Origin of the sequence: Vibrio jasicida CAIM 1864 = LMG 25398, from assembly GCF_000400365.1 — a bacterium.
Lineage (GTDB): Bacteria > Pseudomonadota > Gammaproteobacteria > Enterobacterales > Vibrionaceae > Vibrio > Vibrio jasicida.
The window spans coordinates 1-57671 of sequence record NZ_BAOG01000084.1 but is presented as its reverse complement, the minus strand read 5'-3'; the positions used below and the strand labels follow the sequence as shown (position 1 = coordinate 57671).

Genomic DNA, 57671 nt, shown 5'->3' with positions numbered 1-57671 from the left:
GGTTTCCCATAGCCTTTTGTTTATTCTAAATTCACCTTTAAAGCAGGGCTGTCCTAGTCGACTTCCACGTTGAACAGGTTTTCCATGTTCAAACCTTGCTTAATCAAGATTTCGCGCAATCGACGTAAACCTTCAACTTGAATCTGACGTACACGTTCACGTGTTAGACCAATCTCACGTCCCACTTCCTCAAGCGTTGATGGCTCGTAGCCAAGTAAACCAAAACGACGAGCAAGTACTTCTTTCTGTTTTGGATTTAGCTCTTCTAGCCAGTCAATCAACGAGGATTTGATGTCATCGTCTTGAGTGGATACTTCGGGATCCGAATTGTTTGCATCAGGAATTATATCCAGTAGCGCTTTCTCGCCATCACCACCGATAGGTGTATCGACAGAGCTGATACGCTCGTTAAGGCGAAGCATTTTACTTACGTCTTCAACTGGAATATCTAGCTGAGCTGCAATTTCTTCTGCCGTTGGTTCATGGTCGAGCTTCTGAGAAAGTTCACGTGCGGTACGCAGATAAATGTTTAGCTCTTTAACCACATGAATTGGCAAACGAATGGTGCGAGTTTGGTTCATCAATGCACGCTCAATCGTTTGGCGAATCCACCACGTTGCGTAGGTTGAAAAACGGAAACCTCGTTCAGGATCAAACTTCTCAACCGCACGGATCAAGCCCAGATTGCCTTCTTCGATAAGATCAAGAAGTGCTAAACCGCGATTGCTGTAACGACGAGAGATCTTCACGACAAGACGTAAATTACTTTCGATCATTCGCTTACGGGCAGCTTCATCGCCACGTAATGCTCTACGAGCGTAAAGTACTTCTTCTTCTGCTGTGAGTAGTGGTGAAAAGCCAATTTCGCCTAAGTACAGTTGTGTCGCATCTAGACTTTTATTGCTCGCATCAAACTCTTCGCGAGCTGTTGCTTTGGTTTTTTTAGATGTTTTTTCAAGTTCAGGACTTCCGCTTCCTGTCGTTGCGTTGTCATATTCGAACTCTTCAACTTTGGTGACTGTGTTGCTGATACTCATAACGCCTCCCCCTGGCGAGTTAGCAAACATAACAACTCAATATGTCGCTAAATGATGTCGCAAGTTGTTATTCAAAGTTTTAAGGTAAATATCGTTTTGGATTTACGGATTTACCTTGATAGCGAATTTCAAAGTGGAGCTTAACTGACTTAGAACCAGAACTACCCATGGTAGCGATTTTTTGTCCGCTCTTGACACTTTGTCCTTCTGATACCAGCAATCTGTCATTGTGTGCGTATGCGCTTAAATAATTGTCGTTATGCTTCACTATAATTAGGTTGCCATAACCTCGTAGCGCATTACCTGAGTACACAACAGTGCCGGCCGCGGTTGACACGATAGGCTGACCACGCTGTCCTGCGATGTCTATGCCTTTATTTCCTTGTTCTCCCGCTGAGAAGTTCTTGATTACTCTCCCTTTTGTTGGCCACAACCACTTTGATACTTTATCGTTTTTCGCCGCAGTTACTGGTGGTTTCGGTTTAACATTCTGATTACCTTTTGACCCAACATACTCCTTTGGTTTGGATTGTTCAACCTTCTTTGGCGGCTGTTTTTGTGCAACTTTAGGCGTAGTGGTCGCAGGCTTTTGAGTAGAGCTTTTACTTGAATTTGACGGCTTTGACGCTGTTGATGTTTTAGTCACTGGCGCTGGTTTTGTCGCAACCACTGGAGGAACAACGGGTTCCACTTTATGACCATATTTTGGAGCAACATATTTCGGTGCCCAAAGTTTTAATCGTTGACCAGGGAAAATCGTATAGGGTGCGTTAAGTTCATTGTAACGAACAAGGTCATTTACATTCTTATCTGTGACATAAGCTATGAAATAAAGTGTATCTCCTTTCTTTACTTCATAATAACTGCCTCTATAACTGCCTCGTTCAACACTAGAATAGTCTTTATTTAAGCTAGAAACAGGCGCAGGCGAATGAGCCGCGCAACCGACAAGTCCCGCAGCTATCAAGCAGCTAATACCAAAACGACGTAAGAACCTATTCACCTGATCTTTAACCCTTAAGCTAAATCGCCTGCAACTAATGGCACAAATCTTACCATTTCTACCACGGTAGAAAGGAATTGTTCACCCTTGCGTTCAATTTTCAACAATTGTTGCTCATCCTCACCAACAGGTATGATCATCTTACCGCCCTCTTTCAGCTGAGATAAAAGTGCTTGGGGAACACTTTCCGCAGCCGCAGTGACAATAATCGCATCGAACGGACCTTTCGCTTCCCATCCGAGCCAGCCGTCACCATGTTTGGTAGAGACATTATAAATATCCAGTTGTTTCAAGCGACGCTTAGCGTCCCATTGCAAAGATTTGATGCGTTCAACGGAATAAACATGATCAACGATTTGAGCAAGTACAGCCGTTTGATAACCTGACCCTGTTCCTATCTCAAGCACATTGCTGCTTTGTTTGAGATCGAGCAATTCTGTCATTTTCGCAACAATGTAAGGCTGAGAAATAGTTTGCCCCTGACCAATCGGTAACGCATTGTTATCGTACGCTTGGTGCATCATTGCCTGTGAGACAAAACTCTCACGCGGCAAACAGTACACGGCATCCAATACGCGTTGATCACTGATGCCACTGGAGATAAGAAACGCTATCAACCTGTCAGCATGTGGGTTACTCATTACTTCTCTTCCTTTAACCAACTGTCCATCGCACGCAAAGACTCATGAGCAGTGAGGTCAACTTGCAGTGGGGTGATTGAAACTCGACCATGCTCAATCGCATAAAAATCGGTGCCCTCTCCAGCATCTTGCTCTTTACCCGGAGGACCTAACCAATATATATCATGCCCACGTGGGTCCTGTTGCTTGATCATATTCTCGGCATGATGACGGGCGCCTAAACGTGTCACTTCAATCTCACCTAATTGTTCTAGTGGTAAATCAGGAACATTGACGTTCAGTAAGCGGTTAGTCGGGATCGGCCTAACCAAATGCTGCTCAACTAGCTGACGGGCAATTTTTGCCGCAGCTGCAAAGTTCTGTTTACCCACCAACGAAAAAGCAACAGATTGAACACCAAGAAAGTGTCCTTCCATCGCAGCGGCAACCGTACCTGAATATAAGACATCATCGCCAAGGTTCGCGCCATGATTGATCCCAGTGAGAACTAAGTCTGGTAAATCGCCTTTCATCAATTCATTCAATGCAAAGTGAACACAATCTGTCGGGGTGCCTTGCACAGAGAAGGTGTTGGGTGCGATTTCATTTACTCTCAGAGGCTGCTCTAACGTCAGTGAGTTCGAAGCACCAGACCGGTTTCGATCTGGTGCCACAATCGTCACCTCAGCAATACTTTTTAGCTCATCAGCAAGCGCATGAATTCCTTGAGCATGAACGCCGTCGTCATTACTGAGCAGTACTCTTAATGGCTTCGCGTTTGGTGAATCCATTTCCATTAATATTCTCTTTCTACTTTTTCCTCGATAATCAACTCGCGTACGATAGAGGTCGCAAACGAACCGGCATCTAGCGAGAAGGTCAACGTAATATTGTTGCCATCCACCGTCCAAGCTAAGTCTTGAGGTTTAAGTGCAATATCACGACGGTCGTGACGCATACGATTCCCACGAATTAATGCCATTAAATCGGGTTCTTCATCCAAGAAAGGCTGCTCCAAGGCTAATGCATCTGTTTGAGTTGGAAGTGCATTGTCTCCAGCTAGCGCTGCAGTAATAACCGCTTCGCCCTGAGCAAATTGTGCCTGTAGATCAGCAATGTTGCTTGCATCAATCAACTGAGTACCAGAAGTTGTCTTCGCCACATCACCGTCGATGAACTTGTCAAACACGCCTTGCTCTAATCGAGCTGAAACGATGCGGTTGAAGATCCACGAACGAGCCGCCGACAAATACATGCTGCGCTTGTTTTGGTTACGAGTACGTACGTTCTCGCGCCCCCATCGACGTGCTTCTTCAAGGTTGTTGCCATCGTTACCAAAACGCTGACTACCAAAGTAGTTCGGCACGCCAACTTGTTTCACTTTTTCAAGGCGTTGCTCAACATCCGCTACATCTGTCACTTCAGACAAAGTAACCACGAACTCGTTCCCTACTAGGTCACCAGGACGTAGTTTTTTATTGTGACGCTCTGTTGCCAGAATTTCGATACTTGGGTATTGCGCCAAAAATGCTGAAAAATCTGGTGTTTCACCTTTAGGTAAATGAACACTTAGCCATTGTTCAGTCACTGCGTGACGGTCTTTAAGACCCGCCCAGCTAACGTCTTTCGACTTAACGCCACAGGCTTTTGCTAGCTCATTAGCAACAAAGCTGGTGTTCTCGCCCGTTTTACGGATACGAACCATTAAATGCTCGCCTTCACCCGTAAAGGCAAAACCTAAGTCTTCGCGAACCTGAAAGTGTTCTGGTTGCGCTTTGATTTTTGCTGATGCTACAGGCTTACCCGTAAGGTAAGCCAATGAAGATAAAATGTCTGACATGATGTTTTTCCACTGCTAACGCAGCATTGAGGAGCAAATTGCTAGGTTATTGCTTAAAGAGAAGTACAACTGCTTCCGTTGCAATGCCTTCTTTGCGTCCAGTAAAACCGAGACGCTCTGTCGTCGTCGCCTTTACGTTTATATTACTGATATCGGTTTCCAAGTCTTCAGCAATCGTGGCACACATTGCGTCGATATGTGGCGCCATTTTAGGCGCTTGTGCCATGATGGTGATGTCAGCGTTTCCTAATCGATAGCCTTGTTCTTTCACCCTGCGATAAACATCTTTAAGCAGTTCGCGGCTATCAGCCCCTTTCCACTTATCATCGGTATCTGGGAAGTGACGGCCAATATCTCCGGCAGCAATAGCACCAAGCAGTGCATCGCTCAACGCATGAAGTGCCACATCACCATCTGAGTGGGCAATCAACCCTTGTTCGTAAGGAACAGCGACACCACCGATAATCACAGGGCCTTCACCACCAAATTTGTGTACATCGAAACCATGACCAATTCGAATCATTTTCTATCCTTTGTTTACTCGCCGTGCTCACGGCTTAGGTAAAACTCGGCTAACGCGAGGTCTTCTGGCTGAGTAATTTTTATGTTATTCGCATTACCTTGAACCAAAGCCGGCGTTTCACCTAACCATTCCAAAGCCGAAGCTTCATCAGTAATGGTTGCACCTTGTTCTAATGCGTCAGTCAGTGCTCGTGTTAATTGTTGAGTTTTAAACATTTGTGGGGTAAGTGCGTGCCACAATGCTTCTCTATCTACCGTATGATCGATATCTTGTGCCACGTTTGCTCGCTTCATTGTGTCTCTCACTGGAGAGGCAAGGATGCCACCTGTTGGGTGTGCGCTACAAACGTCGATCAAATGGTCAATATCGGATATGAGAACACATGGTCTTGCTGCGTCGTGAACTAAAACCCACTCGCTCTCAAGATGTGTTCTTACATAGTTTAGCCCTGAAAGCACAGAATCCGCCCTTTCTTTGCCACCAGACACGCAAATCACGTCTGGGTGCTGAGCAATGTTCAATTCAGGGTAATAAGGGTCGCCATCGGTAATTGCGATCACGACTTTAGAGATCCTCGGATGAGAAAGCAGCTTCTCTACTGTGTGCTCTAATACCGCTTTTCCGTCAATTAAGAGATATTGCTTAGGGCGATCAGCCTTCATACGGCTACCAACACCGGCCGCAGGTACAATCGCAACATGAGATGAAAACAACTTTGGCATGTTATTGCTCGTCCTCGTCAATAATACGATAGAAAGTCTCGCCATCTTTGACCAAACCTAACTCATGACGCGCACGTTCTTCAATCGCATCAAGACCTTGTCTCAGGTCATCAATTTCTGCGAACATCTCATTATTACGAGCTTGCAGCTTGCTGTTCACTTGTTGCTGCACTTCAATTTCATCTTCTACTGTGTAGTAGTCAGTCACCCCGTTTTTGCCAAACCATAGGGTATATTGGAGCCAGCCAAACAGTAACGTAAGGGCTAAAACAAAGATTCGCATATCGCTGCTAACATTCTGTACCGGAAGGGATTAGATAAGGTGACATATATAGCATAAATGCGTGGTTGGCTCTAGGGCAGAAAAAGAGACTCACACGCTCCTTACAGGAAAAAAGCAGCAAAATGAAACAAAGAGATTTCCGACTCCCTCCTTCGTCGTTCTAGGGAATGACAAATGAACGTGAACGACAGACATCAAAAAGCAAAGTTAGCTCCCGCCTATCTAAGCGATGCGTTTACATATCTCAGTTACAAAAACGCCCCGCAAATGCGAGGCGTTTTTTAAAAGCGTTAAGCTAATAATTTAGAAACCTAAATTATTGACCTTTAACTTCTTTAAGACCGTTGAAAGGAGCGCGCTCACCTAGAGCTTCCTCGATACGGATAAGTTGGTTGTACTTAGCAACACGGTCAGAACGGCTCATAGAACCAGTTTTGATTTGACCTGCAGCTGTACCTACCGCTAGATCAGCGATAGTTGCATCTTCAGTTTCGCCAGAACGGTGAGAGATTACTGCTGTGTAACCTGCGTCTTTAGCCATCTTGATTGCAGCTAGAGTCTCAGTTAGAGAACCGATTTGGTTGAACTTGATAAGGATAGAGTTAGCTACGCCTTTCTCGATACCTTCAGCAAGGATCTTAGTGTTAGTAACGAATAGATCGTCACCTACTAGTTGAAGCTTGTCACCTAGTAGTTCAGTTTGGTGCTTGAAGCCAGCCCAATCAGACTCGTCTAGACCGTCTTCGATAGAAACGATTGGGAATTGGTTAGCTAGCTCAGCTAGGTAGTGGTTGAACTCTTCAGAAGTGAAAGTTTTACCTTCGCCTTTCATGTTGTAGATGCCAGCTTCTTTGTCGAAGAACTCAGATGCAGCACAGTCCATAGCTAGAGTAACGTCTTTACCTAGTTCGTAACCAGCAGCTGCAACAGCTTCTGCGATAACTTCTAGAGCTTCAGCGTTAGACTTAAGGTTAGGAGCGAAACCACCTTCGTCACCAACTGCAGTGCTGTAGCCTTTAGACTTAAGAACTTTAGCTAGGTTGTGGAATACTTCAGCACCGATACGTAGACCTTCTTTAAGAGTCTTAGCACCAACTGGTTGGATCATGAACTCTTGGATGTCAACGTTGTTATCTGCGTGCTCACCACCGTTGATGATGTTCATCATTGGTAGAGGCATAGAGAACTGACCAGCTGTACCGTTTAGCTCAGCGATGTGCTCGTATAGAGGCATGCCTTTAGCAGCAGCTGCTGCTTTAGCGTTTGCTAGAGAAACAGCTAGGATAGCGTTCGCACCGAATTTAGATTTGTTTTCAGTACCGTCTAGGTCGATCATTACTGCATCGATTGCAGCTTGATCTTTCGCGTCTTTACCAACTAGAGCTTCAGCGATTGGGCCGTTTACAGCTTCGATAGCTTTAAGAACACCTTTACCTAGGAAACGTGCTTTGTCGCCGTCACGTAGCTCAAGAGCTTCGCGAGAACCAGTAGATGCGCCAGATGGAGCAGCAGCCATACCTACGAAACCGCCTTCTAGGTGTACTTCAGCTTCTACAGTTGGGTTACCACGTGAATCGATGATTTCACGACCTAGAACTTTAACGATCTTAGACATTGAATGTTTCCTTCTCGTTGAATATATAATGTCAAAATTAAAGGCAGCAACACAGCTTACGTTACTGCCTGTATTCCTTACTTACTTCTCGAAATCGCCACGCTGGTATTCGCCAGCTGCTTTCACGAAACCTGCGAACAATGGGTGACCATCACGCGGTGTTGATGTGAACTCTGGGTGGAATTGAGCCGCTACGAACCATGGGTGAGCTGGGTTCTCAATTACTTCTACCAGTTTCTTGTCTGCTGACAAGCCAGATACTTTAAGGCCTGCTTTTTCGATTTGCGGACGAAGATTGTTGTTCACTTCATAACGGTGACGGTGACGCTCATGAATTGTCGCGTTGCCGTATAGTTCACGAGCTTTCGTACCTTTTTCTAGGTGACATAGCTGTGAACCAAGACGCATAGTACCACCAAGATCAGACTTCTCGGTACGTTCTTCAACTTTACCTTCGCCATCAACCCACTCTGTGATTAAACCTACCACAGGGTACTTCGTCTCTTTGTTAAATTCTGTTGAATGTGCACCTTCCATACCCGCTACGTTACGCGCGTATTCGATCAGTGCCACTTGCATGCCTAGACAGATACCTAGGTAAGGAACGTTGTTTTCACGAGCGTATTGAGCTGCGCGAATCTTACCTTCGATACCACGGTCACCGAAACCGCCAGGAACAAGGATTGCGTCTAGACCTTCTAGGATCTCAACACCTTTGTTCTCTACATCTTGAGAATCAACGTACTGAATCTTAACGCTCAGACGGTTCTTAAGACCAGCATGTTTCAACGCTTCGTTTACTGATTTGTATGCATCTGGTAGTTCAATGTACTTACCAACCATACCAATCGTCACTTCTGCCGTTGGGTTAGCTTCTTCGTAAATTACTTGTTCCCACTCAGACAGGTTAGCTTCTGGCGCATTGATGCCAAAGCGAGCACAAACAAGATCGTCTAGGCCTTGAGCTTTGATTAGCTGAGGGATCTTGTAGATAGAATCTACATCTTTCATTGAGATAACTGCTTTTTCTTGTACGTTACAGAAAAGAGCAATTTTCTTACGTTCGTTAGCAGGGATCATACGATCGCTACGACAAACTAGAATATCTGGTTGGATGCCGATAGATAGCAGCTCTTTAACAGAGTGCTGAGTTGGCTTAGTTTTCACTTCGCCCGCAGCTGCTAGGTAAGGAACTAGAGTTAGGTGCATGAACATTGCGCGTTCACGGCCTAGTTCTACAGCAAGCTGACGAATAGCTTCCATAAATGGTAGTGATTCGATATCACCTACCGTACCACCGACTTCAACGATAGCAACATCATGGCCTTCAGAACCTGCGATTACGCGGTCTTTGATAGCGTTAGTGATGTGAGGGATAACCTGAATGGTTGCACCTAGGTAATCGCCGCGACGTTCTTTACGTAGTACGTCTGCATAAACACGACCTGCAGTGAAGTTGTTACGCTTCGTCATCTTGGTGCGGATGAAACGCTCGTAGTGACCAAGGTCAAGGTCAGTCTCTGCGCCATCTTCCGTAACGAACACTTCACCGTGTTGAGTTGGGCTCATTGTGCCTGGATCAACGTTGATGTAAGGGTCAAGCTTCATCATAGTCACTTTAAGACCACGAGCTTCTAGAATAGCGGCAAGAGATGCTGCTGCAATACCTTTACCTAGAGAGGATACAACCCCGCCAGTAACAAAAATGTAATTTGTCGTCATGTTTAACCTGAAATTGGTTGAATGAGGGAAATGGAGTGCTTCTGGACGGGACGTAAATATACCAGAAGCTCCTTAACGCCACAACGTGAAATCTATCACACCGGAATTTTTTATTTTTTGCTTCAAATCAAAGTCGAGTATTCATGCAATTTCAGCTTTGCTCTTCTCGTTTCACTTCATCCCACATCGAATCGAGTTCATCTAGAGTAAAGTCTGTGAATTGCTTACCGTGCGCTGCAACTTTAGTTTCCACGCCTTTAAAGCGTCTTGAGAACTTTAGATTTGCTTTGGCCAAAGCGACTTCAGGGTCTTTGCCTAAGTGACGAGATAGGTTGACGGTCGCAAATAATAAGTCCCCCAACTCAAGCTCTACCTTGGTTTCATCGGGGTTGACCTGAAGCGCCTCTTCCATCACTTCTTCAATTTCCTCTTGTACCTTCCCGACTACAGGACCCAGAGAGTCCCAATCAAAACCATATTTAGCGCATTTCTTTTGAATTTTTGTAGCACGAGAAAGCGCAGGTAGAGAGTTCGGTATTGAGTCTAGAATACTTTCTTCAGCTTTGCCTACTTGTGCTTTTTCTTTGGCTTTTTCTGCTTCCCAATTAGCGTTAATTTCTTCATCAGATTCAAACTCAACATCAGAAAAAACATGAGGATGACGACGAGTCAGTTTTTCATTCACAGTTTCGACGACGTCAGAAAAATCAAACAGCCCCTGTTCTTTCGCCATTTGGCTGTAGAAAATCACTTGGAACAATAAGTCACCCAACTCTTCTTGTAAGTTCGGCCAATCACGGTTTTGAATCGCATCCACCACTTCATAAGTTTCTTCAATGGTGTGCGGAACAATGGTGTCGAAGGTCTGCTTTAAGTCCCATGGGCAACCGCCGTCTGGGTCACGCAACTTCGCCATTATTTGTTCTAACTGTTCAATTGGATGACTCATTTTCTCTGTTCCTTTAAACCTTTCTATCTAAAGAAAAAGGTGAGCAGCCAAAACCACTCACCTTCTAGATTATTTTATTTTCTCAGCGGCTTTCACTAAGTAATTGTTACTTTGACAAGGCAACAAGTTTTCGCGACTCCTGAGCATAGCTCGCCTATGTAATGGAGCAAGAAAACGCAGTTAACGCAGTAAAAGTGACAAGTACGACGTGAAAGTTAGCCTAAGCGTTTCACCGACATAACATCCTTGATCTGCTCAACACGTTTCGAAACTCGTGAGAACACTTCAAGGTTGGTCACTTCAAGGTCAAAGTCCATGATCGACATTTGCGTGCGGTAATCGACGCGGCTCTTCATACTGGTGACTTTGATTTTCTCGTTCGCAAATAGCGTTGTGATGTCTTTAAGTAGACCGCCACGCTCCATTGCTTCAACACGAACCGTCAAGATGTAAGAACCGACAAAGCCGCTGCCCCAGACGGTATCGATGATACGTTCTGGTGCGTGATGGCGAAGCTCCTCTAGTTGCTCACAGTCACTGCGGTGGACCGAAATACCGCGACCTTGGGTGATGTAACCGGCAATCTCATCACCTGGGATCGGCTGACAACAACGCGCTAGGTGTGTCATTAGGTTATCGACACCTTCAACTACGACTGCATCTTTCTTCGGACGACTTTGTGCTGGCGCGCGATTTTCTGCTTCTTGCAGTTTTTCTAGCGCTTGTTGGTCTTCCTCTTCGGCGGTTGGTTTGTTTACCAAGGCGTTGATGTGGTTGATGATTTGGTTGATACGCAAGTCACCACTACCAATACCAACATACAATTCATCGGCACTATTAACGTTAAAGCGTTTCAGCGCGTAGTTATCAGCATCTTTCAGTGTCGCGCCGATTTTCGCCAGTTCGTGCTCTAGAATTTCACGACCCGCTTCTAGGTTCTTCTCACGACTTTGCTTGCGGAACCATGCGTTGATCTTCGCACGCGCTCGGCTTGACGTCACAAAGCCAAGCGATGGGTTTAACCAGTCTCGTGAAGGGTTTGGTTCTTTCTGGGTGATGATTTCCACCTGATCGCCCATTTGCAGTTTATGGGTGAACGGTACGATACGACCTGCCACTTTAGCACCGATACAACGATGCCCTACTTCTGAGTGAATGTGGTAAGCGAAGTCTAATGGGGTTGCGCCCATCGGTAGGTCGACGACATCACCACGTGGGGTAAAGGCATACACGCGGTCGTCAAATACCTGACTACGCAGCTCGTCCAACATCTCGCCAGAGTCGGACATTTCTTCTTGCCAGTCGAGTAGCTTACGTAGCCACGTGATCTTCTCATCGTAACCGCTGCGGCTGCTTGCGCCTTCTTTGTATTTCCAGTGCGCTGCAACACCTAGTTCCGAGTCTTCGTGCATCTCTTTAGTACGAATCTGGATCTCGATGGTCTTGCCTTCAGGGCCAAGAATCACGGTATGGATAGACTGGTAACCGTTTGGTTTCGGGTTCGCTACATAGTCGTCGAACTCGCTTGGCAGGTGTTTGTATTTGGTGTGGACCACACCCAGAGCGGCATAACAATCTTGCAGTTTGTCGGCGATGATACGTACTGCTCGTACGTCAAACAATTCATCAAACGCCAGACTCTTCTTCTGCATTTTACGCCAAATACTGTAGATGTGCTTTGGACGACCACTGACTTCTGCGTTGATGCCGCATACGGTCATTTCTTGGGTAAGGTCGTCGACAAAGTCTTTGATGTATTGTTCACGGACAATACGACGCTCAGCCAATTGCTTCGCGATTTGCTTGTAGGTTTCTGGTTGTTGGTAGCGGAAAGCGTAATCTTCGATTTCCCATTTCAGCTGACCAATACCAAGGCGGTTTGCCAGAGGCGCATAAATGTTTGCACACTCTTTTGCCGCAGCGCGACGAACTTCGTCCGGCGCTTTTTTTACTTCAATCAGGTTGCAGATACGTTCCGCCAGCTTAATGACGACGCAGCGGAAATCATCCACCATGGCCAACAACATACGACGAACGTTATCCACTTGAGACGAGGCAGCACCACCATCCATTGTTACATTCAGTTGACCAATTGCCGCCATTTCGTCGACGCCATCGATCAGCTTAATGATTTCTTTGCTGTATTTTTCCTCAAGGAGTTCTCTATCAAAAGCACCGCTTGAGACCAAAGGAAACAGTTGCGCCGCGACAAGTGTCGCTTTGTCCATCGACAAGGTGATCAAAATTTCGATCATCTCTCGTCCACGCCACAACAAAAGCTCCGCCTGCTCGTGGTTCGCCAAAATCGACTGGCAATCACGATACACTTCAATTAAGCGTTTCGCTGTGTTCTTCTCTTGCCCTAGGCTAGCCACCCAGGTTTCGAGTTCAAACTGTTCATCTTGGTTTAAATGCGCGCTTCTTACCGCAACCATCTCATCATCCTAATTATTATATTTGTGTGGTTTGACTAACACCATCCAGGTTAGTTCTTATGCCAAGCCTTAAACGTTGGCTTATTGACCACCCACCACGTGTAAGTGATCAACAAAGTCCCAATTATCAGGACTTTTCAAACAGCGCCATCGATTCTAGATGGCTGGTATGAGGGAACATGTCCAGCATACCTAATTTGGTCAATTGGTAGCCTTGCTCCAGCAAGCTCTGACTATCCCTTGCAAGGGTAGCAGGATTACACGAAACATAAACTACACGCTGTGCGCCAAGCGCAGAAACTTGATCGATGATCCCACTCGCGCCTGCACGTGCCGGATCAAGCAGCACTTTGTCGAATTGTTCAGCCGCCCAAACTTGCCCTTCAAAATCCTGCTCAAGGTTAGCGTGATAAAATTGTGCGTTATTGATTTGGTTCAAGGATGCATTATTTGCTGCCTTTTCTACCATTTCTGCCACACCTTCAACGCCAACCACATGTTTTGCACGTTTTGCAATTGGCAAACTGAAGTTACCTAGACCACAGAACAAATCTAACACTCGCTCGTCACTTTGTGGGTCTAACCACGCCACTGCCTGAGCGACCATTTTCTGGTTCACCGCTTGGTTCACTTGAATAAAGTTGTTTGGCGTGAATGGTACGGTGACACCGGCTTCTTGATAGAAAGGCACTTCACCTTCAATCAAATCAAGTTGATCCGTTTCTGGCATCAGGTAGAGCGATGCATGATGACGCTTCGCCAATTCCACCAAAGTGTTAGTTTCTTTTTCAGTCAGTTTGCTTAGGTGGCGCAATGTAATACAAGGACCATTGTCGCCTAAGACCAACTCTACGTGACCCAATTGCTCTGGCTTCTTAAACGCTTTTAGCGTCGAGTAGATTTCTGGCAGTAACACATTCAACTCAGGCGCAAGCACGGGACAGTCCGTCACTTGTGCGATTTGCTTACTTTGCTTCTTACGGAAACCAAAATGCAGCTGGCGAGTTTTTTTATCCACAAATAAGCTCACGCGAGCACGGCGACGGTAGCCATGAGAGTCACCCAACACAGGCGCATCCAACTCGATATCACTGCCGGCAAATTTTCTCATCAACTGACGAAGCGTTTGCTGCTTGTGCGTCAATTGTTGGTCATAGTTCAAATGCTGCAGGTCACAGCCACCGCATTCATGGTAATGCGGACAAAATGGCTCCACGCGAGCGTCACTCGGTTTAAGGATTTTAATCAACTTACCGCGAGCGAATTTGCTCTTTTCTTCCACCAATTGGGTTACCACTTCCTCACCCGGTAGCGCACCATCAATAAACAATGGTTTTTTCTTAAGGTAAGCAATGCCTGCGCCGTGGTGATCCAAACGCTCCACTTGTGCCGCTTGGTGGCGGGTATTCAGTTGCGTTTTCTTTTTAGGTTGAAAGATACGTGCCATGCTCTGTGCCTGATTTGTGTCTAATTGCTCTACTGCTTCACTATTCTTGATTGCAGCCGTTGTGTGATTCGAGTGACTTGATTATGCTTACCGTTTATCCGGTGACGTCACTTCTTTGCTCAAGGCTTTATCGTGCGCTTGAGAAATAATGCGTTATTTTCCCATATCCAGACTCCGATGTAATTAGATAACATGACCAGATATGGCTTAAGAGCACGTGTAATTACACTAACTCTCGCTCCCACTCTCATTATTGGTTTATTACTGAGCGGCTTTTTCTCATTTAACCGCTACCAAGACCTCGAGAAACAAGTTATCACCACAGGCAATAGCATTATCGAACCGCTTGCGATTGCCAGTGAAACTCACCTACTTTCCGAAAGTCGCGAAGCCGTTCGTCGCCTTATCAGTTATGCCCACCGCAAAAACTCGAAACTGGTTCGTAGTATCGCGGTGTTCGATGAAAATCATGAGCTTTTCGTCACTTCTAACTTCCATCCCAATTTTGAAGCTCTGATGTTCCCGAAGGATAAGCCTATCCCTCAATTAGGCAATTCAGAAATCTTCGATAACTCGCTAATTCTGCGCGTGCCGATTCTATCTGAAGGTCACTATCTTTCGGAGCTCTCAAATGAGAATCAGGGTACAAAAGCCATCGGCTACATCGCAGTGGAAATGGATCTTTCGTCACTTCGATTACAGCAATACCAAGAAGTGTTCTCTGCGTTCTTGGTGTTGATCCTCGGTCTTGGTCTCGCGAGTGTGTTCGCTTCTCGCCTCATGCATGACGTTACCCAGCCGATCACCCACATGAAGAACGTTGTGGACCGAATTCGTCGTGGCCACCTTGACGTGCGTATCGAAGGCAAAATGCACGGTGAGTTGGACCAACTGAAAAACGGCATCAACGCCATGGCGGTCTCGTTGTCGGAATACCACGTTGAGATGCAGCACAGTATAGACCAAGCGACATCGGACTTGCGTGAAACCCTCGAACAGCTAGAAATTCAGAACGTAGAGTTAGACATCGCGAAGAAACGTGCGCAAGAAGCGGCGCGAGTGAAATCTGAATTCTTAGCCAATATGTCACACGAGCTTCGTACGCCACTGAACGGTGTGATTGGCTTTACGCGTCAGATGCTTAAAACTCAGTTGTCGAACAGCCAAACGGATTACTTGCAAACCATTGAGAAGTCGGCAAACAACCTACTCAACATCATCAACGACATCCTCGACTTCTCGAAACTGGAAGCGGGTAAGCTAGCCCTAGAAAACATTCCATTTGAATTCAGAGAAAGCTTGGAAGAAGTTATTAACTTACAAGCGACCAGCGCACATGAGAAAGGATTGGAGATCACCCTAAAAGTGGATCCGAAGATTCCGCCAGGCTTGGTCGGTGACCCACTGCGTATCCAGCAAATCCTTACTAACTTGGTCGGTAACTCGATCAAATTTACCGAGCGCGGCAACATCGACATCAGTGTTGAAATGCGTTCCCAATCCAGTGATTCCATTGAACTGCAATTTATGGTTCGCGATACGGGCATTGGTATTTCGGAGCGCCAACAAGCACAATTGTTCCAAGCCTTTAGCCAAGCAGATGCAAGTATTTCACGCCGATACGGCGGTACTGGTTTAGGTCTGGTTATCACCCAAAAACTGGTTAGCCAAATGGGCGGCGAAATCAGCTTAACCAGCCGTCTCCACCAAGGTTCTACCTTCTGGTTTACGCTGCGCCTACATTCAACAGAAATGCCAATGAGCGATCTAATTGAAGTAGAACTGCTATCTGGTAAGCAGCTGCTGCTGGTTGAACCAAACATGCAAGCAGCATCAGTGACTCAACAAGTCTTGAGTCAAGAAGGCATTCTAGTGACCTACCGTTCATCGCTACCAGAGAACGATGAACACTACGACTACGTATTGTTGAACTTGGGCGCAAACCAAACTTACGACGACCAATCCGTCTCAGCGTGGATTGAACAGGCGAAGCGTATGGCTCCAAGTGTCATCATGGGTACGCCAAGTACGGAGCTAGCATTAGCAGACCAAGTGATGAACGATCATCAGATCCAATGTCTGACCAAGCCATTATCGCGTCGTAAACTGCTACAGAGCCTGATCACTGACCATATCGAAATGCCTCAGGTTGCCCTGCCTCCGGTTGAACCTGTAGAGAGCGAAAGACTGCCATTAACTGTGCTTGCGGTTGATGATAACCCTGCCAACTTGAAGCTGATCTCCGCGCTATTGAGAGAGCGTGTCGAAACAGTAACGGCATGCAGCAACGGTCAACAAGCAGTGAACCTCGCAACAGAGAAGAAATACGATCTGATCTTCATGGACATTCAAATGCCATTGATGGACGGCGTAACCGCTTGTCAGTACATTAAAGAGCTAGAGCTGAACAAAGACACTCCTGTAATTGCGGTGACCGCACACGCAATGGCTGGTGAGCGTGACCGGCTGCTGGCAGCGGGCATGGATGATTACCTAACCAAGCCAATTGAGGAACATGTGTTGCAACAGGTTTTGGTTCATTGGAACCCAAATACTTGTACTGACAGTGTCGATAAGATCGCACCATCTTACGTGGAGCCTGCAGTGGAAGCTGCACCACCAGCGCCGGAAAAACCGCAGCAAGATATGATCATCGACTGGCAAGCGGCCTTAAAACAAAGTGCAAACAAAGAAGACCTAGCTAAGGACATGCTGCGCATGTTGATCGACTTTATTCCAGAAGTGGAAGAAGTGGTCGATCAAGCCATAGAGCAAGAAGACTTTTCGTGTGATGACCTTATCCATGTGGTGCATAAACTTCACGGCAGTAGCTCTTACTGTGGCGTACCGAGATTGAAGTCACTGTGTGCAACCTTGGAACAGGCGCTGCGTTCAGGAGCGAGTATTGAAGACATCGAACCGGAAATGTTCGAACTGCAAGATGAAATGATTAAAGTCACCACGACGGCGAAGTTTTATCTTGAACAGTAGAGAATGATTTGGGAAATCAACATAATAAAAAAGCCAGAGCATCGACTCTGGCTTTTTCGTATTCGGTTATTAATCCGTAATCAGACAAATTAGGATTCAAAAATCACCGTCGCGACCGCGTAATGACGCTCATCAGAAATCGATAGATGAACATGATTCACCCCCATCGACTCGGCGATTTGCTTTGCCACGCCAGAAAGCGTCAACATCGGTTTACCGAACTCATCATTCGAAACGGTAAAGTCATGGAAGGTCACGCCTTTCGCAATGCCCGTGCCTAGCGCTTTTGATGCTGCTTCTTTTACCGCGAAGCGCTTTGCTAGATAACGACCTTTTTGTTTCAGTTCGTCAAATTTTGCCATTTCTTGAACCGAGAGAATGCGCTTTGCAAATGGCTCACCACTACGTTCTAGCGCTTTCTCTATTCGCCCAATCTCGGCGATATCGGTTCCTAATCCTAAAATTGCCATGATTGAAACGGATTACTTACGTGCAGCGACCATCAGGGCTTTCATTTCTGCCACTGATTTTTCTAGGCCATCAAATACCGCACGACCAATGATCGAGTGACCAATATTCAGTTCGTAAATTTCAGGCAATGCAGCGATTGGCGCAACGTTGTGGTAAGTCAGACCGTGACCAGCATTAACGATGATACCCAGGTCATCAGCGTAGCTTGCACCTGCAGCAATCTTCTTAAGCTCGTCTTGTTGGTCTTCCTCAGTCTCCGCATCCGCATAGTGACCAGTGTGAAGTTCGATATACGGTGCACCACATGCTTTTGCCGCATCGATCTGTTGACGGTCTGCATCAATAAATAGAGAGACTTTGATGCCCGCTTCCGTCAGTTTTTGCGTTGCAGCTTTCACTTTCTCAAGCTGACCTACAACGTCAAGACCACCTTCTGTTGTCAACTCTTCACGTTTTTCAGGAACCAGACACACGAATTCAGGCTTAGTCTGTAGTGCAATCTCAACCATCTCGTCTGTTACTGCCATTTCAAGGTTCATACGAGTTTGAATGGTCTCACGTAGAATGCGCACGTCACGATCTAGAATGTGGCGACGGTCTTCACGCAGGTGAATAGTAATACCGTCTGCGCCAGCACGCTCTGCGATCTCAGCAGCATGAACTGGATCTGGGTATTTAGTACCACGCGCATTACGTAGAGTGGCAATATGGTCGATATTAACGCCTAAATAGATTGAGCTCATTTTCCATTACTCCGTGCTCTGTATGTCTGAATGAATAATTCACGACTTTTTAAAGGTTTGCCGCCAAGATACGGCTTTAAGGCCATACGTGTAAAGCGTTTCGCCGCTTTTAATTGCTCTTTAGTGACGAATCGCCGTTCACTAATCGCAATCAATTCATTCCCCAAAAAAGTGAGGTTATCTCGCCTTACTGATGCGATGAATCCTTTTTGTTCGCGATAGCGGTAAGTCATGTCAGGATCAACGGGTTCACCAGTACCAGCACAATGCAAAAAATCGACGCCATACCCCATAGAAGACAGCAGGGCCAATTCAAAACGACGCAAGCCCGGTTCAGGGTTATCACTCTGAGCTAGTTCCGTTAGTGCATGCAGATAATCATGAAACAGCGCAGGCATCGGCACTTCTGCCATCAACACCCTTCCAATCAATTCATTTACGTACATGGCGGAGTAAAGGTTTATTCCTGTCAAAGGCAAACCTAAGCTGATGGGCTCTGCTTGACGTAACGTCTTCATCGAGCCTTTCCCTGACCATTTCAGCAATAAAGGGGTAAAGGGCTGCAATGCGCCTTTAAGATTGGAGCGTTTCCCGCGGGCACCTTTTGCCATCAATGTAATTCGACCATACTCCTCGCTGAATACATCAAGGATTAAGCTCGATTCACTGTAAGGGCGTCGATGCAATACAAAGCAGCGTTGAAAGCCTTCTGAAGACTGGTTGCTCATCTCGTCAGTGTGCCTAAGAAGTGTGAATAAAAAATAAGGAGCCAATTGGCTCCTTATTCTAATCGATATTTAATTTTTATCGATGTTGGAACGAAGTGTCTTCGTTACCAAACTTACAAGCAACCAAACTTATAGGTCGTCGATGTAACCAAGTGAACGCAATGCACGTTCGTCGTCTGCCCAACCAGATTTCACTTTTACCCAAGTCTCTAGGTAAACCTTACGGCCGAACAACTCTTCCATATCTAAGCGCGCTTCACGACCAATGGTCTTGATCTTCTCACCGCCTTTACCAATGACCATTTTCTTTTGACCGTTACGTTCAACAAGAATTAAGGCATTGATGTGGAAGCCATCATTTTCTGGGTTGTAGTCAAAACGTTCAATTTCAACCGTTACCGAGTAAGGCAATTCTTCACCAGTAAAACGCATCAGCTTTTCACGCACGATTTCAGACGCCATGAAACGCTGAGAACGGTCTGTTACGTATTCTTCAGGGAAGTGATGTGTTGCTTCTGGCAAGTGATCGCGAACGTGCTTACGTAGTACGTCGATGTTCTTGCCTTGTTTCGCAGAGATTGGCACAACGTCAACAAAGTCCATTTTCTTAGACATGTCGGCCATGTGCATCATCACTTCGTTACGATCTTGGACATTGTCTACCTTGTTCACACAAAGTACTACAGGGAAGTTCGACTTTTGAAGCTTAGTCAGCACCATCTCGTCGTCTTTGGTCCAGTGCGTACCATCAACCAAGAAGAATACTAGGTTTACATCACTGAGCGATGAGTTCGCCGCACGGTTCATCAAACGGTTGATCGCACGCTTCTCTTCAATGTGAAGTCCTGGTGTATCTACGTAGATCGCTTGGTAATCGCCGTCAGTGTCCACACCCATGATGCGGTGACGAGTCGTTTGCGGTTTACGAGATGTAATCGAAATCTTCTGACCAAGAATTTTGTTTAGAAGCGTCGATTTACCAACGTTTGGGCGACCAACAATCGCAATAAAGCCACAGTGCTGGTTTTCTGGTGAACTTACTTCACCGTTTGATGCAAAAAATGCATCGATATCGAATTCGTTATCAGCCATTTGTTAATTGCTCAAGTGCTGTTTCAGCAGCCGCTTGTTCTGCCTTGCGGCGGCTGGTGCCTTTACCAATGACAGGCTTATCCACACCTGCTACGTCACACTCAACCGTGAACTCTTGGTTGTGCGCTTCACCTTTAATATTAGTCACTGTGTAGACAGGCAGTGGTTTTCTTCTGCCTTGCAGGAACTCTTGTAGGCGAGTTTTTGGATCTTTTTGTGATACGCCAGGCTTGATGGCTTCAAGACGCGAGTTGTACCAACTCAGTACAATACCGCGCACGGCTTCAATATCACTATCAAGGTAAATCGCACCAATAATGGCTTCTACCGCATCGGCTAGAATAGAGTCTCGGCGGAATCCACCACTCTTCAATTCACCTGGACCTAATTTTAAATAATCTCCTAGATCGAACTCACGACCCAGTTCCGCCAATGTGTGCCCACGTACCAAAGTAGCGCGCATACGGCTCATGTCACCTTCGTTCACTTTCGGGAAACGATGGTACAGATCATCAGCGATGACAAAACTTAAAATTGAATCGCCCAGAAACTCAAGACGTTCATTATGCTTACTGTTGGCGCTGCGGTGAGTCAGCGCCAAGTTGATAAGCCCAGCATCCTTAAATTGGTAGCCGAGCTTTCTCTCTAGTTTATCAATTGGAGAATTCATACTCTCTCGATATGTAATGGTTAGTGAATACCACCGACGCGGTTAAAACGCACACCAGTTGGAATCCATGAAGGTAGAACGCTGTCTGCGCCACGATCAAACTCGAAGCTAATCCAAATCGCGACAGCTTTACCGACTAAGTTTGCTTCTGGAACAAAGCCCCAGTAACGGCTATCAGCACTGTTATCACGGTTATCACCCATAACAAAGTACTGACCTTGCGGTACAACCCATTCGTTAACTCCTGGACGTGGCTGGTAGTTCTGCACACGGTCACGAGCTAATGGGTTAACCAAGATTTGGTGTTCCACTTCACCCAGTTTTTCATTCATCTGAATCAGAGGAATACCGTTTTGGATGAACGGACTTTCTTCAACATTGCTCAATTTAACTGGCTTACAAACCGAATCACCTTGCGATTGAATACACACTTGCTTGTCACTTGAGTAACGAACCGTATCGCCAGGTAAGCCAACAACACGTTTAATGTAGTCAATATTTGGTTGAGGTGGGTATTTGAATACCACAATATCACCACGCTCTGGTTTGCCAGTTTCCACTAGCTGATGACGCCAAACAGGATCTTTCAATCCGTAAGCGTATTTCTCCACCAGAATAAAGTCGCCCACTAGTAGGGTGGGCATCATTGAGCCTGAAGGAATTTGGAACGGTTCATAGATAAAAGAACGCAATACAAGAACGAATGCAATTACAGGGAAAATAGACACGCTATTCTCAATCCACCATGGCTGACGTTCTACTTTCTGTAGTGTTACCGCGTCTAGGCCATTAGCTGTCTGTGCTTGAATCTCTTCTACTTTCGCTTGACGTTTTTTCGCAAACACCAGCTTTTCCAGTAGCCAAACTACGCCAGTTACCAAAGTCACGATAACTAGAATCAGTGAGAATGTATTCGCCATTAAATTCCCTTATCTAAAAATACGAAAGTGAAAGAGCCGAAACCCTTTCACTTATTTTACTATCTAACGTCTTATGACAGACAAGAGTAAGAGATAGTTCAACTCTAGTCTTTACCAACGTGAAGAATCGCTAGGAACGCTTCTTGAGGCAGCTCTACGTTACCGATCTGCTTCATACGTTTCTTACCTTCTTTCTGTTTCTTCAGAAGTTTCTTCTTACGGCTCACGTCACCACCGTAACATTTCGCGATTACGTTCTTACGTAGCTGTTTCACAGTAGAACGAGCAATGATGTGGTTACCGATTGCCGCTTGGATCGCGATATCAAACATCTGACGAGGAATGAATTCTTTCATCTTCTCAACTAACAAACGACCGCGGCTTTGCGCTTGATCTTTGTGCGTGATGATAGCTAAAGCATCCACTTTATCGCCGTTCAACAGAACGTCTACACGAACCATGTTTGATTCTTCAAAACGCTGGAAGTTGTAATCCAATGATGCATAACCACGAGATGTTGACTTCAAGCGGTCAAAGAAATCGAGTACAACTTCTGCCATAGGGATATCGTACGTCACAGCAACTTGGTTACCGTGGTAAACCATATCAACCTGCATACCACGCTTCTCAACACAAAGTGTGATTACGTTACCTAGGTAATCCGATGGCACAAGAATATTACAACGCGCAATAGGCTCACGGATAAATTCGATGTCGTTTACAGCTGGTAGCTTTGCAGGGCTATCCACATACAGGATTTCACCACTTGTTTGCTCAACTTCATAAACTACCGTTGGTGCGGTTGTAATAAGGTCAAGGTCGTATTCACGCTCAAGACGTTCTTGGATAATTTCCATGTGCAGCATACCAAGGAAGCCACAACGGAAACCAAAACCAAGTGCTGCCGAGCTTTCTGGCTCGTAGAACAACGACGCATCATTCAGACTCAGTTTACCAAGTGCGTCACGGAAGTTTTCGTAGTCATCAGATGATACTGGGAATAGACCCGCGTATACCTGAGGCTTCACTTTTTTGAAGCCAGGAAGTGCTTTCTCACAACCATTTTTTGCGGTTGTCAGTGTATCACCCACTGGAGCACCAAGGATGTCTTTGATACCACAAACAACCCAGCCTACTTCGCCAGTATTTAACTCTGTCGTATCAACTTGTTTTGGTGTGAAGATACCTAGACGGTCAACACCCCAAACTTGGCCTGTGCTCATTACTTTGATTTTGTCGTTTTTCTTCAGCGAGCCGTTTTTAATACGAACCAAAGAAACAACGCCAAGATAATTATCGAACCATGAATCGATGATCAATGCTTGAAGTGGCGCTTCAGGATCACCTTCTGGAGAAGGTATCGCAGAGACAATATTTTCTAGAACGTCATCCACGCCTAGACCTGTCTTTGCACTACAACGCGTCGCTTCCATCGCGTCGATACCAACAATCTCCTCAATCTCTTCAGCTACACGCTCTGGTTCTGCCGCTGGGAGGTCGATTTTGTTTAGGATTGGCACAACTTCCAAATCCATTTCGATCGCGGTGTAACAGTTGGCAAGCGTTTGAGCCTCTACACCTTGACCTGCGTCAACCACCAACAACGCCCCTTCACAAGCGGCCAGAGAACGTGAAACTTCGTACGAAAAGTCTACGTGTCCAGGAGTGTCGATAAAGTTAAGTTGGTATGTCTCGCCATCTTTTGCGGTGTAATCAAGAGTCACACTCTGCGCTTTGATAGTGATGCCACGCTCACGTTCAAGATCCATAGAATCCAGAACCTGTGCGGCCATTTCACGATCGCTTAATCCTCCACAAACTTGGATTAGACGGTCTGATAGGGTCGACTTACCATGGTCGATGTGGGCGATAATCGAAAAGTTACGAATGTGCTTCATAGATTTAGGGTGACTAACTCTTTACAAATAAGGACAGTAAGAAAGCCATCAGCTGACGGCATTTCAATCAAGTTGGCAGATTCTACCCAATTTCGTTAACGGGCGCACCTTATTTAAAGTATATACCTTAGTAACCTCGAGGTACGTACTTACTGGATAGGCTCACCGAGAACTCGAATGAGAGTGACTTGGCGTTTTGATTCATCTTCTAAAGGCCGTGACACACGTTTAGCGAGCCACATACCACCAGCAGCAAACAAAACCGAAGCTAAGATGGTAATGCCCTCGCCGCCTGCGGTTAAAGGCTCAAGAAGGAAGTTGCCAATCACGGCACCAAAAATCAGACCAAACAGAGGAAGAAGGTAAACCGCCATTGCGGATTTGATCAGGCTCGACTCAGGAAAGCCGATTTCTACCACCTGACCAACTTTGACAGATGTTTTTGTACGCAGATGCCATGCTAATGTTTTGTTACCAATTGCTTTAGTAACCACGCCAGTGCCACAGCTTTTTTGCGAAGAACAGCTGCTGCAACTGGTCTGTTGCTCGCAGCTTAAATCGATATCGTATTGCTGACCGTGACGATGAACACCCGTCACGGTTGCTAATGCGGTCATCATTGCGCTTTACTCTTTGCTGCATCAAACGTAACAGATTGTGCAATACGCTGAGCAGTTGCCGGTGGAATATCACCCACAACAGAGATTTCATGATTACCACTTACAAAGCTATGCAAAGTACGGCGGCCTTGACGAACCAGCTGACCTTTCAGCGAATGCTCATCTTTGCTGGCGACATAAACAGAGAAACTGAATAAACCATCCGAGTAAAGTTGGCTTTCAACCATTTGGTCGGTCACTGCCATTCGGTAGCGATTTAGCTCATTTGGGTGGAAACCTTCAGGAATCCAACCTACGTTCCAGTCACTCGTACCGATATCACCTTTAGGCATCGTCAATACTGCTGGCAACTGCACATCCGCCAAACCACTCATCAACTCGCCAATTTTTGGATTCACCGAGTATGAGATCGTACGGTATTGCTCTAGCATTTCTCCATCACGGTCAACCAGATCAGCACGCAGTGGTAACTTACTTTTCTCATCAATCCAAAGTACGTACGAATAACGCAAGCCGTCTTTAGGCACAACACGTAGTACTTGAGTCGGAACGCCAGCTTCACGAGCACGACCGACTTTGACGTAATCGTAATAGAGGTTCAATTCATCGATATTGGTGTTCAGCATCGGCATGATTGGTGCGACCATCTTGCCAGATTCAATCGTAAACGGCTCTGCGCCGGTTTCGATGTAGCTCACTTCAGTACCACGACGAATTACTTCACGAACTGGACCACTCAAATACACAAGATGTGCGTACTGATCTTTATCGTGAGTCGCATGACGGTACAGCAAAGGTTCAATGCTGTTCTTTTTGATGAGGATATAAGAGAGTTCGTAGCTTAAATTTTTGCTCGCCTCGCTCATTTGATGCAATAAAGCCTCCGCTGGTTTATCACCAGCAAAGGCTTGAGTAGACATCAGACTGAACAGAGCGCAAGCGCTGATCAGAAATTTTTTCATTCAATATCCGGAGTCAGATTTGCATCTTGCTGAGACGCATCACTGTTAATTCTTAACTGCAATTCGTAGTCACGAAGCATAGCATGAACACGTTTACGTTGCTCTTGCATATTTGCTTCGCCAACCGAGCGCTCAACGGACTCACGAGTCAAACTTACTGGTTCTGCACTGCCAGCAAATGGCACTGTTTGAAGCACAGGAAGTTGATCGGCTTGTGGCGACATTGGGTCGCTACCACCGTATTGTTGCACACCTAAAATCACGGCAAGTGACACACACGCAGCAACGGCAACCTGACCAAACTGAGTTAGCCATGCAGGCAACTGGCGCTTGGCTTTTTGTGGCTCTGGTTGCGACTCTTTTGGCGCGTCATTAATTGAAATAACGTTAGCACTGCGTGAATCGATAGCACGATGCACAGGCTCGTCTTCTAACGCTAACGCCACGCTTTCAGCAATATTCCACTCAGGTTTTGCTGGCGCTTCGCCTCGCATCACATCACCAATAAGATGATAGTTCTGCCAAGCGTCACGGCTTTCTTGGTCTTGCTCTAATTCTTGAATTAAAGCCTTATCGACCAATTCTCCATCCATGAGAGCTGAAAGTTTTTCTTTGTCAGCCATTGTTTTCACCATAGTTATCACTTGTACTAGCGCTGTAAAAGAGGTTTGATTTTCTTTTCCACCGCCTCACGAGCACGGAAGATACGTGATCGTACCGTTCCCACCGGGCAATCCATTACTTCAGCAATTTCCTCATAGCTTAAGCCATCAAGCTCACGCAGAGTCATTGCCGTTTTTAAATCTTCAGGTAAGGCTTCGATTGCGCTGAACACTACCCGTTGCAATTCTTTGGACAACGTTAAGTTCTCAGGGTTCGAAATTTCTTTCAATGCATTACCTGTTTCGTAAAATTCAGCATCTTCAGCATCAACGTCCGTCGCAGGCGGTCTACGACCCTGAGCAACGATATGATTCTTCGCAGTATTCACTGCAATGCGATACAGCCAAGTGTAAAACGCACTCTCCCCGCGAAAGCTAGGGATAGCTCGGTAAGCCTTGATAAACGCTTCTTGTGCTACATCTGGAACATCGCCAGGATTACTTACGTATCTGGAAATAAGATTACATACCTTGTTCTGATACTTCGTTACCAGCAGGTTGAATGCTTGCTTATCTCCATTCTGAACTCGCTCAATCAATACTTGATCGGTCAGCTGCTCGTTCATTCGAGCGGATACTCCTATTTGTTATGCCCCTACTCTTCTCAGATATGGGTACTAATTATGCAAAACGTAGTATTGACACCACTGCTTACTTGAGCACTATTGTGACTCCGACGTGAATGAGAAAGTTCCATGGTTTCTCAAATTTTTTGTCATTGTTTTTTCACAGTGTGATGTCACTAGCCAAATCCCTCGCCACGTCTGAATTACGTCTCGTTTTGACAAGCGAGCATAGTGATGGGGAAATGGGTATAATGGATGATCTCTGTCCCAGATTGTGCTGGGTAGAGCCTAGAAAAGCAATGGCATTGACAAACTATTACTTTTTGTTGGCACGGCTAATGGCTATCTGAACAACGCGTTTAAAATAAAACTCAGGAAGCATGCGCATGTCATCGACATGCAAAAATAAGAGTGGCACAAGTCACCAGAGTTGCGGTGATTTAGATACCTCCCAACTTAGCCCTTAGCGACGGATGTCGCGTTAATGGATGCACATGGTGTGCAAAATATACACAAGGTAGCCTTGTTACCTTAGCTTGGGATAGTAAAAGTTATATGAACACGAATCGTGAACATGAATGTGATGTGTTAGTGGTAGGGAGTGGCGCCGCGGGCTTGTCGTTAGCTTTGCGCGTAGCAAACCACTGTAAAGTGATGGTGTTGAGTAAAGGCCCGCGCAGCGAAGGCGCGACGTTTTACGCACAAGGTGGTATCGCTGCGGTCTTCGATGAATCGGACACCATCGAGTCTCACGTTGAAGACACACAAATTGCTGGTGATGGCATTTGCGATGAAGAAACGGTTAAGTTTATCGCTGAGAATTCAAAAGAATGCGTGCAATGGTTGATTGATGGTGGTGTACCGTTTGATCGTGAGGACGATGACTCTGATGAAGAACCTCGTTACCACTTAACTCGCGAAGGTGGTCACAGTCGACGCCGAATTTTGCATGCTGCGGATGCAACAGGTATGGCGATGCAAACCTCACTGCAAGACAACGCCCACAGCCACCCAAACATTCATGTTCTTGAACGTCACAATGCTCTGGATTTAATCACTGAAGATAAAGTCGGCGGCGACAAAAACAAGATCATTGGCGCTTATATTTGGAACCGAAATGAAGAACAGGTAGAAACCGTTCGCGCTAAATTTGTTGTTCTTGCGACTGGTGGCGCTTCCAAAGTTTACCAATATACGTCAAACCCTGACGTTTCCTCTGGTGACGGTATCGCGATTGCTTGGCGCGCAGGCTGCCGTGTCGCAAATATGGAATTCAACCAATTCCACCCTACTTGCCTGTTCCACCCAGAAGCACGTAACTTCCTACTCACAGAAGCCTTGCGTGGTGAAGGTGCCTATCTGCGACGCCCTGATGGCTCACGCTTTATGCCGGATTTTGATGAGCGTAAAGAACTTGCGCCGCGTGATGTCGTCGCACGTGCCATCGACTTTGAAATGAAGCGCCTAGGTGCAGACTGCATGTATTTAGACATCAGCCACAAACCTGCGGAATTCATTACCAAGCACTTCCCAACCATCTACTCTCGTTTGATGGATCTTGGCATCGATATGACCAAAGAGCCGATCCCAATTGTTCCAGCCGCACACTACACGTGTGGTGGCGTGATGGTCGATCAAAACGGTAATACGGACTTGAAGAATCTATATGCCATTGGCGAAGTCAGTTACACCGGTCTACACGGTGCAAACCGCATGGCTTCAAACTCACTACTTGAGTGTGTGGTCTACGCATGGTCAGCCGCCAAAGATATCCTAAAGCACCACACGAAGGTCGAATTAGCACCCCGAGTACCTTGTTGGGATGAAAGCCAAGTCACCAACAGTGATGAAGAGGTTATCATCCAGCATAACTGGCATGAGCTTCGCTTGTTTATGTGGGATTACATGGGCATTGTTCGCACGGACAAACGTTTAGAACGCGCACTACGCCGTATTCAAATGCTTCAGCAAGAAACGCATGAATACTACAGCCACTTCCGTGTTTCAAACAACTTGCTAGAACTGCGTAACCTACTTCAAGTAGCTGAACTGATGGTGCGTTGTGCGATGCAGCGTAAAGAAAGCCGCGGTCTACACTACACCTTGGATTATCCAAACCAACAAGAGAATAGCGGACCGACGATCCTAACACCAAACAAGTAAATCTGACGCCAAGTAAGAAAGAGTCAGACACGATATCAAATGGGAGCTTCGGCTCCCATTTTCCATTGACGCAATATCATATTCAATTGACGATACGACACATCATCACAACTGTCTCGCCAAACGGTCACCTTATCCCCAGATACGAACTTGAACGTCACCTTGAAAACAGAAGCGGAAAGATCGACTCCTGATAACAGTGAAGTTTGAGCGTCATTTCGAACCGTTCCATCACGATGAAAATACCAATTCCCGACAGTTGACGGCATGACGAATCCACCTTGGGTATGGCAACGATAGATCAGTAGTAACAGATAACTAGATAAGACGAGTGGAATATCAGAGAAGATAACCGCCCAAGCTAAACCGAAAAGAATCAAGTAATGCAGCGCTTGGGCGTTTAGAGATTTAGAAACAGTAAGGTTAACGAACCTTGCTGAGGTTGTGTGCGACAATTTTATCAACCATCGAAGCGTGACCAAGGTTTTCGCTGCGACCATGCCCCATGACCCAAGTAAACAAATCTGGATCATCACATTCTAACAACGAAACAAAATCACGTTGCTCTTGCTCACCTAGTGCATCGAAGCACTCTTCAAAAAACGGCATAATCACCACGTCAAGCTCAAGCATGCCACGACGACAAGCCCATTTAATACGCGCCTTTTCTTCCGCAGTGTACATTCAGTATTCCTTCATAGATGTCTTGTTCTTAGTGCGGAGTGTAACAAGGGATGTTCTACGCCACTAGTGTGCGGGTCACAATATGTAGCCAAGTCACTGCAAATCCTGATCGCATTTAATAAACAAACGTTCAGTTGAGCCAAACACCTTAAAATTGAGTGGATATATTGAGTGCTGACAAATGTCGAATCTGCAATTAACATAGCTGAAAAATATCTTCAAAAGGCATCGTACTCATGGAATGGCAAACTCGCTTTTCACCACTGAACCTATCGACACAAGACGCGCTACCGGAGCTGTCTATCTCGCTATTGGATAACCTGGGCATGATCACCATGGTCGGGGACGACAAAAAGTCATACCTACACGGTCAAGTTACCTGCGATGTGGTTTCTCTTGAGAAAGACCAATCAATGTTGGGAGCACATTGTGACGCGAAAGGTAAAGTGTGGAGTGTCTTCCGCCTATTCCACCATAACGATGGCTACTCAATGGTTCAGCCGAAATCAGCAATTGAAGTAGAACTGAAAGAAATTAAAAAGTACGCAGTGTTCTCGAAAGTGACCATCGAAGAGTCAAGCGACGTGGTACTGGGTGTTGCTGGTAAGAATGCAGATGCATTCATCTCAACGCTAAATGCTGATTCTGGCGAGGTGCGTGCGATTGAAGGCGGCACTGCGGTCAAAGTCGCTCTGAATCGCTGGTTGCTTGCGCTTACAGCAGAAGCAGCACAATCATTAGTGGAAGATAGCCAAGCAACACTGACAACCCACGAGCTTTGGACCCGTTTCGATATTGAGGCAGCACTGCCATACTTGGCAGCAGACGCGCAAAACGAACACATTCCACAAGCACTAAACGTACAAGCGCTTGGTGGTATAAGCTTTACGAAAGGCTGCTACACGGGTCAAGAAACTGTAGCGCGCGCGAAATACCGCGGCACCAACAAACGTGCAATGTACATTGTTAAAGGTGTAACCGTTGAAACCTTAGGTGAAGGTGCGATCGAATTGGAACGTAGTGTCGGTGAAAACTGGCGTTCAGTAGGCGCCTTGCTCACGCATTATCAATTCAGCGACAACCAAGCGATGGGTCTCATTGTATTGCCAAACAACCTAGATGATGACACTCGTCTGCGCTTGGTTGACCAACCAGAATGTGAATGGGAAATCGCAGCACTGCCGTACAGCCTTGACGATGAGTAATACCATTCATACCCCTTTGATGCAGTTTTTGGCGGACCAAAACATCGAGTACCGCCTTCTTCCTCATCAAAGGCCAGCAACAACCATTGAGGATGCCGCGCAACAACGCGGCATTCGCCCTTCTCAAATGGTCAAAGCGATTCTTTTGCGTGATATGGGAAACCAATATGCGCTTGCTTGTGCACCAGGTGATCGTAGCGTTGATCCAAAGAAGGTGCGCGCATTACTGCAGTGCCGTCGCATGACGTGTGTTGATCAAGCCGACGTAGAAGCGATTACCGGATACAAGATTGGTACTGTCACGCCACTACTCTTAAAACGCTACATGCCGATCGTATTTGACCCAAGTTTGCTTGAAGAAAAAGAAATCACTATCAGCAGTGGTGATCGTATGGCTGGATTAGCATTATCTATCGATGATTTACTGCAATTGTGCCAACCAACCTTGGCCGATATCTGCCGTTAACCTTCGTAAAAATGTAATAACATGCAGGCTTTCTCACACCTACGTGATCTCACTCATATCTCCCAACATACAAAGTGGAATTTTTAATCATTTTTGAAACATAAATAGTCACGCGTAATAAACTCGTATATGCTGAACTTGTTGGTTAAGTTTTCAACAACGACTTAATCAACATAAAGTGAAACTGCTGACTGAATTGGCCTCTGCCACACAGTCAGTCGTCCACTTTTGTGTAATGCATCTGTGACTATTCGCCCGCCGAAGCGGGCTTTTTTTATACGGAACTTTTCTGCGCCTCTTCCCTCTAACTCGATGAAAGCCATGTATTAAGCCCTTAATCCGGCAAAACGATAAAAATGCAATCAATTGAGTAAAAACATTTAGCAAACAATTATTTTCCTTCTATTCTTAATTCTGTAACAAAACAGTTGCTTAATGCACCACGTAACAACAGAAGGAGATAAGGAACGGTTCCTTCGCTAGTGTTTTTTTGAGGTAATCCTCACGCTATTTGAGATATGACCCTGTCAATTTGTCTATGGCAGCACAAATCTCTAAAGCGATACAACTCATCTGTACTTAATACCATTGCTGTCACAATAATTTTTACGCCAAAAACGTAAGATAACTGAGCTAGGTAAGAGATAAGGAAAAGTAAATATGAGACTGTTTAAGCGCTATACACCAGGTATGATTGCTAAACACATAAGTCGTCTTTTTAAAGGAAGAATTTATATTTACGGAGTCGGTAAATTTGAGTTTGATAATGGAAAATTAATGCTGCCAGAGAAAGCGGAAAGACGCCACTTTCAAGCGGTTAAAGAAATTAACCAAGAGATTATGAAGCTCAGATGCGCATACGCTTAGCGACAACATCGATGTAAAGGAAAGGCTGGATTAACCAGCCTTTTTTGTGTCTTCTATTCGTCGAGCAATAAGCTCGTTATTGACGCGCAAGTTCCGGCAAATTGCCTTTCAAACCCAATGCGCGTTTCATTATCTCGTCTTTTGCTCCTGGTAGCTGGCTAGCTAAACTCAAACCAATTCCACGTACCAGCTTTTTAGCAGGATTCTCACCAGAGAACAGGTCACGGAAGCCTTGCATCGCAGCAATCATCTTCGCAGCTTCCGCTTTACGCCAACGTTCATAACCACGTAGGTTACGTTTGGTGCCAATGTCCTGCCCTTGCTTCCAAAGCGCCAACACTTCTTGCGCTAAGCTCGCAGCATCTAGCAAGCCAAGGTTCACACCCTGCCCTGCTAGTGGATGAATGGTGTGTGCTGCATCGCCAACTAACGCCACGCGTTCAACCACAAAATCACGCGCATAACGCATCTTAAGCGGGAACGCCGCACGTTCACCAACTACTTCACACAAACCTAAACGCACATCAAATTCGCTAGTTAATGCCTTATTGAACTCTTGCTCATTCATCGCCAGCAGTTGCTCGGCACGATTTGGTTCGGTAGACCAAACAATCGAACACATGTGCGGTTCAGACATCGGAAGGAAAGCCAATGGACCTTGCGGTGTAAAGATCTGACGCGCAACGCTGTTGTGTGGATCAGCGGTTTTCACGTTCGCGACAAGTGCACTATGACCGTAATCCCAATGCGTCAATGGAATGTCCATTTGGTTGCGCAGCCAAGAGTTTGCACCATCGGCGCCAACCACTAACTTCGCAGTCATGGCTTGACCGTTGTCGAGTGTGAGCCAGCTTTCTTGCTCACCAACCGCTAACGTTGCACAACGTGCAGGCATAAACAGCGTCACGTTATCCAGCTTTTGAACTTGCTCTAGCAACGCCAATTGAATTACGCGATTTTCAACAATATGGCCAAGATCTGGCTGAGCCATGCTTTGCGCATCAAACGCGATGTTAGCAAAGCTGTCTTGCTCCCATACCTCCATTGCATAATACGGAGAAGCACGACGTTGCTCGATACCTTGCCAAGCTCCGAGTTTACGCAACATCGTTTCACTAGAGCGACTTAGCGCTGATACACGAACGTCCGGTAGTTCACTCAACGTATCGTCCGGCACAGAGCCTTCAATAACAGCAACACGTAGGTCACTGTCTTTAAAAGCGGCAGCCAACGCCAATCCAACCATACCACCGCCGATGATGGCGATATCTACACTTTGCATCATTGCTTTTGTTACCTAATTCGTTGCCGTTTATCGTTTCACTAGACCAAGCGTGTGGCGTAGCAGCGGTTGCTTAAAAGTAGAAAGGTTATCCATCGTTGCGAGAGCGAGGTTACGCCCAATTCGCATCGCCGGTAAATCATTTGAAAAAATATGCACGAGAGAACTGGTTAGCCAAATTGTTTCGCTGCGATCATCTTCACGACGCTGGCTAAATCGCATTAAGCCTTGGTAACGACCCGCGTCTTCAGCTTGCTTAACAACCTCTTCCGCTAACGATGCCACATCACGAATACCAAGATTGAAGCCTTGTCCTGCAATCGGGTGAAGCGTTTGTGCGGCATTGCCAACAATAGCAAAGCGGTGTGAAATGTTTTGCTTACGATGACGCAGCAGAAGTGGATAGCTCGCACGTTGCCCGACTTTTTGCATCTCACCTAAACGCCAACCAAAGTCGCTCTGCAGGCGCTCAAGGAACTCTTCATCGGACAAATTCACAACGGATTGCGCTTCTTCAGGACGCAAACACCAAACCAAAGACATGCGGTTGTCACTCATAGGCAGCAGTGCGACTGGGCCATTCTCGGTAAAGCGTTCAAAGGCACGACCTTGATGAGGTTCTTGCGTTACGATATTCGCAATCACTGCCACTTGGTCAAAATCATGCTCAGACAACTCTAAACCGATTTGCTGACAGCATTGCGATACTGCGCCATCGGCAGCAACGAGCAACTTAGCTTCCAGCTTCTCACCGCTCGTCAGCTCAATGTGTGCTTTGTCTTGCTCACGTTCGATGTTCACGACCGAATCCGGGCAAAACAGACTGATCGCCTCACTCTTATCTAAGAGCTCTTGATAGACGCGACCAACATCGGCGAGTTCCACTACGTAACCAAGCGCTTCAACACCAACTTCGTGCTTGGTAATCTCAGTCATCCCCGCATGAGAACGATCGGACACATGAATGTGCTCTATTGGAGTTGCAAAAGGCTCAACCGCCGCCCACAACTGCAAATGGCGTAAGGTGTTGACGGTCCCGTAGGATAAGGCAATGGAACGAGAGTCAAAACCAGGGTGCTCATTAGATTGCGCTTTAAACGGCTCAACAACGGCAACACGAAGTTGTCCTTTCGATAAGCGATCTATCGCTAAAGCAAGTGTGGCTCCCGCCATGGCTCCACCAGCAATTACAACGTCATATTGCCTCATGCTAACCTCTAGAAACTATTCAATTAATGGTACCGACAATCAGTGAATCGTCGGTTTACTATCGTTGCTTTCAGGACGAGCTCCAAACTCGGCATGAATAGTTAATACGCATGCTTTGACGTGTTCGATTACTTGCTCTAGCAATTGAGCTTGCTCACCTAGGTCGTCATCTTCATCAATGCCTAACTTAGCGATCTCTTCAAGATCTGCTAACGCCTCTTTCACATCGTCAGACGCTTTATTCATGGCGATACCAGCTAATCCCAAACCTGAGATAAAATGGTTAACGAAATCAGATAGGCCATCAGCCAATGCGAACAAGCCTTCTTCACCTGGCTCATCAGGCAACAACAGAGACAATTCCATCGAGGTGCCTGTCAACTCATTTACCGTCACTTTAAAAATGCTTTGTGCAAAAGCCAGTGCAGTAGTTGGCCACCCCATGCCATCATTGGTGTAATCAAACAAAATTGGTTGCCAGGTTTGATCGTTAATCGCCAATCCACCACTTAGCATGCCGACAAGTAACCCGTGTAACTCAGCAGGCGTCACTGCAATGCTTGCGGATTTAAGTTCAACAGCAATAGATTGATATTCTGGAAGGGTGATTTCACTCATAACTGGGCTCATTCTTGCGTAATAATGTATCGTTCTATCCTACCATCAAGCCTACTCGGCTGAAACGGCTATCAAATTCAAATTTGGACAGCATTTACTCAATTTGTCCAATTCCTGTGTGATCACTTCACCATTTTTCTATCTAGGGTGGGAAATGCTTGAATCTTAATAGCGGTTTTCCTATAGTTTCCTCCTCGGTAGTTGTACAAAGCAATACCTTAGATAGCGCGAATATAGAGTTTATTCATCATGAGCAATCAAGCGGTCGACGTTGAAATCCTTGGAAAAATGACACGAGTGAATTGTCCACCGGGTCAAGAAGAGTCACTGATTACAGCGGCTAAAGATCTCGATCGTCGATTGAAAGAGATGACAGACCGTACTAAGGTAACCAATGAAATTCAGCTACTGACTTTTGCTGCATTAAATATTTGTCATGAATTGCATACCAAGTCATACGAATCAAACGGTCAGCAACAAGAAATTACGGAGCGAATGGAAAAGCTCACTGCGTCGCTAGAGAACGCACTTAAGAATGTAACGCAAGGACAGCAGTAGATACCAAATTTACCCTGGGGTGTTCGTCAGTTGGATTTAAGTCCCTGAGCCGATAAGCAATACCGAAGGGTTAGTACTTGATAGCTATTGAGCAAGCTTGGCATGCACCGAGAAGCCTACGGTTATCATTGCTGATCCGCCTTGAACCAGCTGGTTCAAGGGCCACAATCCTCAACGGCACCCTGGGGTATCCTCTCTATGTCAAACCTATCTCGACAAGAATTCCGTAAACTCATCCGTGAAAAACGTAACAGCCTGTGCAGTGATACTCAGTTTCAAGCAGGGCTCGATCTTATTAAACAGTTTTCACAGTTGCCAGAAATCCAAGTTTCAGATCACATCGCCATTTATCTTTCCGCCGACGGAGAGCTCGACACAAAACCGTTAATTGAGAGGCTATGGCAACAAGGTAAGTCGATTTACCTACCGGTGATTCACCCATTCTCGCAAGGCCAATTGTTGTTCCTTCATTACGTAAACGATGACCAGTTGGTGTTTAATAAGTATGGAATCTTAGAACCCAAACTCGATATCACCTACCTAAAGCCCGTTCGAGATCTCGACCTGATCTGCACACCATTAGTTGGTTTTGACAGTACCGGCCATCGCTTAGGTATGGGCGGAGGCTACTATGACAGGACACTCTCACGCTGGTTTAGTACTGGCGAGGGCGCCAAGCCAATCGGCATTGCTCATGATTGTCAGCATGTCGAACGCCTTCCAACAGAGAGTTGGGACATCCCATTACCTAAGATCGTGACTCCAAGCCAGATCTGGCAATGGGAAAAGTAGAACTTACCCGCTATAATCACGCCGCAAACGTTAACGAACATCTATTCAGGAGATTGGCATGACTCAAGATGAAATGAAGAAAGCGGCTGGTTGGGCAGCACTTAAATATGTTGAGAAAGACAGCATTGTCGGTGTTGGTACTGGCTCTACCGTGAATCACTTCATCGATGCCCTAGGCAGTATCAAAGACGATATCAAAGGTGCAGTGTCTAGCTCTATTGCTTCTACTGAGCGCCTAAAAGAGCTTGGTATTGAAGTATTCGAGTGTAACGACGTAGTGAAGCTAGATGTCTACGTTGATGGTGCAGATGAAATCAATGCAACACGCGATATGATCAAAGGCGGCGGCGCTGCATTGACTCGTGAAAAAATCGTTGCAGCGATTTCAGACAAATTCGTATGTATCGTTGACGGCACAAAAGCAGTTGACGTACTGGGCCAATTCCCACTTCCTGTAGAAGTTATCCCAATGGCACGCTCTTACGTAGCTCGTGAATTGGTAAAACTAGGTGGTGACCCTGCATACCGTGAAGGCGTAACGACGGACAACGGCAACGTGATCCTAGACGTACACAACATGCAAATCACTAACCCAAAAGAGATGGAAGATAAGATCAACGGCATCGCGGGTGTTGTGACTGTGGGTCTATTCGCTCACCGTGGTGCAGATGTGGTTATCACTGGCACACCAGAAGGTGCAAAAATAGAAGAATAAGTCACTAGTTGACTTAAATTTTCTGTTATTTCATTACAGACGGCGCCCTAGGGCGCCGTTTTTTCTTTCTTTTTCTAAGAAAAGCATGCCTTATTCCGTAATTTTCTTACCCAAAGCAAAAATTTTTTGTTACTTTATTGAACAGAAGACGCACAGGGAAACGTTTGTCTTCCAACAAAACTGTTAATTATCCCCTTTTTAATGGTTTTGCTTTATGTGCGCCACATTAGCCCACCTTTCCATTTTAAGGACGAGAAAAATGGCCAAAGTTTCACTGGAAAAAGAAAAGATTAAGATCCTCTTGCTAGAGGGACTCCACCCTTCTTCAGTTGAAGTTCTTCAAGCAGCTGGCTACAGCAACATTGAATATCACAAAGGTTCCCTTTCTGAGGAAGAACTGATTGAAGCAGTAAAAGATGTACACTTCATCGGTATCCGCTCCCGAACAAACCTATCGAAAGACGTGATCAATGCGGCGAACAAGCTAGTTGCGATTGGCTGTTTTTGTATCGGTACCAACCAAGTAGACCTCAACGCTGCTTCGGTGCGTGGTATCCCTGTATTCAACGCACCTTTCTCAAACACGCGCAGCGTCGCAGAGTTGGTTCTAGGTCAAATCCTGTTGCTTCTTCGTGGCATTCCAGAAAAGAACGCACTCGCGCACCGTGGCATTTGGAAAAAGAGTGCAGACAGTTCTTACGAAGCTCGCGGGAAACGTCTGGGCATCATTGGTTACGGTCACATTGGTACGCAATTAGGTATCATTGCCGAAAACCTAGGCATGCGCGTTTACTACTACGACATTGAAAACAAACTGTCTCTAGGTAATGCGACACAAGTGCTCACCATGAGTGAGTTACTAAATAAATGTGACGTCGTTTCTTTGCACGTACCAGAGACGCCAGAAACCAAGAACATGATGGGTGAGGAAGAGTTCGCGCGCATGAAGCCGGGCGCTATCTTTATCAATGCGGCGCGCGGTACTGTTGTTGATATTCCGGCTCTATGCCACAGCCTAGAATCAGGCCATATTTCTGGAGCAGCTATCGACGTATTCCCTGTAGAGCCAAAAACCAACGCCGATGCGTTTGAGTCTCCACTACAGAAGTTCGACAACGTTATCCTAACGCCACACGTAGGTGGCTCAACACAAGAAGCACAAGAAAACATTGGTGTAGAAGTTGCGGGCAAGTTGGCGAAGTACTCAGACAATGGTTCAACACTATCGAGCGTGAACTTCCCAGAAGTATCACTGCCAGAGCATCGTGAATGTTCACGTCTACTCCACATCCACAAAAACCGTCCTGGTATCCTGACGCAAATCAACACCATTTTCGCAGAAGACGGCATCAACATCGCCGGCCAGTACCTACAAACCGCAGCTGAGATCGGCTACGTAGTGATTGACGTAGAAACCTCTCGCGCAGCAGAAGCATTAGTTAAATTAAAAGGCATCGAAGGCACCATTCGTGCCCGAATCCTTCACTGATCACTGACTTACCAATACAAAAAAGGCAGGGACTTCCCTGCCTTTTCTCATTCTATGAATCGTAATGTTATCTGTACTATTTAAGCCTGTATACGACGTCCACTTGGTCACGAATCCCCAACGTTGAATCTTGATAGCTATTTGAACTCTCTCTTGCATCCATCGCCACAGAGCGCATCAATACTGGGCGTGCGTGCATTTGGTTGTAGTTAATCTGCCACACATCACCTAACTTCTTATCAAAACCTGTCGCTAAAGAAGCCGCTTTGCTTTGTGCATCTTTAATCGCTGCCATGCGTGCTTTTTGTTGGTACTCAGATTGGTTGCTTACTTTAAGCTGAATGTTGTCAACCTGGTTGATGCCCGCCTTTAGCGCCATATCCAAGTACTCATTCAAGTTCGCCAAATCACTCACAGTCACATCAATACTGCGTGAAGCTCGATAACCCACAAGCTCCGCTTTACCCGATTTAGGATAGTGGTACTGAGGAGCAAGGTACAGATTTGAGCTAGTAATATTGTCTTTCGACAAACCAGCATCAGCTAAGCTCTTAAGAAACTCATCAACCGTATTATCGACAGATTGCTTCGCCTGTTCTGCCGTCATGGTCGTATCAACAACCTTTACAGAAAAAGCCGCCATATCTGGCGTCGCGACAACTTCACCGTAGCCAGTGGTTGATAAATGGGCAAAATTCGGCACATCATTCGCAAACACAGAAATACTGGTAAGGCTTAGGGCTGAAGCAAGTAAACATGAAGACAGTTTCATTCGACAAATCCATCCGTATTGAAAGACTAAGATCACTCCAGTTGCCTGAGTTCAAGGCGAGAGACTCGATGAAAGCCATGGCAGATAAGTTGCTGTCTTGAATTCGCAAATAGATAAAACAGCAATGAACAGGAGTGTATATAGACTCATCATAGAAACTTCTGGCAATTATCCAAGCACCTTAAGCGACTTCTAACACAACTTTGACTGTGTAACTTCATGGTAATTTCGACTCAAAACGCGAGCGAAGTGGGAACTTATTGCGGTAAGTGTTTTTGAGCGTAACTCACAATTGCTTGCGATATCTCTTGCAGCACTCCAGTTTCCAACTGCCAGTGATGCCAATAAATGCGATAAGACATCAAAAAGCCAGGTGTAATATCGATAAGCTCCCCTTTCTCCAGTTCATCGGTGATCTGTAGTCGAGGAATCAAGCAATAAGCGACTCCAGCTAACGCCATTTTGAGGAAAGCTTCAGAACTACTAATGTTGTGATGGATGACACTATCCGGTCTGACGTTGAAGTGCTCCGTTAAAAACTTCTTATGCAGATCATCGTACTGATCGTAGGAAACCGCTGGTGCTTTAGCTAACGTTTGATTGTTCACGCCTTCGGTAAAATAGCGCTGATAGAACTCAGGGTTAGCGACACAAACATAATCGATGCGCCCTAGGTAATCCGCTCGACAACTCGGTATGGCTTGTGATTCTAAACTTATAGCCCCTGCTACCTCACCACTTCTGAGCTTTTCAATCGATCGTGATTCTCCGTAGATAGTCAACTTAAGTTCAACTTGGCGATGCTTCATCACATCTTGTAAAGCCGGTAGTAACCACGTTGCTAAGCTGTCGGCATTAGTCGCGAGTGAGAGCTGAACGGGGCGAGTTGTGGTGTCGTTTTTTAGCTCAGGAAGGATTTCATGCTCAAGCAACCTGACGCGACGATAAAGCCCGAGTAGCTTCTTACCAATTGGGGTTGGCTTTGGCGGTTGCTCACGTATAAGTACCGGTTGGGCAAGGTACTTCTCAAGCTGTTTGATACGTTGGGAAATGGCTGATTGCGAAACAAAAAGGTGCTCAGCAGCTCGGTCAAAACTGCCCTGATGAACTACCGCATCTAACGCTTCTATCCATTTATAATCCAATCCTCGCACGTGTTTTTCCTCCCTAATAAACGCCAACAGCACTAAATAAGTAACGCTAATAATATATTAAAATCATTAATTATACTTATTTAATGAAAAGCTTTATCTTCCCCTCCTCTGTTGTTCTATTACTAATGTTGAGGTGTGTTGTGAGCTTTTGGGTGTTATTGCAAGGATTCGGTTTAGGTGCGACCATGATCATTCCAATCGGTGCGCAAAATGCGTATGTACTTAACCAAGGCATTAAGCGTCAACATCATCTAACGACTGCGACCATCTGTGGCATCCTAGATATGATTTTTATCTCGCTCGGTATTTTTGGTGGCGGCGCGATTCTCTCGCAAAATGAAATCCTACTTACCTCAGTAACTTTAGGTGGTATTGCCTTCTTAAGTGTTTACGGTTTACTGTCACTAAAAAGTGCATTCAAAGCAGCAAACGCCTCTGAATCGAATGGTGAAGTCGTCGCACGAGGCCGTCGTACCGTAATTCTTGGCGCACTTGCCGTCACAGTGTTGAACCCGCACCTGTACTTAGATACCGTAGTGATCTTAGGTTCAATTGGTGGTCAGTTTGAAGGTAATGATCGCATCGCATTCGCTATGGGCACCATCATGGCTTCCTTTGTATGGTTCTACACGCTCTCATTAGGTGCGGCAAAATTGGGGCCAACGCTCTCAAAACCAAAAGTGAAAAAAGGCATCGATATTGCGGTTGCTACTATGATGTTTACTATCGCTTTTGTACTTGCGAATGAGTTAGTCACCAAATACTGGTAAAGATAAATAGGAAAGAAACACGACATGGAGTCACTGGAAAAAATCCATCAAATCAATCGAGAGCGATTCAACGCGCTCTCCATCCCCTTTCGAGAGTGGCAACATGAAGCCATTCTCGACTTCGAAACCGATGTCAAGGTTGCCGCACAACTCGGCTGGACTGGCACTCATACTAAGAGCCTTTTTCTCAAGCTAAAAGGACAAGGTTACGCAGTATACCTGACTGACAAAGACTCTCGTTTAGACTCCAAACAAATCAAAATTATGACTGGTAAAAGGCCTTCTATTTGCAGCGACGATGAAATGATTGAGCAGCTAGGTTGTGTACCTGGCGCAGTTTGTCCTATTGGCTTACCTGAGCATGTCACCATTATCGTCGACACGGCGCTCTACCAGCATGATGAGTTGCTTTATACGCCAGGTTTACCCGAATTAACTGACCCGTCCTGATATAGGTTGACACTTTTAGTTAAAACGCTCGATGAACTTCATCGGGCGTTTTGTATTTTAGAGCTGTATGTGGTCTCTGTTCATTATAGAGTCTCACCGACTCAGCAACCATTTTCTTAGCTTCATTCAAGTCATTCGGCTTAGTCAGCAAGTACTCCATCTTTAAGATACCATTTACTCTTTCCGCTAGAGCGTTTTGATAACAGTCGTATCCATCAGTCATAGAGCATGTCACATGATATTTTCTGTGTAATGACTGATATTCCTCAGAGCAGTATTGAAGCCCTCGATCTGAGTGATGGATAAGCTCGCCCTCATATCGCCGCTTTTTCAAAGCCTTTAGGAACGCACTCTTAACGGCTTGCGTCTTCATATTATCGTCGAGATGATACCCAACTATCTTCCTCGAGTAGGCATCAGTGATTAAGCTGAGATAAGAATTTCCTGCTCGCGTTGCCAAGTAAGTAATATCAGCGACCCACAGCTGCTCCGGTTTATTTGGAACCATGCCCTCTTTGATTAGGTTTGGATGGCAGTGGAACCGGTGATGGCTGTTTGTTGTTCGATGATAAGCCCTTCGGTTTACGACCAATAGGCGATGCTGTTTTAGCAATGAAAACAGACTGTCTCGCCCTATATAAATGTTATTCTGACTGAGTAAGTACTTGAGCTTTCGAGTTCCTAATCGAGGATGTCGGAGCCTTTGCTCTTTGACGAACCCAATGACAGATTGCTCTTTCTGAGTTCGTTGAAGCTCAAGCGCGCAACGTTTGTAAAACGCCTGGCGAGCAATCCCGATGAAGTGACAAGCTTTAGTTACGGTGAGCCTTTTGACCGTTTTTTCCTTAATAACTCGGCTTTGCGCTTCTTTGAGATTCGGACACCGAAATCTCTATCCATTACTTTTACGACAGCCTCAAAGAAGTCCGCTTTTAGTTGAGTTTCTTCAAGTTGTTGCTCGAGTTCTTTTATCCGTTGTTCTGGAGTTTGAGTAGAGGGAGAATCAGGCATACCATTACCTACTGTGTTTGGTTTCTCTATTCCTTTAGACCAATTTAGCTGACCGTGCTTACGAAGCCAAACTAAGACAGTAGACCGACCTTGTATCCCATATCGCTCTTGAGCTTGTTTATAGGTCATTTCGCCTTTTTCTACTTGGTCAACAACCGTCAATTTAAAGGCAAGAGAATAATCTCGTTGGGTTCGTTTACTCGTTGATTTCATGACACACTCCAATTTCATGTTGGAAATGTGTCAACCTTATTTAGGACGGTACAAACCTTTGGCTTTGCAGGTAGCGAACTTAAACGTCTGCTCCTCGCTGGCAGTAACACTCTGTTAGAACTTTAGAAAATCCGGATATAAAAAAAGCGAGGCCATTGCCTCGCTTTTTCATGTTCTCAATCGAAGGGATTAAGCTTCTACTTTGTTCAAATGAACATCCATTTGTGGGAATGGAATTTCGATGCCTGCTTCGTCCAACGCTTCTTTGATTGCTTGAGTTGAATCGAAGTAAACATCCCAGTAATCAGACGTTTTACACCATGGACGAACCACGAAGTTCACTGAAGAGTCTGCTAGTGCTAGGACACCGATTTGGATTGCAGGATCTTTCAGGATACGCTCATCTTTTTCTAGCACGTCACGGATAACTTGCTTAGTTTGCTTAAGATCAGCGCTGTAAGAAACACCGATAACTAGGTCTACACGACGCGTAGCGTGGCGAGAGTAGTTAGTGATTGCGCCGCCGATAACTGATGAGTTCGGCACAACAACCATTTTGTTGTCAGGTGTCTTTAGTACAGTTTGGAAGATTTGAATTGCTTCAACACTACCAGCTACACCACCGATTTCCACATAGTCACCAGACTTAAATGGACGGAATGCAACGATTAGCACGCCAGCAGCAAAGTTAGATAGTGAGCCTTGTAGAGCAAGACCAACAGCAAGACCAGCCGCACCAATTACCGCAACTACAGATGCAGTTTGAACACCTACACGACCTAGTGCCGCAATCAATACAATAACAAATAGAAGGTAACGAACTAGACCGTTGACAAACTCAACAACCGCTTTGTCCATTTGTTTCTTTTCAAGCACTTTTGAAACGCTGTTTGCTACCGCTTTAACGATAATGTTACCGATAAATAGGATCAGCAGTGCAGAAATGATGTTTACACCGTACTGAATAAGAAGATCTGAGTTGTTATTTAGCCACGTTTCCGCTTTGCTCAAACCATCCGTTAAAGAGGTATCGATACCCATCGATTCACCTGCCATAATTCGTATCCTCAAAATAAAGATATAAAAATCTAATTGCCGTTAACTTATGAACCTTGTTTTTTATAGGTTCTTATTCACAACAACATCCCTATTGTTTTCCTGAACAGTGTCAGATTTTTGGCACAATATCTCAAAACTGAAATTTTGCAAAGTCAGAGTTTCGCAAAGACCTACAAAACAAAGCTTTATCAGAATTTTCCGATATTGGCATGTTACAGAGTACGCAATGGATTTACATTTCGCCACACTTTTTAATTGCTTTTATGCCACTTGGTGCGGAAATGCGCTGGGTTTCGAAATTTGCGCCAAAACTGAAGGGATATGAAGTGCAGTGATCATATAGCAGTTGATTGAGTTATCAATTGCTAAAAGAAAGAGAATGGTCGCTGTCTCATTGATTAGACATAAAAAAACCCGCTCGAAGAGCGGGTTTTTAGAAACTCAAATAAGACGGATTATAGTACGTCGATTGCGTTTAGGTCAGAGAATGCTTTCTCTAGACGAGCTACCATTGAAGCTTGACCAGCACGCAGCCATACGCGTGGATCGTAGTACTTCTTGTTTGGCGCAGATTCGCCAGTTGGGTTACCGATTTGACCTTGCAGGTAATCAAAGTTTTCTGCAGAGTAAGTACGGATACCATCCCAAGTTGCCCACTGTGTATCAGTATCGATGTTCATTTTGATAACACCGTAGCCGATAGACTCTTGGATTTCAGCTTCAGATGAACCTGAACCACCGTGGAACACGAAGTTTAGAGCGTTTGGTGCAATACCGAACTTCTCTGCACAGTATGCTTGAGAGTCACGTAGGATAGTTGGAGTTAGTACAACGTTACCTGCTTGGTAAACACCGTGTACGTTACCGAAAGATGCTGCAATAGTGAAACGTGGGCTAATAGCGTTTAGTTTCTCGTATGCGTAAGCAACGTCTTCTGGAGAAGTGTAAAGCTCTGATGCGTCCATGTGAGAGTTATCAACGCCGTCTTCTTCACCACCAGTACAACCTAGTTCGATCTCTAGAGTCATACCCATTTTCGCCATGCGAGCTAGGTATTTGCCAGAGATTTCGATGTTCTCTTCTAGAGACTCTTCAGAAAGGTCGATCATGTGAGAAGAGAATAGTGGTTTACCAGTTTGAGCGAAGAACTCTTCACCAGCGTCTAGCAGACCGTCGATCCATGGAAGCAATTTCTTAGCAGCATGGTCAGTGTGAAGGATTACTGGAACGCCGTAAGATTCAGCAACTGCGTGTACGTATTTTGCACCTGCTACAGCGCCAAGGATTTGTGCACCTTGACCTTCAAGTTTCACGCCTTTACCAGCGAAGAAACCAGCACCGCCGTTTGAGAACTGAACAACAACAGGAGCTTTAACTTTCGCTGCAGCTTCTAGAACACCGTTGATTGAGTCAGTGTTAACAACGTTAACTGCTGGAAGAGCAAATTTGTTCTCTTTTGCTACTTCAAATACTTTCTGAACGTCATCGCCAGAGATAACACCTGGTTTTACGAAGTCGAAGATCTTAGACATGGATGTAATCCTATTTATCTGTCGTTTTATAAACAAAACTTGTTAAATTGAAAATCTTGCAAACGTTTGCTCACAACTGAGGCTATTTTAGCAGAGTTCCTCTCGCGTTGCAGCAAACAAGAAAGCGGGAGAGGACTCCCGCTTTACTGAATATTACTTAGCGCGTGCTTCTAGCATTTCAACTGCTGGAAGAACTTTACCTTCTACGAACTCAAGGAAAGCGCCGCCGCCAGTAGAGATGTAAGATACGTCAGCTTTGATACCGAACTTGTCGATAGCCGCTAGCGTGTCACCACCACCTGCAACAGAGAAGCCTTCAGAAGATGCGATAGCGTCAGAGATACCTTTAGTACCAGCTTCAAAGTTCTTGAATTCGAATACGCCTACTGGACCGTTCCATAGGATAGTCTTAGCGTTCTTCAAAATTTCTGCTAGTTCAGCAGTTGAATCTGGACCAAGGTCGAAGATCATGTCGTCGTCTTGTACTTCAGAAACGTGCTTGATTTCAGCTTCTGCGTTCTCGTCGAATGCTTTCGCACATGCAACGTCAGTTGCTACTGGAATTGCACACTCGTCCATTAGCTTCTTAGCTGTTTCAACTAGGTCTGCTTCGTATAGAGACTTACCAACGTTGTGGCCAGCAGCTGCGATGAATGTGTTAGCAATACCACCACCAACAACTAGTTGGTCAGCGATTTTAGATAGAGACTCAAGAACCGTTAGCTTAGTAGAAACTTTTGAACCACCTACGATAGCAACCATTGGACGAGCAGGCTTGTCCATTGCTTTACCTAGTGCTTCTAGTTCGTTAGCTAGTAGAGGACCCGCACATGCTACGTCTGCGTGCATGCCTACACCGTGAGTAGATGCTTGTGCACGGTGAGCGGTACCGAATGCGTCCATTACGAAGATGTCACATAGAGCAGCGTATTGCTTAGACAGTTCTTCTTCGTTTTTCTTCTCGCCTTTGTTAAAGCGAACGTTTTCAAGAACAACTAGCTCACCAGCGTTTAGTTCTAGACCGTTTAGGTAATCTTTCGCTAGTTTAACTTCGCAATCTAGTGCGTCGTTTAGGTAGTTAACTACTGGTTGTAGAGAGAACTCTTCAGCGTATTCACCTTCAGTTGGGCGACCTAGGTGAGAAGTAACCATTACTTTAGCGCCTGCTTCTAGACAGTGCTTGATAGTTGGAAGAGATGCGATGATACGTGCATCAGAAGTTACTTTACCGTCTTTTACTGGCACGTTTAGGTCAGCACGGATAAATACACGTTTACCTGCAAGATCCAGGTCAGTCATCTTGATTACAGACATGATGTGTCCTCTCAAATATTAAATAATTAAAGTTTTTAAAAACTCGGCAATCCTGCCAAGCCCGTTAATTCTTCAAACTGGTTATTGATATGGAGATACGTCAGATTTATTTCAAGGCTTAAAATAAAAAAATTCTCCATCGCTTCCTCACCATTAAGGCTCCACTTGTGAAGAAGCTTGCATTGCTAAAGCGGTATCCAGCATCCGGTTAGCAAAGCCCCATTCGTTATCGCACCAAACAAGCATTTTTACGAGTTGCCCGTTGCTCACTCGAGTCTGAGTTCCATCCACAATGGCACTGTGGGGATCATGGTTAAAGTCGATGGAAACGAGCGGCGATTCAGTATAGTCAACAATGTTACGTAATGTACACTGAGATGCGTTAACAATGGTTTGATTTACGTCATTAACTTTCACATTTGTACTAATTGTGACACTTAAATCCATCGCGGTGACGTTAACTGTCGGAACTCGAACCGAAATGGCTTCGAATTTGTTGGAAAATTTCGGGAAGATTCTTTCAATTCCCTTATGCAACTTAGTATCGACAGGAATGATGGATTGACTGGCAGCACGAGTACGACGTAAATCATTATGATAAGCGTCAATCACCTGCTGATCGTTCATTGATGAATGGATAGTAGTAATGGTGCCCGACTCAATGCCAAAGGCTTCATCTAAGACTTTAATGATAGGAACGATACAATTCGTCGTACACGAGCCATTAGAAACAATGCGATGCTCGCCTTTTAGCGTTTCATGGTTCACGCCATAAATAATGGTGTTGTCGAGGTCATTTGCACCAGGGTGAGAAAACAGGACTTTCTCTGCACCTGCTTCAATATGAGCTAAGCCATCCGCTTGTGAGCCAAATACGCCAGTGCAGTCTAAGACAATATCGACCTCTAGATCGCGCCATGGCAACAGGTCGATTTCAGCGAGGTGAAGGATTCGAATGGGGTCATATTCACCACTATCATGATGAACATAAAGATGCTCTTGATCGTGAGAGATTTTCTTTCCGAAGCGGCCATGACTGGTGTCATATTGCAGAAGATGGGCCATTGCTTCTGGTTGTGCAAGCTCATTGACAGCGACAACCTTAATTTGTTGGTGTTTACCGCTCTCATATACTGCTCGCAGTACATTACGACCGATACGTCCAAATCCATTGATCGCAACCTTTAGCATTTCTCCCTCGCCTCACCAAAAATTCGTGTCACAGATAGTACCTGATACAAAGGCAGAACGCATTAAGTAAGTGATCTCACTCGCGGTAAACTATCTTTTCACTTCACGATACATTCACATTGCCAATATATTCATTTCTGACCTCGCGTATTTCACTTGGCACTTTAACTCCTTGTTTGACCACCAAAAGGAAATTCGTATGTCAGGTTTTCCCGCTGCTCACTTTTGTCAGCGATGCAATAGAGAAACACCACACTCTGAAGTGCTGGTCCGTAAGCCAAGTCGTTATGATACGGATAAATCGATTCTTGGAACGTTAAAACTTTGGGCTCATACCTTGCTGAATGGCGGCCACTATTACGATATGGATCGCTATGTCACTTGTAAGGAATGTGGGCACAAGGAGAGAGACAACTGGGGAAAAGAATTTGAATAGGCATAAAAAAACCGAGCATTAACGCTCGGTTTTTCATTTATAACGCGAAATTACGCTAGCAATTCTTGTGCTGTGTTCACTACGTTTTCTACAGTGAAACCAAACATCTCAAACAGCTGGTCAGCCGGCGCAGACTCACCGAAGGTCGTCATACCGATGATGCGGCCGTCGAAACCAACGTACTTGTACCAGAAGTCAGCAATGCCCGCTTCTACCGCGATACGTGCCGTTACGTCTGATGGTAGTACAGATTCACGGTAAGCAGCGTCTTGCTTGTCGAATGCATCTGTTGATGGCATTGAAACAACGCGTACTTTCTTACCTTCAGCCGTTAGTTGCTCAGCAGCTTTCACTACTAGCTCAACTTCAGAACCTGTCGCGATTAGGATTAGCTCAGGCTTACCATCGCTGTCTTTCAGGATGTAAGCACCTTTTGCGATGTTCGCAACTTGCGCAGCATCACGATCTTGTTGCGCTAGGTTTTGACGAGAGAAGATAAGTGCAGTTGGCGCATCTTTACGCTCAATCGCCAGTTTCCATGCTACTGCAGATTCAACTTGGTCACATGGACGCCATGTACTCATGTTTGGAGTCAGACGTAGTGAAGCCATTTGCTCAACCGGTTGGTGAGTTGGGCCATCTTCGCCAAGGCCGATAGAGTCGTGCGTGTAAACTTGGATGTTCTGAACTTTCATCAGAGCAGCCATACGCATAGCGTTACGAGCGTATTCCATAAACATTAGGAATGTTGCGCCGTAAGGAACGAAACCACCGTGTAGCGCGATACCGTTCATGATCGCAGTCATACCGAATTCACGTACACCGTAGTGGATGTAGTTACCAGAGAAGTCGTTCGCTTCTAGAGACTTAGAACCTGACCACATGGTTAGGTTAGAAGGCGCTAGGTCAGCAGAGCCGCCCATGAATTCTGGAAGCATTTGACCAAACGCTTCTAGAGCATTTTGAGATGCTTTACGTGATGCAATGTTCGCTGGATTAGATTGAAGATCCGCAATAATTTGGCTCGCTTTTTCTTCCCACTCTGCAGGAAGTTCGCCGTTTAAACGACGTTTAAGCTCTGCCGCTTCTGCTGGGTAAGCCGCTGCGTATGCTTCAAACTTCGCATTCCAAGCTGCTTCTTTCTCAGAACCTGCTGGTTTTGCATCCCACTCAGCGTATACGTCTGCTGGAATTTCAAATGCTGGGTGTTCCCAACCTAGGAACTCACGTGCTGCTGCGATTTCGTCTGCACCTAGTGGCGCACCGTGACAGTCGTGTGAACCTGATTTGTTTGGAGAACCAAAACCGATGATGGTTTTAGTACAGATCAACGTAGGACGAGGGTCTGCTTTTGCCGCTTCAATAGCAGCATTGATCGCTTCAGAATCGTGACCATCTACAGCAGGGATAACGTGCCAACCGTAAGATTCAAAACGCTTAGGAGTGTCATCAGAGAACCAACCTTCTACGTGACCGTCGATAGAAATGCCGTTGTCATCCCAGAATGCGATCAGTTTGCCAAGGCCTAGTGTACCAGCAAGAGAACAAGCCTCGTGCGAGATACCTTCCATTAGACAGCCATCACCCATGAACACGTAAGTAAAGTGGTCAACGATGTCGTGACCTTCTTTATTGAACTGTGCCGCTAGCGCTTTCTCAGCCATTGCCATACCAACCGCGTTGGTGATGCCTTGACCTAGAGGACCAGTCGTTGTTTCGATACCTGGTGCGTAGCCGTACTCTGGGTGACCAGGAGTCTTAGAGTGAAGCTGACGGAAGTTTTTAAGATCGTCGATAGACAGCTCGTAACCGCTCAGGTGCAGTAGAGAGTAAATAAGCATAGAGCCGTGGCCGTTAGACAGTACGAAACGGTCGCGGTCTGCCCACTCTGGGTTAGCTGGGTTGTGGTTTAGGTGAGAACGCCAAAGAACTTCAGCGATATCAGCCATACCCATAGGTGCGCCTGGGTGGCCAGAGTTAGCTTGTTGAACACCATCCATGCTAAGAGCGCGGATTGCATTTGCCAGATGTTTACGAGAAGACATGTCTGCTCCTGAGTGCATTAAGCGAATTGATAAAGGAATGTGGGCGCTTTTATCTTACTAAGAAGGGATAAAAGCGCCGCAATATTCTCTCAGAGCCAAATTCTGACTGCAAACGTTTTACTCACCATTTTTGAGGTTTTAACTCAATCTTTTCGCTGATTGTCTGCATTTTTCTATAAATTCATCATCCTTCAAGCAAACGATTGGGTAATAAGTCAGATGAATTGGATTGGAAAAAGAACTTGTAATTCGAACACGGCAATTTAAAATAGACGTCTAGATGTAGAAACACCTACAAACTGTATTGTATTTTTCGTGGCAAGCTTGCGTTAGTTGGCCATGAGTAAACCTTAAGATTGGAGCTATCATGGCTAAGCACCTGTTCACTTCTGAGTCGGTATCAGAAGGTCATCCAGATAAAATCGCAGACCAAATCTCTGACGCAGTTCTTGATGCAATTCTTGAGCAAGACCCAAAAGCACGTGTTGCTTGTGAGACTTACGTTAAAACCGGCATGGTTATGGTTGGCGGTGAAGTAACAACGTCAGCATGGGTTGATATTGAAGAAATCACTCGTGAAACTGTTCGTGAAATTGGTTACGTTCACTCTGATATGGGCTTCGACGCGAACTCGTGTGCGGTTCTAAACACCATCGGTAAGCAGTCTCCAGACATCAACCAAGGTGTTGATAAAGCAGACCCTAAAGAGCAAGGCGCCGGCGACCAAGGCATCATGTTCGGTTACGCAACAAACGAAACTGAAATCCTAATGCCCGCTCCAATTACATACTCTCACCTACTTGTTAAGAAGCAAGCTGAAGTTCGTAAGAGCGGTAAACTAGACTTCCTTCGTCCAGATGCGAAATCTCAAGTAACGTTCCAATACGACCAAGGTAAGATTGTTGGTATTGATGCGGTTGTTCTTTCGACTCAGCACTGTGATTCAGTAACAACACCAGACCTACGTGAAGCAGTGATGGAAGAGATCATCAAGCCAGTATTGCCTTCAGAGTGGATCACTAAAGACACTAACTTCTTCATCAACCCAACCGGTCGCTTCGTTATCGGTGGTCCAATGGGTGACTGTGGTCTAACTGGTCGTAAAATCATCGTAGATACTTACGGCGGTGCAGCTCGTCACGGTGGTGGTGCATTCTCAGGTAAAGATCCATCGAAAGTAGACCGCTCAGCAGCTTACGCGGCACGTTACGTAGCGAAAAACATCGTAGCAGCTGGCATGGCTGACCGTTGTGAAATCCAACTTTCATACGCTATCGGTGTTGCTGATCCAACGTCTATCATGGTTGAAACGTTCGGTACTGAGAAAGTATCACACGACATCATCATTGAAGCGGTTCGTCAAAACTTCGACCTACGTCCATACGGCCTACAAGAAATGCTTAACCTGCTTCAACCTATCTACAAGCAGACAGCAGCATACGGTCACTTCGGTCGCGAAGAGTTCCCATGGGAAGCTACAGATAAAGCAGCTATCCTACGCGATTTCGCTGGCATCAAGTAATCGAGCCACACAAGAATCGATAAAGCCCTCGCCTTTGGCGGGGGCTTTTTGTTCCCTCCTCCCTTTTTCTTTCCTATCTCTTTCTTGAACAAAAATTCAGCATTTATTTGTAAATTGCCCTAACTCCGCCAATAGTTAACATAATGTTAAATGCACTTTCCGATGCATATAACGTATAGAGATAAGGTGCGGACTCACGTGATGAAAAAAGTAATGAAACGTCAGTCAGGCATCCTTTATGGCCTAGGTGCCACCGTGGGAATAAATCAAGGAGGAGTTATGCCTCGTACCGTGAATCCGTCTGACTTCCAAAATAAACGAAAGGAAGTCCCAGATAACGAATATGCCAGAACCATTCCGTGCAATACCGTGAATCTTTCGGCCCCATTCCATTGGCTCTCACTGGGTCTGCACGATTTCGTTCGTATGCCAGTCATTAGTGCCTTTTACGGCATCTGCTTTATGGCCGCCGCTATTGGTATCGTGCTTCTGGTTCAATGGCAAGGCACACACTTAGTGGTGATGCCGAGTCTGATTGTCTACATGCTAATCGGCCCATTCCTAGCACTAGGCTTATATGACGCCAGTTGGGAGAGAGAGCGTGGACACAAACCAAGCTTGTTCCATTCAATGAAAGCCATTGGACGAAATTCGACTTCTCAATGGGCATTCGCTGTAATGCTCGCGGTATGTATGATTTTCTGGATGCGAATTGCCGCTCTGCTTCATGCACTTTATCCGTCCGTTCAAGGCGCACCACTGACTGACTTCTTGCCTTTCCTAGTGATTGGCTCTCTAGTTGGCTTGGTATTAGCGTGCATCGTGTTCAGTATTTCTGCTTTTTCTATTCCTTTAATGATGGAAAGGCGTGTAGACATGATGACCGCCGTCTTTACCAGCTTTAACGCTGTGAAGTCGAACATTCCTGCGATGATCGTATGGGCAGCCATCATTTGTGGCGGTATCTTAATTGGCTTTACAACGTACGGCATAGGTATGCTCTTCACCATGCCAATCCTCGGTTATGGTACTTGGCATGCTTACCATGCAACGATCAAGAAAAAACACACGCCTTAGAAAACTGATGTTATGATCCTGCCCTCGCAAACGCGGGGGCTTTTTATTAAATATAATGAGGTAAGTGTGGATATAGAGCTGAGCTACAAAGCCAAACAAGTGATGGCAGTTTGCATCACGAAGGCGGAGCAAGCATTCAAACGTTCTTTTCCGATGCCCGCAGTCACATTTAATGTTCGTGGTAAAGCGGCAGGCAAAGCTTATCTGCAATTGAATGAAGTTCGTCTAAATCCAAAGCTTTTTAAAGAAAACCCGCAAGCTTTTCTAAAAGAAGTGATACCACATGAAGTAGCGCATCTCATTACGTACCAAGTATACGGTCGTGTTCGCCCTCACGGAAAAGAATGGCAAGGTGTGATGGAAGCCATTTTTAACGTGCCAGCTAAAACAACTCACAGCTTCGATATCGCCTCTGTGCAAGGTAAGACCTTTGAGTACCGCTGCGCTTGCACCGCCTATCCGCTCTCAATTCGACGCCACAATAAAGTCATACGTAAAGAGGCCGTCTATTCCTGCCAAAAGTGTCGAAAACCATTAAGCTTCACTGGCACTCAGCTGTCTTAACTCTCCTCACTAGAAATATTCAGATTCCTAAAACAGAGATTGTCGTTCTCAAACGGCTTCTTTTTGCCCATTATTGTTAACGCACTCATCACTAAAGCTAATTTCTGCGTGTTAGAATAAATAAAGTCATACTTTATAAAGACTTTAATCATGAAATACCTGTTCTCTTTATTCCTGTTTGCGCTTTCTAGTGCCGTAATTGCTGCGCCACCGACCTCTTTCTCTGCGGCAAAACGTGAAGCGGTTAAAATATACAAAGATCACCCAACCAGTTTCTACTGTGGCTGTGATATCAACTGGCAAGGTAAGAAAGGTGTACCGGACCTTGCTTCTTGTGGCTACCAAGTGCGTAAACAAGAAAAACGTGCTTCTCGCATCGAGTGGGAACACGTGGTCCCAGCTTGGCAATTCGGCCACCAGCGTCAGTGCTGGCAAGATGGCGGACGCAAAAACTGCACAAGAAACGACAAAGTCTTCAAATCTATGGAAGCCGACCTTCATAACCTGACACCAGCTATTGGGGAAGTGAACGGCGATCGTTCTAATTACAATTTCAGTCAGTGGAATGGTATGGACGGTGTCAGCTATGGCCGCTGTGAAATGCAGGTTAACTTCAAGCAACGTAAAGTCATGCCACCAGACCGCGCTCGTGGCTCGATTGCTCGCACCTACCTATACATGAGCAAAGAGTACGGCTTCAAACTGTCTAAGCAACAAACTCAGTTAATGAGTGCGTGGAACAAAACCTACCCTGTCGACAAGTGGGAATGTGAGCGTGACGAGCGCATTTCAAAGGTTCAAGGCAATCATAACCCATTTGTACAAGAGGCTTGTCGAGCACTGTAATTCCTCTCAAAAATACAGCGGCAAACTTGTGCTAATTGAGGCGTAACTATTTACTGCAAATGGAAACGCCTCTTGCCCCTTGTTTTTTCGGTGGAAAGCATCCATGTTAGTGTCTAAACACTCGCGTATGCAGGAAATCGAAACACGATGCGTATCCCTCGAATTTATCATCCAGAAACCATTCAACAACTTGGCGCACTCGCTTTAAGTGAAGATGCAGCAGGCCACATTGGCCGAGTCCTTCGCATGAAAGAGGGCCAAGAAGTCCTCCTTTTCGATGGCAGTGGCGCAGAATTTCCAGCCGTGATTAGTGAAGTCACGAAAAAGAATGTGATGGTTGAATTAACCGAGCGTGTAGAAAGCAACATTGAGTCACCTTTAGATCTACATCTTGGTCAGGTTATTTCTCGCGGCGATAAGATGGAATTCACGATCCAAAAGTCTGTTGAGCTTGGTGTTAATACAATCACACCTCTTATCTCTGAACGTTGTGGCGTAAAGCTAGATCAAAAACGCTTCGAGAAGAAACTCGTTCAATGGCAAAAAATCGCAGTGAGCGCTTGTGAACAATGTGGTCGCAATGTCGTGCCTGAGATCCGTCCAATCATGAGTTTGGAAGAGTGGTGTCAAGAAGCGTACGACGGTTTAAAACTGAACCTTCACCCACGAGCGAAGTACTCAATCAATACCCTGCCAACGCCTGTCGAAAAAGTACGGCTATTGATTGGCCCTGAAGGCGGTCTATCTTCAGAAGAAATCGGCATGACACGCGAACATCAATTTGAAGAAACGCTACTCGGTCCTCGCGTACTGCGCACCGAGACTGCGGCTCTTACCGCAATTACAGCCTTACAAGTTCGTTTCGGCGATCTTGGTTAAAACGGAGAAAAACAATGATCAAACTCGGTATTGTTATGGACCCAATCTCGTCCATTAACATCAAGAAAGACTCTAGCTTTGCCATGATGCTTGAAGCGCAGCGCCGCGGTTACGAAATCCACTACATGGAAATGAATGATCTTCATCTAGACCAAGGTAAAGCAATTGCGGATACCAAAGTGGTTGAATTAAAAGAAGATCCAACTGGCTGGTACGAATTCAAATCAGAGCAAACTATCGAGCTTTCTGAGTTAGATGCGGTTCTGATGCGTAAAGATCCTCCATTCGACACTGAGTACATCTACGCGACTTACATCCTTGAACGTGCTGAAGAACAAGGTGCACTGATCGTTAACAAACCACAAAGCCTACGCGACTGTAACGAGAAACTGTTCACAGCTTGGTTCCCTGAACTCACACCAACTACTATCGTGACGCGAAAAGCACAGAAGATTAAAGCTTTTCGTGAAGAGCATGGTGATGTGATCCTAAAACCACTTGATGGCATGGGTGGTGCATCTATCTTCCGCGTAAAAGAGAACGATCCAAACGTATCTGTGATCATCGAAACGCTGACTAACCACGGCCAAAACTACGCAATGGCGCAAACCTTCGTACCTGACATCAGCAATGGTGACAAGCGTATTCTTGTGGTTGATGGTGAACCAATGCCTTACTGCCTAGCTCGTATCCCTGCAAAAGGCGAAACGCGCGGCAACTTGGCTGCTGGTGGTACCGGTGAAGCTCGTCCACTGAGTGAAACTGACATGAAAATCGCACAAGCCGTCGCACCAACATTGAAAGAAAAAGGTCTTATCTTTGTTGGCCTTGACGTGATTGGCGACAAGCTAACGGAAATCAACGTCACCAGCCCAACGTGTATTCGTGAAATTGAAGCAGCATTTGATATTTCTATCACTGGTAAGCTCATGGATGCGATCGAACGTCGTATCAAAGGCGAATAACTCAAACTGTAGTACAGTTAATAGAGAGCGTTGAACATTAACTTAAGCAAACTCATGCACATATCAGTGCGTGACGTTTGCTTAAGTACCTACTGAAAGGTCGAAATGAGAATGAACCTCACAAACTATTTCTTAGTTGCTATGCCGGGAATGAAAGACCCCTACTTTCAGAATAGTGTTATCTATGTCTGTGAGCACAATGAAGAAGGTGCGATGGGGCTAATGATCAATGCTCCGGTTGATATTACAGTAGGTAGCATGCTCAAGCAGGTCGAAGTACAACCTGTTCACCCGCGCCTGTTTGAAGCGAGTTTGGACAGGCCTGTTTATAATGGTGGCCCTGTTTCTGAAGATCGTGGTTTTATTTTGCATAAACCAAAAGATTATTACGAATCGAGCATTCAAATGACTGACGAGCTGGCTGTCACCACTTCCAAAGACATCCTGTCGGTACTCGGCACAGAGGCAGAACCAAGTGACTATCTTGTTGCGTTAGGTTATTCAGGTTGGAGTGCCGGTCAGTTAGAAACCGAACTGGCTGAAAACTCATGGCTGACGATTGAAGCCACACCAGAGATCATCTTCGATACTCCTATTATCGATCGTTGGAAAAAAGCCGTCGAAAAGCTAGGTATCGATCCGAGCCAGTTATCTTCTGACGCCGGACATGCATAACCCACTTGCGTAATACGTTAAGTTTTCCACCCAATTGAGATTCGAGACACATTATGTCACGCACTGTTATGGCCTTTGATTTTGGCACCAAGAGTATTGGTAGCGCGATTGGCCAAGAAATTACTGGCACCGCTTCACCATTAAAAGCGTTTAAAGCCAATGATGGCATTCCAAACTGGGATGATATCGAAAAACAAATCAAAGAATGGCAACCAGACTTATTGGTTGTTGGCTTACCGACTGACCTGCACGGGAAAGATCTAGAAACCATTACGCCACGAGCGAAAAAGTTCGCCAACCGCCTTCAAGGCCGATATGGCTTACCTGTTGAGTTGCATGACGAACGTCTGTCGACAGCAGAAGCTCGTGCTGATTTATTCAGTATGGGTGGCTACAAAGCGTTATCGAAGGGTAACATCGACTGTCAGTCAGCGGTGGTGATTCTTGAAAGTTGGTTTGAAAACCTTTGGGGTGAGTAGACATTCAAGCACAAAGAAAAAAGGTTGGCTTCTGCCAACCTTCTTCATTTCTGGAGTAGATTATACCAATCACAGTAAATAAGTGATCAGAAATAGCGTAGGGAAAATGCTTGAGAACAAGGCGCAATTTTTCGATAAGTAGTTATTCTA

Annotated in this window: 57 protein-coding genes and 1 other RNA gene; 21 read left to right on the top strand and 37 right to left on the bottom strand. The window is 45.6% G+C overall.

Annotated features, from left to right (window positions below):
* Positions 1-53 precede the first annotated feature (53 nt).
* The 13 genes from rpoS to rlmD all read right to left on the bottom strand — a co-directional run bounded on the left by rpoS (position 54) and on the right by rlmD (position 14196).
* Complete coding sequence (rpoS, locus tag VJL_RS20950; protein WP_038870341.1) at positions 54-1037, bottom strand: RNA polymerase sigma factor RpoS; 984 nt, start codon at positions 1035-1037, stop codon at positions 54-56.
* 79 nt (positions 1038-1116) lie between these two features.
* Positions 1117-2040 carry a peptidoglycan DD-metalloendopeptidase family protein gene (locus VJL_RS20945; RefSeq protein WP_038870272.1) on the bottom strand — a complete coding sequence of 308 codons (924 nt, stop codon included), beginning with the start codon at positions 2038-2040 and terminating at the stop codon, positions 1117-1119.
* A 14-nt stretch (positions 2041-2054) separates the two neighbouring features.
* Positions 2055-2681 (bottom strand): protein-L-isoaspartate(D-aspartate) O-methyltransferase, encoded by a 627-nt coding sequence (locus VJL_RS20940; protein WP_038870274.1) that lies wholly within the window; start codon positions 2679-2681, stop codon positions 2055-2057.
* Positions 2681-3457, bottom strand: a complete 777-nt coding sequence (surE, locus tag VJL_RS20935; protein WP_038870275.1) for a 5'/3'-nucleotidase SurE — start codon at positions 3455-3457, stop codon at positions 2681-2683. The genes VJL_RS20940 and surE overlap by 1 nt, the downstream gene beginning before the upstream one ends.
* Complete coding sequence (gene truD / locus VJL_RS20930) at positions 3457-4500, bottom strand: tRNA pseudouridine(13) synthase TruD (RefSeq protein ID WP_038881211.1); 1044 nt, start codon at positions 4498-4500, stop codon at positions 3457-3459. The genes surE and truD overlap by 1 nt, the downstream gene beginning before the upstream one ends.
* Before the next feature lie 46 nt (positions 4501-4546).
* On the bottom strand, positions 4547-5023 hold the full coding sequence (gene ispF / locus VJL_RS20925; protein WP_038870279.1) for a 2-C-methyl-D-erythritol 2,4-cyclodiphosphate synthase: 477 nt from the start codon (positions 5021-5023) through the stop codon (positions 4547-4549).
* 14 nt (positions 5024-5037) lie between these two features.
* Positions 5038-5745, bottom strand: coding sequence for a 2-C-methyl-D-erythritol 4-phosphate cytidylyltransferase (gene ispD, locus VJL_RS20920; protein WP_038881208.1), 708 nt, complete (start codon positions 5743-5745; stop codon positions 5038-5040).
* Between the two features lies 1 nt (position 5746).
* Positions 5747-6028 carry a cell division protein FtsB gene (gene ftsB, locus VJL_RS20915; RefSeq protein ID WP_038870281.1) on the bottom strand — a complete coding sequence of 94 codons (282 nt, stop codon included), beginning with the start codon at positions 6026-6028 and terminating at the stop codon, positions 5747-5749.
* 316 nt (positions 6029-6344) lie between these two features.
* Complete coding sequence (gene eno, locus VJL_RS20910; protein ID WP_038870282.1) at positions 6345-7643, bottom strand: phosphopyruvate hydratase; 1299 nt, start codon at positions 7641-7643, stop codon at positions 6345-6347.
* Between the two features lie 81 nt (positions 7644-7724).
* Complete coding sequence (pyrG, locus tag VJL_RS20905) at positions 7725-9365, bottom strand: CTP synthase (RefSeq protein WP_038870283.1); 1641 nt, start codon at positions 9363-9365, stop codon at positions 7725-7727.
* Positions 9366-9516: 151 nt separating this feature from the next.
* Positions 9517-10314 (bottom strand): nucleoside triphosphate pyrophosphohydrolase, encoded by a 798-nt coding sequence (gene mazG / locus VJL_RS20900; protein WP_038881207.1) that lies wholly within the window; start codon positions 10312-10314, stop codon positions 9517-9519.
* A gap of 215 nt (positions 10315-10529) precedes the next feature.
* Positions 10530-12749 (bottom strand): GTP diphosphokinase, encoded by a 2220-nt coding sequence (gene relA, locus VJL_RS20895; protein ID WP_038870285.1) that lies wholly within the window; start codon positions 12747-12749, stop codon positions 10530-10532.
* 127 nt (positions 12750-12876) lie between these two features.
* The gene (gene rlmD / locus VJL_RS20890) at positions 12877-14196 is read right to left on the bottom strand and encodes a 23S rRNA (uracil(1939)-C(5))-methyltransferase RlmD (RefSeq protein WP_038881203.1); all 1320 of its coding nucleotides are present in this window, start codon (positions 14194-14196) and stop codon (positions 12877-12879) included.
* 192 nt (positions 14197-14388) lie between these two features.
* Here rlmD and barA point away from each other — a divergent pair, with 192 nt between their 5' ends.
* Positions 14389-17187 (top strand): two-component sensor histidine kinase BarA, encoded by a 2799-nt coding sequence (gene barA, locus VJL_RS20885; protein ID WP_038881200.1) that lies wholly within the window; start codon positions 14389-14391, stop codon positions 17185-17187.
* 89 nt (positions 17188-17276) lie between these two features.
* Here the strand turns inward: barA and acpS are convergent, their stop codons facing one another.
* From acpS to rpoE, 11 genes are all read right to left on the bottom strand, one after another.
* Positions 17277-17657 (bottom strand): holo-ACP synthase, encoded by a 381-nt coding sequence (gene acpS, locus VJL_RS20880; RefSeq protein WP_038881196.1) that lies wholly within the window; start codon positions 17655-17657, stop codon positions 17277-17279.
* A 12-nt stretch (positions 17658-17669) separates the two neighbouring features.
* Positions 17670-18401 carry a pyridoxine 5'-phosphate synthase gene (gene pdxJ / locus VJL_RS20875; protein ID WP_038881194.1) on the bottom strand — a complete coding sequence of 244 codons (732 nt, stop codon included), beginning with the start codon at positions 18399-18401 and terminating at the stop codon, positions 17670-17672.
* On the bottom strand, positions 18398-19129 hold the full coding sequence (recO, locus tag VJL_RS20870; protein ID WP_038870293.1) for a DNA repair protein RecO: 732 nt from the start codon (positions 19127-19129) through the stop codon (positions 18398-18400). The genes pdxJ and recO overlap by 4 nt, the downstream gene beginning before the upstream one ends.
* Before the next feature lie 129 nt (positions 19130-19258).
* The gene (era, locus tag VJL_RS20865) at positions 19259-20221 is read right to left on the bottom strand and encodes a GTPase Era (protein WP_038881191.1); all 963 of its coding nucleotides are present in this window, start codon (positions 20219-20221) and stop codon (positions 19259-19261) included.
* The gene (gene rnc, locus VJL_RS20860) at positions 20214-20891 is read right to left on the bottom strand and encodes a ribonuclease III (RefSeq protein ID WP_005436448.1); all 678 of its coding nucleotides are present in this window, start codon (positions 20889-20891) and stop codon (positions 20214-20216) included. Before rnc ends, era begins: the two co-directional genes overlap by 8 nt.
* 20 nt (positions 20892-20911) lie before the next feature.
* Positions 20912-21811 carry a signal peptidase I gene (gene lepB / locus VJL_RS20855; protein ID WP_038881188.1) on the bottom strand — a complete coding sequence of 300 codons (900 nt, stop codon included), beginning with the start codon at positions 21809-21811 and terminating at the stop codon, positions 20912-20914.
* Between the two features lie 104 nt (positions 21812-21915).
* The gene (gene lepA, locus VJL_RS20850) at positions 21916-23709 is read right to left on the bottom strand and encodes a translation elongation factor 4 (protein ID WP_038870300.1); all 1794 of its coding nucleotides are present in this window, start codon (positions 23707-23709) and stop codon (positions 21916-21918) included.
* Positions 23710-23858: 149 nt separating this feature from the next.
* Complete coding sequence (locus VJL_RS20845; protein WP_038870305.1) at positions 23859-24329, bottom strand: SoxR reducing system RseC family protein; 471 nt, start codon at positions 24327-24329, stop codon at positions 23859-23861.
* On the bottom strand, positions 24326-25291 hold the full coding sequence (gene rseB, locus VJL_RS20840) for a sigma-E factor regulatory protein RseB (protein ID WP_038881186.1): 966 nt from the start codon (positions 25289-25291) through the stop codon (positions 24326-24328). Before rseB ends, VJL_RS20845 begins: the two co-directional genes overlap by 4 nt.
* Positions 25288-25914 carry a sigma-E factor negative regulatory protein gene (locus VJL_RS20835; protein WP_038870308.1) on the bottom strand — a complete coding sequence of 209 codons (627 nt, stop codon included), beginning with the start codon at positions 25912-25914 and terminating at the stop codon, positions 25288-25290. Before VJL_RS20835 ends, rseB begins: the two co-directional genes overlap by 4 nt.
* Before the next feature lie 26 nt (positions 25915-25940).
* Positions 25941-26519 carry an RNA polymerase sigma factor RpoE gene (gene rpoE / locus VJL_RS20830; RefSeq protein WP_005436461.1) on the bottom strand — a complete coding sequence of 193 codons (579 nt, stop codon included), beginning with the start codon at positions 26517-26519 and terminating at the stop codon, positions 25941-25943.
* Positions 26520-27074: 555 nt separating this feature from the next.
* On the opposite strand from rpoE, the gene nadB reads away from it, so the two are divergent.
* Positions 27075-28682 carry an L-aspartate oxidase gene (nadB, locus tag VJL_RS20825; protein ID WP_038881183.1) on the top strand — a complete coding sequence of 536 codons (1608 nt, stop codon included), beginning with the start codon at positions 27075-27077 and terminating at the stop codon, positions 28680-28682.
* A 35-nt stretch (positions 28683-28717) separates the two neighbouring features.
* On the opposite strand, the gene VJL_RS30365 is transcribed toward nadB, so the two are convergent.
* Together VJL_RS30365 and VJL_RS20815 are read right to left on the bottom strand one after the other, a co-directional pair.
* The gene (locus VJL_RS30365) at positions 28718-28951 is read right to left on the bottom strand and encodes a hypothetical protein (protein ID WP_038881180.1); all 234 of its coding nucleotides are present in this window, start codon (positions 28949-28951) and stop codon (positions 28718-28720) included.
* Positions 28952-29105: 154 nt separating this feature from the next.
* The gene (locus VJL_RS20815; RefSeq protein WP_038870312.1) at positions 29106-29366 is read right to left on the bottom strand and encodes an FAD assembly factor SdhE; all 261 of its coding nucleotides are present in this window, start codon (positions 29364-29366) and stop codon (positions 29106-29108) included.
* Positions 29367-29602: 236 nt separating this feature from the next.
* Here VJL_RS20815 and ygfZ point away from each other — a divergent pair, with 236 nt between their 5' ends.
* The 3 genes from ygfZ to VJL_RS20800 all read left to right on the top strand — a co-directional run bounded on the left by ygfZ (position 29603) and on the right by VJL_RS20800 (position 31904).
* A complete protein-coding gene (gene ygfZ / locus VJL_RS20810; protein ID WP_038881177.1) occupies positions 29603-30571 on the top strand; it encodes a tRNA-modifying protein YgfZ in 969 nt (322 codons plus the stop codon).
* Positions 30564-31037: an aminoacyl-tRNA deacylase gene (locus tag VJL_RS20805; protein WP_038870314.1), complete on the top strand. Its 474-nt coding sequence runs from the start codon at positions 30564-30566 to the stop codon at positions 31035-31037. Before ygfZ ends, VJL_RS20805 begins: the two co-directional genes overlap by 8 nt.
* Positions 31038-31697: 660 nt before the next feature.
* A complete protein-coding gene (locus VJL_RS20800) occupies positions 31698-31904 on the top strand; it encodes a DUF1107 domain-containing protein (RefSeq protein WP_038881174.1) in 207 nt (68 codons plus the stop codon).
* Positions 31905-31980: 76 nt separating this feature from the next.
* Here the strand turns inward: VJL_RS20800 and VJL_RS20795 are convergent, their stop codons facing one another.
* The 3 genes from VJL_RS20795 to VJL_RS20785 are packed head-to-tail and all read right to left on the bottom strand — an operon-like array spanning position 31981 to position 35013.
* On the bottom strand, positions 31981-33189 hold the full coding sequence (locus tag VJL_RS20795) for an FAD-dependent 2-octaprenylphenol hydroxylase (RefSeq protein ID WP_038881172.1): 1209 nt from the start codon (positions 33187-33189) through the stop codon (positions 31981-31983).
* Between the two features lie 27 nt (positions 33190-33216).
* Positions 33217-34395, bottom strand: a complete 1179-nt coding sequence (gene ubiH / locus VJL_RS20790; RefSeq protein ID WP_038881167.1) for a 2-octaprenyl-6-methoxyphenyl hydroxylase — start codon at positions 34393-34395, stop codon at positions 33217-33219.
* A gap of 39 nt (positions 34396-34434) precedes the next feature.
* On the bottom strand, positions 34435-35013 hold the full coding sequence (locus tag VJL_RS20785) for a YecA/YgfB family protein (RefSeq protein WP_038870319.1): 579 nt from the start codon (positions 35011-35013) through the stop codon (positions 34435-34437).
* Between the two features lie 249 nt (positions 35014-35262).
* Here VJL_RS20785 and VJL_RS20780 point away from each other — a divergent pair, with 249 nt between their 5' ends.
* The 5 genes from VJL_RS20780 to serA all read left to right on the top strand — a co-directional run bounded on the left by VJL_RS20780 (position 35263) and on the right by serA (position 38567).
* Positions 35263-35571, top strand: a complete 309-nt coding sequence (locus tag VJL_RS20780; protein ID WP_038870320.1) for a cell division protein ZapA — start codon at positions 35263-35265, stop codon at positions 35569-35571.
* A gap of 8 nt (positions 35572-35579) precedes the next feature.
* Positions 35580-35764, top strand: a non-coding RNA gene (ssrS, locus tag VJL_RS28145) — 6S RNA.
* Positions 35765-35769: 5 nt separating this feature from the next.
* Positions 35770-36363 carry a 5-formyltetrahydrofolate cyclo-ligase gene (locus VJL_RS20775; RefSeq protein WP_038881164.1) on the top strand — a complete coding sequence of 198 codons (594 nt, stop codon included), beginning with the start codon at positions 35770-35772 and terminating at the stop codon, positions 36361-36363.
* A gap of 58 nt (positions 36364-36421) precedes the next feature.
* Positions 36422-37078, top strand: coding sequence for a ribose-5-phosphate isomerase RpiA (gene rpiA, locus VJL_RS20770; RefSeq protein ID WP_038881162.1), 657 nt, complete (start codon positions 36422-36424; stop codon positions 37076-37078).
* A gap of 259 nt (positions 37079-37337) precedes the next feature.
* Positions 37338-38567 (top strand): phosphoglycerate dehydrogenase, encoded by a 1230-nt coding sequence (gene serA / locus VJL_RS20765; protein ID WP_038870325.1) that lies wholly within the window; start codon positions 37338-37340, stop codon positions 38565-38567.
* Positions 38568-38643: 76 nt separating this feature from the next.
* On the opposite strand, the gene VJL_RS20760 is transcribed toward serA, so the two are convergent.
* Together VJL_RS20760 and VJL_RS20755 are read right to left on the bottom strand one after the other, a co-directional pair.
* Positions 38644-39339 (bottom strand): oxidative stress defense protein, encoded by a 696-nt coding sequence (locus VJL_RS20760; RefSeq protein WP_038881159.1) that lies wholly within the window; start codon positions 39337-39339, stop codon positions 38644-38646.
* A gap of 257 nt (positions 39340-39596) precedes the next feature.
* Positions 39597-40493: a LysR family transcriptional regulator ArgP gene (locus tag VJL_RS20755; RefSeq protein WP_038870328.1), complete on the bottom strand. Its 897-nt coding sequence runs from the start codon at positions 40491-40493 to the stop codon at positions 39597-39599.
* A 140-nt stretch (positions 40494-40633) separates the two neighbouring features.
* Here VJL_RS20755 and VJL_RS20750 point away from each other — a divergent pair, with 140 nt between their 5' ends.
* Entirely contained in the window at positions 40634-41263 is a 630-nt protein-coding gene (locus VJL_RS20750) for a LysE/ArgO family amino acid transporter (RefSeq protein WP_038881157.1), read from the top strand.
* 24 nt (positions 41264-41287) lie between these two features.
* Positions 41288-41713: a YbaK/EbsC family protein gene (locus VJL_RS20745; RefSeq protein ID WP_050568880.1), complete on the top strand. Its 426-nt coding sequence runs from the start codon at positions 41288-41290 to the stop codon at positions 41711-41713.
* A gap of 19 nt (positions 41714-41732) precedes the next feature.
* Here the strand turns inward: VJL_RS20745 and VJL_RS20740 are convergent.
* The 5 genes from VJL_RS20740 to epd form a co-directional block, all read right to left on the bottom strand.
* A protein-coding gene (locus VJL_RS20740; RefSeq protein ID WP_152436671.1) for an IS3 family transposase occupies positions 41733-42937 on the bottom strand; the annotation gives its coding sequence in 2 pieces (ribosomal slippage) (positions 41733-42550 and positions 42550-42937; 1206 coding nt in all).
* A gap of 189 nt (positions 42938-43126) precedes the next feature.
* The gene (gene mscS / locus VJL_RS20730; protein WP_038870334.1) at positions 43127-43993 is read right to left on the bottom strand and encodes a small-conductance mechanosensitive channel MscS; all 867 of its coding nucleotides are present in this window, start codon (positions 43991-43993) and stop codon (positions 43127-43129) included.
* Between the two features lie 458 nt (positions 43994-44451).
* Positions 44452-45528: a class II fructose-bisphosphate aldolase gene (gene fbaA, locus VJL_RS20725; protein ID WP_038870335.1), complete on the bottom strand. Its 1077-nt coding sequence runs from the start codon at positions 45526-45528 to the stop codon at positions 44452-44454.
* 153 nt (positions 45529-45681) lie between these two features.
* Positions 45682-46842 carry a phosphoglycerate kinase gene (locus VJL_RS20720; RefSeq protein ID WP_038870336.1) on the bottom strand — a complete coding sequence of 387 codons (1161 nt, stop codon included), beginning with the start codon at positions 46840-46842 and terminating at the stop codon, positions 45682-45684.
* 153 nt (positions 46843-46995) lie between these two features.
* Positions 46996-48033 (bottom strand): erythrose-4-phosphate dehydrogenase, encoded by a 1038-nt coding sequence (gene epd / locus VJL_RS20715; RefSeq protein WP_038870338.1) that lies wholly within the window; start codon positions 48031-48033, stop codon positions 46996-46998.
* A gap of 199 nt (positions 48034-48232) precedes the next feature.
* Between epd and VJL_RS20710 the strand changes: the two genes are divergently transcribed.
* Positions 48233-48469 carry a hypothetical protein gene (locus tag VJL_RS20710; protein WP_038870340.1) on the top strand — a complete coding sequence of 79 codons (237 nt, stop codon included), beginning with the start codon at positions 48233-48235 and terminating at the stop codon, positions 48467-48469.
* Positions 48470-48519: 50 nt separating this feature from the next.
* Here the strand turns inward: VJL_RS20710 and tkt are convergent, their stop codons facing one another.
* Positions 48520-50514: a transketolase gene (tkt, locus tag VJL_RS20705; RefSeq protein ID WP_038881148.1), complete on the bottom strand. Its 1995-nt coding sequence runs from the start codon at positions 50512-50514 to the stop codon at positions 48520-48522.
* A 367-nt stretch (positions 50515-50881) separates the two neighbouring features.
* On the opposite strand from tkt, the gene metK reads away from it, so the two are divergent.
* The 8 genes from metK to ruvX all read left to right on the top strand — a co-directional run bounded on the left by metK (position 50882) and on the right by ruvX (position 57521).
* Entirely contained in the window at positions 50882-52036 is a 1155-nt protein-coding gene (gene metK / locus VJL_RS20700; RefSeq protein WP_038868143.1) for a methionine adenosyltransferase, read from the top strand.
* Positions 52037-52315: 279 nt separating this feature from the next.
* A complete protein-coding gene (locus VJL_RS20695) occupies positions 52316-53113 on the top strand; it encodes a DUF2189 domain-containing protein (RefSeq protein ID WP_038881145.1) in 798 nt (265 codons plus the stop codon).
* Between the two features lie 66 nt (positions 53114-53179).
* Complete coding sequence (locus VJL_RS20690; RefSeq protein ID WP_038881143.1) at positions 53180-53677, top strand: SprT family zinc-dependent metalloprotease; 498 nt, start codon at positions 53180-53182, stop codon at positions 53675-53677.
* 150 nt (positions 53678-53827) lie between these two features.
* Positions 53828-54523, top strand: a complete 696-nt coding sequence (endA, locus tag VJL_RS20685; protein WP_038881140.1) for a deoxyribonuclease I — start codon at positions 53828-53830, stop codon at positions 54521-54523.
* Positions 54524-54670: 147 nt separating this feature from the next.
* A complete protein-coding gene (gene rsmE / locus VJL_RS20680) occupies positions 54671-55402 on the top strand; it encodes a 16S rRNA (uracil(1498)-N(3))-methyltransferase (protein WP_038881137.1) in 732 nt (243 codons plus the stop codon).
* A 14-nt stretch (positions 55403-55416) separates the two neighbouring features.
* Positions 55417-56367 carry a glutathione synthase gene (gene gshB, locus VJL_RS20675; protein WP_038881134.1) on the top strand — a complete coding sequence of 317 codons (951 nt, stop codon included), beginning with the start codon at positions 55417-55419 and terminating at the stop codon, positions 56365-56367.
* 111 nt (positions 56368-56478) lie between these two features.
* Entirely contained in the window at positions 56479-57042 is a 564-nt protein-coding gene (locus VJL_RS20670) for a YqgE/AlgH family protein (RefSeq protein WP_038868129.1), read from the top strand.
* Between the two features lie 53 nt (positions 57043-57095).
* Positions 57096-57521, top strand: a complete 426-nt coding sequence (ruvX, locus tag VJL_RS20665; protein WP_038868128.1) for a Holliday junction resolvase RuvX — start codon at positions 57096-57098, stop codon at positions 57519-57521.
* Positions 57522-57671: the final 150 nt, after the last annotated feature.

Bases quoted from the DNA above. Each gene is read 5' to 3' on its own strand.
- rpoS (WP_038870341.1), bottom strand. From the start codon at position 1,037: ATGAGTATCAGCAACACAGTCACCAAAGTTGAAGAGTTCGAATATGAC.
- VJL_RS20940 (WP_038870274.1), bottom strand. From the start codon at position 2,681: ATGAGTAACCCACATGCTGACAGGTTGATAGCGTTTCTTATCTCCAGT.
- surE (WP_038870275.1), bottom strand. From the start codon at position 3,457: ATGGAAATGGATTCACCAAACGCGAAGCCATTAAGAGTACTGCTCAGT.
- truD (WP_038881211.1), bottom strand. From the start codon at position 4,500: ATGTCAGACATTTTATCTTCATTGGCTTACCTTACGGGTAAGCCTGTA.
- ispF (WP_038870279.1), bottom strand. From the start codon at position 5,023: ATGATTCGAATTGGTCATGGTTTCGATGTACACAAATTTGGTGGTGAA.
- ispD (WP_038881208.1), bottom strand. From the start codon at position 5,745: ATGCCAAAGTTGTTTTCATCTCATGTTGCGATTGTACCTGCGGCCGGT.
- ftsB (WP_038870281.1), bottom strand. From the start codon at position 6,028: ATGCGAATCTTTGTTTTAGCCCTTACGTTACTGTTTGGCTGGCTCCAA.
- eno (WP_038870282.1), bottom strand. From the start codon at position 7,643: ATGTCTAAGATCGTTAAAGTTCTAGGTCGTGAAATCATCGATTCACGT.
- pyrG (WP_038870283.1), bottom strand. From the start codon at position 9,365: ATGACGACAAATTACATTTTTGTTACTGGCGGGGTTGTATCCTCTCTA.
- mazG (WP_038881207.1), bottom strand. From the start codon at position 10,314: ATGAGTCATCCAATTGAACAGTTAGAACAAATAATGGCGAAGTTGCGT.
- relA (WP_038870285.1), bottom strand. From the start codon at position 12,749: ATGGTTGCGGTAAGAAGCGCGCATTTAAACCAAGATGAACAGTTTGAA.
- rlmD (WP_038881203.1), bottom strand. From the start codon at position 14,196: ATGGCACGTATCTTTCAACCTAAAAAGAAAACGCAACTGAATACCCGC.
- barA (WP_038881200.1), top strand. From the start codon at position 14,389: ATGACCAGATATGGCTTAAGAGCACGTGTAATTACACTAACTCTCGCT.
- acpS (WP_038881196.1), bottom strand. From the start codon at position 17,657: ATGGCAATTTTAGGATTAGGAACCGATATCGCCGAGATTGGGCGAATA.
- pdxJ (WP_038881194.1), bottom strand. From the start codon at position 18,401: ATGAGCTCAATCTATTTAGGCGTTAATATCGACCATATTGCCACTCTA.
- recO (WP_038870293.1), bottom strand. From the start codon at position 19,129: ATGAGCAACCAGTCTTCAGAAGGCTTTCAACGCTGCTTTGTATTGCAT.
- era (WP_038881191.1), bottom strand. From the start codon at position 20,221: ATGGCTGATAACGAATTCGATATCGATGCATTTTTTGCATCAAACGGT.
- rnc (WP_005436448.1), bottom strand. From the start codon at position 20,891: ATGAATTCTCCAATTGATAAACTAGAGAGAAAGCTCGGCTACCAATTT.
- lepB (WP_038881188.1), bottom strand. From the start codon at position 21,811: ATGGCGAATACATTCTCACTGATTCTAGTTATCGTGACTTTGGTAACT.
- lepA (WP_038870300.1), bottom strand. From the start codon at position 23,709: ATGAAGCACATTCGTAACTTTTCGATTATCGCCCACATCGACCATGGT.
- VJL_RS20845 (WP_038870305.1), bottom strand. From the start codon at position 24,329: ATGATGACCGCATTAGCAACCGTGACGGGTGTTCATCGTCACGGTCAG.
- rseB (WP_038881186.1), bottom strand. From the start codon at position 25,291: ATGAAAAAATTTCTGATCAGCGCTTGCGCTCTGTTCAGTCTGATGTCT.
- VJL_RS20835 (WP_038870308.1), bottom strand. From the start codon at position 25,914: ATGGCTGACAAAGAAAAACTTTCAGCTCTCATGGATGGAGAATTGGTC.
- rpoE (WP_005436461.1), bottom strand. From the start codon at position 26,519: ATGAACGAGCAGCTGACCGATCAAGTATTGATTGAGCGAGTTCAGAAT.
- nadB (WP_038881183.1), top strand. From the start codon at position 27,075: ATGAACACGAATCGTGAACATGAATGTGATGTGTTAGTGGTAGGGAGT.
- VJL_RS30365 (WP_038881180.1), bottom strand. From the start codon at position 28,951: ATGCCGTCAACTGTCGGGAATTGGTATTTTCATCGTGATGGAACGGTT.
- VJL_RS20815 (WP_038870312.1), bottom strand. From the start codon at position 29,366: ATGTACACTGCGGAAGAAAAGGCGCGTATTAAATGGGCTTGTCGTCGT.
- ygfZ (WP_038881177.1), top strand. From the start codon at position 29,603: ATGGAATGGCAAACTCGCTTTTCACCACTGAACCTATCGACACAAGAC.
- VJL_RS20805 (WP_038870314.1), top strand. From the start codon at position 30,564: ATGAGTAATACCATTCATACCCCTTTGATGCAGTTTTTGGCGGACCAA.
- VJL_RS20800 (WP_038881174.1), top strand. From the start codon at position 31,698: ATGAGACTGTTTAAGCGCTATACACCAGGTATGATTGCTAAACACATA.
- VJL_RS20795 (WP_038881172.1), bottom strand. From the start codon at position 33,189: ATGATGCAAAGTGTAGATATCGCCATCATCGGCGGTGGTATGGTTGGA.
- ubiH (WP_038881167.1), bottom strand. From the start codon at position 34,395: ATGAGGCAATATGACGTTGTAATTGCTGGTGGAGCCATGGCGGGAGCC.
- VJL_RS20785 (WP_038870319.1), bottom strand. From the start codon at position 35,013: ATGAGTGAAATCACCCTTCCAGAATATCAATCTATTGCTGTTGAACTT.
- VJL_RS20780 (WP_038870320.1), top strand. From the start codon at position 35,263: ATGAGCAATCAAGCGGTCGACGTTGAAATCCTTGGAAAAATGACACGA.
- VJL_RS20775 (WP_038881164.1), top strand. From the start codon at position 35,770: ATGTCAAACCTATCTCGACAAGAATTCCGTAAACTCATCCGTGAAAAA.
- rpiA (WP_038881162.1), top strand. From the start codon at position 36,422: ATGACTCAAGATGAAATGAAGAAAGCGGCTGGTTGGGCAGCACTTAAA.
- serA (WP_038870325.1), top strand. From the start codon at position 37,338: ATGGCCAAAGTTTCACTGGAAAAAGAAAAGATTAAGATCCTCTTGCTA.
- VJL_RS20760 (WP_038881159.1), bottom strand. From the start codon at position 39,339: ATGAAACTGTCTTCATGTTTACTTGCTTCAGCCCTAAGCCTTACCAGT.
- VJL_RS20745 (WP_050568880.1), top strand. From the start codon at position 41,288: ATGGAGTCACTGGAAAAAATCCATCAAATCAATCGAGAGCGATTCAAC.
- mscS (WP_038870334.1), bottom strand. From the start codon at position 43,993: ATGGCAGGTGAATCGATGGGTATCGATACCTCTTTAACGGATGGTTTG.
- fbaA (WP_038870335.1), bottom strand. From the start codon at position 45,528: ATGTCTAAGATCTTCGACTTCGTAAAACCAGGTGTTATCTCTGGCGAT.
- VJL_RS20720 (WP_038870336.1), bottom strand. From the start codon at position 46,842: ATGTCTGTAATCAAGATGACTGACCTGGATCTTGCAGGTAAACGTGTA.
- epd (WP_038870338.1), bottom strand. From the start codon at position 48,033: ATGCTAAAGGTTGCGATCAATGGATTTGGACGTATCGGTCGTAATGTA.
- VJL_RS20710 (WP_038870340.1), top strand. From the start codon at position 48,233: ATGTCAGGTTTTCCCGCTGCTCACTTTTGTCAGCGATGCAATAGAGAA.
- tkt (WP_038881148.1), bottom strand. From the start codon at position 50,514: ATGTCTTCTCGTAAACATCTGGCAAATGCAATCCGCGCTCTTAGCATG.
- metK (WP_038868143.1), top strand. From the start codon at position 50,882: ATGGCTAAGCACCTGTTCACTTCTGAGTCGGTATCAGAAGGTCATCCA.
- VJL_RS20695 (WP_038881145.1), top strand. From the start codon at position 52,316: ATGCCTCGTACCGTGAATCCGTCTGACTTCCAAAATAAACGAAAGGAA.
- endA (WP_038881140.1), top strand. From the start codon at position 53,828: ATGAAATACCTGTTCTCTTTATTCCTGTTTGCGCTTTCTAGTGCCGTA.
- rsmE (WP_038881137.1), top strand. From the start codon at position 54,671: ATGCGTATCCCTCGAATTTATCATCCAGAAACCATTCAACAACTTGGC.
- gshB (WP_038881134.1), top strand. From the start codon at position 55,417: ATGATCAAACTCGGTATTGTTATGGACCCAATCTCGTCCATTAACATC.
- VJL_RS20670 (WP_038868129.1), top strand. From the start codon at position 56,479: ATGAACCTCACAAACTATTTCTTAGTTGCTATGCCGGGAATGAAAGAC.
- ruvX (WP_038868128.1), top strand. From the start codon at position 57,096: ATGTCACGCACTGTTATGGCCTTTGATTTTGGCACCAAGAGTATTGGT.